57 protein-coding genes (1 of these 57 running past the window's edge) are annotated in these 55,118 nt (G+C 68.8%); 25 read left to right on the top strand and 32 right to left on the bottom strand.

What is annotated here, in order from left to right; all coding sequences use genetic code 11:
- The first annotated feature begins 273 nt into the window (after positions 1–273).
- Positions 274–753: a hypothetical protein gene (locus tag C5C17_RS14665; protein WP_104254119.1), complete on the top strand. Its 480-nt coding sequence runs from the start codon at positions 274–276 to the stop codon at positions 751–753.
- Positions 754–917: 164 nt separating this feature from the next.
- Here the strand turns inward: C5C17_RS14665 and C5C17_RS14670 are convergent, their stop codons facing one another.
- Positions 918–2,561 carry a PucR family transcriptional regulator ligand-binding domain-containing protein gene (locus C5C17_RS14670; protein ID WP_104254120.1) on the bottom strand — a complete coding sequence of 548 codons (1,644 nt, stop codon included), beginning with the start codon at positions 2,559–2,561 and terminating at the stop codon, positions 918–920.
- A 108-nt stretch (positions 2,562–2,669) separates the two neighbouring features.
- On the opposite strand from C5C17_RS14670, the gene C5C17_RS14675 reads away from it, so the two are divergent.
- Complete coding sequence (locus C5C17_RS14675) at positions 2,670–3,989, top strand: aspartate aminotransferase family protein (RefSeq protein WP_104254121.1); 1,320 nt, start codon at positions 2,670–2,672, stop codon at positions 3,987–3,989.
- A gap of 128 nt (positions 3,990–4,117) precedes the next feature.
- On the opposite strand, the gene C5C17_RS14680 is transcribed toward C5C17_RS14675, so the two are convergent.
- The 4 genes from C5C17_RS14680 to C5C17_RS14695 form a co-directional block, all read right to left on the bottom strand.
- Positions 4,118–4,684 (bottom strand): hypothetical protein, encoded by a 567-nt coding sequence (locus C5C17_RS14680; protein ID WP_146079193.1) that lies wholly within the window; start codon positions 4,682–4,684, stop codon positions 4,118–4,120.
- A gap of 170 nt (positions 4,685–4,854) precedes the next feature.
- Positions 4,855–5,532 (bottom strand): CE1759 family FMN reductase, encoded by a 678-nt coding sequence (locus C5C17_RS14685; protein ID WP_104254123.1) that lies wholly within the window; start codon positions 5,530–5,532, stop codon positions 4,855–4,857.
- 99 nt (positions 5,533–5,631) lie between these two features.
- Positions 5,632–6,798 carry an LLM class flavin-dependent oxidoreductase gene (locus tag C5C17_RS14690; RefSeq protein WP_104254124.1) on the bottom strand — a complete coding sequence of 389 codons (1,167 nt, stop codon included), beginning with the start codon at positions 6,796–6,798 and terminating at the stop codon, positions 5,632–5,634.
- 103 nt (positions 6,799–6,901) lie between these two features.
- Positions 6,902–7,873, bottom strand: a complete 972-nt coding sequence (locus tag C5C17_RS14695; RefSeq protein ID WP_104254125.1) for a DMT family transporter — start codon at positions 7,871–7,873, stop codon at positions 6,902–6,904.
- Between the two features lie 70 nt (positions 7,874–7,943).
- On the opposite strand from C5C17_RS14695, the gene C5C17_RS14700 reads away from it, so the two are divergent.
- Positions 7,944–8,831, top strand: a complete 888-nt coding sequence (locus C5C17_RS14700; protein ID WP_104254126.1) for a LysR family transcriptional regulator — start codon at positions 7,944–7,946, stop codon at positions 8,829–8,831.
- Here the strand turns inward: C5C17_RS14700 and C5C17_RS14705 are convergent.
- The 7 genes from C5C17_RS14705 to C5C17_RS14735 form a co-directional block, all read right to left on the bottom strand.
- A complete protein-coding gene (locus tag C5C17_RS14705) occupies positions 8,828–9,421 on the bottom strand; it encodes a gluconokinase (protein ID WP_258066235.1) in 594 nt (197 codons plus the stop codon). The two genes, C5C17_RS14700 and C5C17_RS14705, sit on opposite strands and share 4 nt — an antisense overlap.
- Positions 9,418–10,494, bottom strand: coding sequence for an L-idonate 5-dehydrogenase (locus C5C17_RS14710; RefSeq protein ID WP_258066236.1), 1,077 nt, complete (start codon positions 10,492–10,494; stop codon positions 9,418–9,420). The genes C5C17_RS14705 and C5C17_RS14710 overlap by 4 nt, the downstream gene beginning before the upstream one ends.
- A 34-nt stretch (positions 10,495–10,528) precedes the next feature.
- Positions 10,529–11,266 (bottom strand): fumarylacetoacetate hydrolase family protein, encoded by a 738-nt coding sequence (locus C5C17_RS14715; protein WP_104254128.1) that lies wholly within the window; start codon positions 11,264–11,266, stop codon positions 10,529–10,531.
- On the bottom strand, positions 11,266–12,063 hold the full coding sequence (locus C5C17_RS14720) for an SDR family oxidoreductase (protein ID WP_104254129.1): 798 nt from the start codon (positions 12,061–12,063) through the stop codon (positions 11,266–11,268). The genes C5C17_RS14715 and C5C17_RS14720 overlap by 1 nt, the downstream gene beginning before the upstream one ends.
- Complete coding sequence (locus tag C5C17_RS14725) at positions 12,060–13,490, bottom strand: MFS transporter (protein ID WP_151423670.1); 1,431 nt, start codon at positions 13,488–13,490, stop codon at positions 12,060–12,062. Before C5C17_RS14725 ends, C5C17_RS14720 begins: the two co-directional genes overlap by 4 nt.
- A gap of 140 nt (positions 13,491–13,630) precedes the next feature.
- Positions 13,631–14,443 carry an IclR family transcriptional regulator gene (locus C5C17_RS14730; protein WP_258066237.1) on the bottom strand — a complete coding sequence of 271 codons (813 nt, stop codon included), beginning with the start codon at positions 14,441–14,443 and terminating at the stop codon, positions 13,631–13,633.
- 64 nt (positions 14,444–14,507) lie between these two features.
- Positions 14,508–15,566: a D-2-hydroxyacid dehydrogenase gene (locus C5C17_RS14735; protein ID WP_104254131.1), complete on the bottom strand. Its 1,059-nt coding sequence runs from the start codon at positions 15,564–15,566 to the stop codon at positions 14,508–14,510.
- A gap of 97 nt (positions 15,567–15,663) precedes the next feature.
- On the opposite strand from C5C17_RS14735, the gene C5C17_RS14740 reads away from it, so the two are divergent.
- Positions 15,664–16,551: an NAD(P)-dependent oxidoreductase gene (locus C5C17_RS14740; protein WP_104254598.1), complete on the top strand. Its 888-nt coding sequence runs from the start codon at positions 15,664–15,666 to the stop codon at positions 16,549–16,551.
- A gap of 21 nt (positions 16,552–16,572) precedes the next feature.
- Here the strand turns inward: C5C17_RS14740 and C5C17_RS14745 are convergent, their stop codons facing one another.
- Complete coding sequence (locus C5C17_RS14745; protein ID WP_258066238.1) at positions 16,573–16,965, bottom strand: GreA/GreB family elongation factor; 393 nt, start codon at positions 16,963–16,965, stop codon at positions 16,573–16,575.
- 434 nt (positions 16,966–17,399) lie between these two features.
- On the opposite strand from C5C17_RS14745, the gene C5C17_RS14750 reads away from it, so the two are divergent.
- Positions 17,400–17,978, top strand: a complete 579-nt coding sequence (locus C5C17_RS14750; RefSeq protein WP_146079194.1) for a hypothetical protein — start codon at positions 17,400–17,402, stop codon at positions 17,976–17,978.
- Here C5C17_RS14750 and C5C17_RS14755 read toward each other — a convergent pair.
- Positions 17,962–18,969, bottom strand: a complete 1,008-nt coding sequence (locus tag C5C17_RS14755) for a YafY family protein (RefSeq protein ID WP_104254134.1) — start codon at positions 18,967–18,969, stop codon at positions 17,962–17,964. The genes C5C17_RS14750 and C5C17_RS14755 overlap by 17 nt on opposite strands.
- Positions 18,970–19,111: 142 nt before the next feature.
- Between C5C17_RS14755 and C5C17_RS14760 the strand changes: the two genes are divergently transcribed.
- On the top strand, positions 19,112–20,602 hold the full coding sequence (locus tag C5C17_RS14760; protein ID WP_104254135.1) for an MFS transporter: 1,491 nt from the start codon (positions 19,112–19,114) through the stop codon (positions 20,600–20,602).
- A complete protein-coding gene (locus C5C17_RS14765; protein WP_104254136.1) occupies positions 20,599–21,264 on the top strand; it encodes a VOC family protein in 666 nt (221 codons plus the stop codon). The genes C5C17_RS14760 and C5C17_RS14765 overlap by 4 nt, the downstream gene beginning before the upstream one ends.
- Positions 21,265–21,439: 175 nt before the next feature.
- Here C5C17_RS14765 and C5C17_RS14770 read toward each other — a convergent pair whose 3' ends face one another.
- The 3 genes from C5C17_RS14770 to C5C17_RS14780 are packed head-to-tail and all read right to left on the bottom strand — an operon-like array spanning position 21,440 to position 22,457.
- Positions 21,440–21,700, bottom strand: coding sequence for a Txe/YoeB family addiction module toxin (locus C5C17_RS14770; protein ID WP_104254137.1), 261 nt, complete (start codon positions 21,698–21,700; stop codon positions 21,440–21,442).
- Positions 21,697–21,948, bottom strand: a complete 252-nt coding sequence (locus tag C5C17_RS14775) for a type II toxin-antitoxin system Phd/YefM family antitoxin (RefSeq protein ID WP_104254138.1) — start codon at positions 21,946–21,948, stop codon at positions 21,697–21,699. Before C5C17_RS14775 ends, C5C17_RS14770 begins: the two co-directional genes overlap by 4 nt.
- Positions 21,949–21,995: 47 nt before the next feature.
- A complete protein-coding gene (locus C5C17_RS14780; RefSeq protein WP_104254139.1) occupies positions 21,996–22,457 on the bottom strand; it encodes a VOC family protein in 462 nt (153 codons plus the stop codon).
- Positions 22,458–22,562: 105 nt separating this feature from the next.
- On the opposite strand from C5C17_RS14780, the gene C5C17_RS14785 reads away from it, so the two are divergent.
- The 3 genes from C5C17_RS14785 to C5C17_RS14795 all read left to right on the top strand — a co-directional run bounded on the left by C5C17_RS14785 (position 22,563) and on the right by C5C17_RS14795 (position 24,676).
- Positions 22,563–23,630, top strand: a complete 1,068-nt coding sequence (locus C5C17_RS14785) for a YafY family protein (protein ID WP_104254140.1) — start codon at positions 22,563–22,565, stop codon at positions 23,628–23,630.
- A gap of 150 nt (positions 23,631–23,780) precedes the next feature.
- A complete protein-coding gene (locus C5C17_RS14790) occupies positions 23,781–24,407 on the top strand; it encodes an NAD(P)H-dependent oxidoreductase (protein ID WP_104254599.1) in 627 nt (208 codons plus the stop codon).
- The gene (locus C5C17_RS14795; protein WP_104254141.1) at positions 24,404–24,676 is read left to right on the top strand and encodes a DUF1905 domain-containing protein; all 273 of its coding nucleotides are present in this window, start codon (positions 24,404–24,406) and stop codon (positions 24,674–24,676) included. The genes C5C17_RS14790 and C5C17_RS14795 overlap by 4 nt, the downstream gene beginning before the upstream one ends.
- A 26-nt stretch (positions 24,677–24,702) precedes the next feature.
- Here the strand turns inward: C5C17_RS14795 and C5C17_RS14800 are convergent, their stop codons facing one another.
- Positions 24,703–24,993 (bottom strand): hypothetical protein, encoded by a 291-nt coding sequence (locus C5C17_RS14800; RefSeq protein ID WP_104254142.1) that lies wholly within the window; start codon positions 24,991–24,993, stop codon positions 24,703–24,705.
- Positions 24,994–25,242: 249 nt separating this feature from the next.
- On the opposite strand from C5C17_RS14800, the gene C5C17_RS14805 reads away from it, so the two are divergent.
- The 5 genes from C5C17_RS14805 (at position 25,243) to C5C17_RS14825 (ending at position 29,907) form a co-directional block, all read left to right on the top strand.
- Positions 25,243–26,673: a DUF2130 domain-containing protein gene (locus C5C17_RS14805; RefSeq protein WP_104254143.1), complete on the top strand. Its 1,431-nt coding sequence runs from the start codon at positions 25,243–25,245 to the stop codon at positions 26,671–26,673.
- Between the two features lie 67 nt (positions 26,674–26,740).
- Positions 26,741–27,928 carry an ATP/GTP-binding protein gene (locus tag C5C17_RS14810; RefSeq protein WP_104254144.1) on the top strand — a complete coding sequence of 396 codons (1,188 nt, stop codon included), beginning with the start codon at positions 26,741–26,743 and terminating at the stop codon, positions 27,926–27,928.
- Positions 27,925–28,272 (top strand): hypothetical protein, encoded by a 348-nt coding sequence (locus tag C5C17_RS14815; protein WP_104254145.1) that lies wholly within the window; start codon positions 27,925–27,927, stop codon positions 28,270–28,272. The genes C5C17_RS14810 and C5C17_RS14815 overlap by 4 nt, the downstream gene beginning before the upstream one ends.
- Before the next feature lie 51 nt (positions 28,273–28,323).
- Positions 28,324–29,388, top strand: a complete 1,065-nt coding sequence (locus tag C5C17_RS14820; protein ID WP_104254146.1) for a hypothetical protein — start codon at positions 28,324–28,326, stop codon at positions 29,386–29,388.
- 135 nt (positions 29,389–29,523) lie between these two features.
- On the top strand, positions 29,524–29,907 hold the full coding sequence (locus tag C5C17_RS14825; protein ID WP_146079195.1) for a hypothetical protein: 384 nt from the start codon (positions 29,524–29,526) through the stop codon (positions 29,905–29,907).
- Between the two features lie 97 nt (positions 29,908–30,004).
- Here C5C17_RS14825 and C5C17_RS14830 read toward each other — a convergent pair whose 3' ends face one another.
- The 3 genes from C5C17_RS14830 to C5C17_RS14840 all read right to left on the bottom strand — a co-directional run bounded on the left by C5C17_RS14830 (position 30,005) and on the right by C5C17_RS14840 (position 33,280).
- On the bottom strand, positions 30,005–30,976 hold the full coding sequence (locus C5C17_RS14830; protein ID WP_104254148.1) for a hypothetical protein: 972 nt from the start codon (positions 30,974–30,976) through the stop codon (positions 30,005–30,007).
- 457 nt (positions 30,977–31,433) lie between these two features.
- Positions 31,434–31,850, bottom strand: a complete 417-nt coding sequence (locus C5C17_RS14835; RefSeq protein WP_258066239.1) for a cupin domain-containing protein — start codon at positions 31,848–31,850, stop codon at positions 31,434–31,436.
- Positions 31,847–33,280: an FAD-binding oxidoreductase gene (locus C5C17_RS14840; protein ID WP_104254149.1), complete on the bottom strand. Its 1,434-nt coding sequence runs from the start codon at positions 33,278–33,280 to the stop codon at positions 31,847–31,849. Before C5C17_RS14840 ends, C5C17_RS14835 begins: the two co-directional genes overlap by 4 nt.
- A 217-nt stretch (positions 33,281–33,497) precedes the next feature.
- Between C5C17_RS14840 and C5C17_RS14845 the strand changes: the two genes are divergently transcribed.
- Positions 33,498–34,154, top strand: a complete 657-nt coding sequence (locus C5C17_RS14845) for a DUF937 domain-containing protein (protein ID WP_104254150.1) — start codon at positions 33,498–33,500, stop codon at positions 34,152–34,154.
- Positions 34,155–34,319: 165 nt separating this feature from the next.
- Positions 34,320–35,309, top strand: a complete 990-nt coding sequence (locus C5C17_RS14850; protein WP_104254151.1) for a hypothetical protein — start codon at positions 34,320–34,322, stop codon at positions 35,307–35,309.
- Between the two features lie 83 nt (positions 35,310–35,392).
- On the opposite strand, the gene C5C17_RS14855 is transcribed toward C5C17_RS14850, so the two are convergent.
- The gene (locus tag C5C17_RS14855) at positions 35,393–35,725 is read right to left on the bottom strand and encodes a nuclear transport factor 2 family protein (RefSeq protein WP_104254152.1); all 333 of its coding nucleotides are present in this window, start codon (positions 35,723–35,725) and stop codon (positions 35,393–35,395) included.
- A gap of 203 nt (positions 35,726–35,928) precedes the next feature.
- Here C5C17_RS14855 and ectB point away from each other — a divergent pair, with 203 nt between their 5' ends.
- Entirely contained in the window at positions 35,929–37,254 is a 1,326-nt protein-coding gene (gene ectB, locus C5C17_RS14860) for a diaminobutyrate--2-oxoglutarate transaminase (RefSeq protein ID WP_104254153.1), read from the top strand.
- Positions 37,255–37,395: 141 nt separating this feature from the next.
- On the opposite strand, the gene C5C17_RS14865 is transcribed toward ectB, so the two are convergent.
- Both C5C17_RS14865 and C5C17_RS14870 read right to left on the bottom strand, forming a co-directional pair.
- Entirely contained in the window at positions 37,396–38,124 is a 729-nt protein-coding gene (locus C5C17_RS14865; RefSeq protein ID WP_104254154.1) for a hypothetical protein, read from the bottom strand.
- 12 nt (positions 38,125–38,136) lie between these two features.
- A complete protein-coding gene (locus tag C5C17_RS14870; protein ID WP_104254155.1) occupies positions 38,137–38,877 on the bottom strand; it encodes an SDR family oxidoreductase in 741 nt (246 codons plus the stop codon).
- 235 nt (positions 38,878–39,112) lie between these two features.
- Here C5C17_RS14870 and C5C17_RS14875 point away from each other — a divergent pair, with 235 nt between their 5' ends.
- Entirely contained in the window at positions 39,113–39,841 is a 729-nt protein-coding gene (locus C5C17_RS14875; protein ID WP_104254156.1) for an HNH endonuclease family protein, read from the top strand.
- A gap of 87 nt (positions 39,842–39,928) precedes the next feature.
- On the opposite strand, the gene C5C17_RS14880 is transcribed toward C5C17_RS14875, so the two are convergent.
- Positions 39,929–41,533 (bottom strand): serine hydrolase, encoded by a 1,605-nt coding sequence (locus tag C5C17_RS14880; RefSeq protein WP_146079196.1) that lies wholly within the window; start codon positions 41,531–41,533, stop codon positions 39,929–39,931.
- Between the two features lie 198 nt (positions 41,534–41,731).
- Here C5C17_RS14880 and pdxY point away from each other — a divergent pair, with 198 nt between their 5' ends.
- Complete coding sequence (gene pdxY, locus C5C17_RS14885; protein ID WP_104254158.1) at positions 41,732–42,583, top strand: pyridoxal kinase PdxY; 852 nt, start codon at positions 41,732–41,734, stop codon at positions 42,581–42,583.
- A 148-nt stretch (positions 42,584–42,731) separates the two neighbouring features.
- Here the strand turns inward: pdxY and C5C17_RS14890 are convergent, their stop codons facing one another.
- From C5C17_RS14890 to C5C17_RS14900, 3 genes are read right to left on the bottom strand one after another with little or no spacing between them, the layout of a single operon-like run.
- On the bottom strand, positions 42,732–43,940 hold the full coding sequence (locus tag C5C17_RS14890; protein ID WP_104254159.1) for an amidohydrolase family protein: 1,209 nt from the start codon (positions 43,938–43,940) through the stop codon (positions 42,732–42,734).
- Positions 43,937–44,455, bottom strand: coding sequence for a hypothetical protein (locus C5C17_RS14895; RefSeq protein ID WP_104254160.1), 519 nt, complete (start codon positions 44,453–44,455; stop codon positions 43,937–43,939). Before C5C17_RS14895 ends, C5C17_RS14890 begins: the two co-directional genes overlap by 4 nt.
- Complete coding sequence (locus tag C5C17_RS14900) at positions 44,452–45,852, bottom strand: MFS transporter (RefSeq protein ID WP_104254161.1); 1,401 nt, start codon at positions 45,850–45,852, stop codon at positions 44,452–44,454. Before C5C17_RS14900 ends, C5C17_RS14895 begins: the two co-directional genes overlap by 4 nt.
- Positions 45,853–46,024: 172 nt before the next feature.
- On the opposite strand from C5C17_RS14900, the gene C5C17_RS14905 reads away from it, so the two are divergent.
- Positions 46,025–46,921, top strand: coding sequence for a MurR/RpiR family transcriptional regulator (locus C5C17_RS14905; protein WP_104254162.1), 897 nt, complete (start codon positions 46,025–46,027; stop codon positions 46,919–46,921).
- A 27-nt stretch (positions 46,922–46,948) separates the two neighbouring features.
- Here C5C17_RS14905 and C5C17_RS14910 read toward each other — a convergent pair whose 3' ends face one another.
- The gene (locus C5C17_RS14910) at positions 46,949–47,320 is read right to left on the bottom strand and encodes a nuclear transport factor 2 family protein (protein WP_104254163.1); all 372 of its coding nucleotides are present in this window, start codon (positions 47,318–47,320) and stop codon (positions 46,949–46,951) included.
- A gap of 222 nt (positions 47,321–47,542) precedes the next feature.
- On the opposite strand from C5C17_RS14910, the gene C5C17_RS14915 reads away from it, so the two are divergent.
- From C5C17_RS14915 to C5C17_RS14930, 4 genes are all read left to right on the top strand, one after another.
- Entirely contained in the window at positions 47,543–49,024 is a 1,482-nt protein-coding gene (locus C5C17_RS14915; protein ID WP_104254164.1) for a sensor histidine kinase, read from the top strand.
- On the top strand, positions 49,024–49,758 hold the full coding sequence (locus C5C17_RS14920; protein WP_374953924.1) for a response regulator: 735 nt from the start codon (positions 49,024–49,026) through the stop codon (positions 49,756–49,758). The genes C5C17_RS14915 and C5C17_RS14920 overlap by 1 nt, the downstream gene beginning before the upstream one ends.
- 242 nt (positions 49,759–50,000) lie before the next feature.
- Positions 50,001–51,128: an N-acetylglucosamine-6-phosphate deacetylase gene (gene nagA, locus C5C17_RS14925; protein WP_104254165.1), complete on the top strand. Its 1,128-nt coding sequence runs from the start codon at positions 50,001–50,003 to the stop codon at positions 51,126–51,128.
- 40 nt (positions 51,129–51,168) lie between these two features.
- Entirely contained in the window at positions 51,169–51,654 is a 486-nt protein-coding gene (locus C5C17_RS14930) for a hypothetical protein (protein WP_104254166.1), read from the top strand.
- A gap of 229 nt (positions 51,655–51,883) precedes the next feature.
- On the opposite strand, the gene nagB is transcribed toward C5C17_RS14930, so the two are convergent.
- The 3 genes from nagB to C5C17_RS14945 all read right to left on the bottom strand — a co-directional run.
- Complete coding sequence (nagB, locus tag C5C17_RS14935) at positions 51,884–52,666, bottom strand: glucosamine-6-phosphate deaminase (RefSeq protein WP_104254167.1); 783 nt, start codon at positions 52,664–52,666, stop codon at positions 51,884–51,886.
- 185 nt (positions 52,667–52,851) lie between these two features.
- A complete protein-coding gene (gene nagE / locus C5C17_RS14940; RefSeq protein ID WP_104254168.1) occupies positions 52,852–54,777 on the bottom strand; it encodes an N-acetylglucosamine-specific PTS transporter subunit IIBC in 1,926 nt (641 codons plus the stop codon).
- Between the two features lie 94 nt (positions 54,778–54,871).
- Positions 54,872–55,118: the 3' end of a GntR family transcriptional regulator gene (locus tag C5C17_RS14945; RefSeq protein ID WP_181028621.1), read on the bottom strand. The gene runs 470 nt beyond the window's last position; the window shows 247 of its 717 coding nt (coding positions 471–717); the start codon falls outside the window, past its right edge; its stop codon occupies positions 54,872–54,874.

Consider the following 55,118-nt stretch of genomic DNA (forward strand, 5'->3'; position numbering starts at 1 on the left):
AGGGCTTCCACTTCTACACCCGCGAGAAAGCCGTCACCAGCCGCTGGCTCGACCCCGCCAAGCACGGCGGCATCAACCTCGGCTTCCCCGAGAACGACTGAACAGCCCACCACGACTGGGCCCCTCGCACGACGGGCCGGGACAGACCTCGGGACTGAGCATCCGCTGCCAGCAATCCGGATGCGCACGCCCGAGGTCTCGACGCGGACTCGCGCAACCCCTCCCCGGCCTGAGCCAAGGCGACTTCCGAGGCGAACAGGCGAGGATGTGCCCGTGCGCATCCTCCTGAAGCTCGAGCTCGACTGCCCAACCGAACTGCTCGCCGACGCTCTCCAGCGGCCGGAGGCCTTCCGAGCAGTGGCGGGCCCCCTCGCGGAAGTGCGCTCGCTCGAACCTGGCGGCTTTCCCGAGCGTTGGTCACCCGACAGCCCGCACCGCGTCGAGATCCGCCTGCTCGGCGTGGTTCCGCTCGGCACGCAGGTCATCGACGGCCAGTACCGCGACCTGGGAGACGGGATGCACGAGCTCCGCGACCGCGGGTACCCGGAGTCGGGACTCATGGCCGTCATGACCACGTTCGAGCACCGGATGGTCGTCTCACCGCTGCCCGGCGGCCGCACCCTCTACCGCGATCAGCTGAAGATGGGCGCGAGCCTCCTCACACCGTTCGTGTGGTTCGGGATGTGGGCCTTCTGGCAGAAGCGCGCCCTCAGCATGCGGCAGCTCGCGGCGAAGCTCCGCGACGAGCGCTGACGGCGCCCCACAGGGCGCCGTCCGAACCGAGTCACGGCCGAGCCGCACCCGGCTCCGGCCAACTTCGGTGACTCGACGAGCGCCGGGCGCAGAATTCGCGTCCGGGACCGGCAACAGTCACCGAAGTTGGCCACGCGCCCACGCGACGCCGGACAGCTCGCACCTCAGGCCTCGTCGAGGAGCCGCATCGCCGACCACACCTCGGCGCGCCCGGCGAAGGACTGCAGGTCGATGCCGAGCAGCTGCTCTGCCGTCGTCACGCGGCTGCGCAGCGTGTGCCGGTGGATGCCAAGCGACTTCGCGACCGGGTCCCACGCGCAGTTCCCCTCGGTCCACGCGGCGAGCGTGTCCAGGAGGAGACGCCCCTGCTCTCCGTGTTCGAGCAGGGGCTGCAGCACGCGGCGTGCCGTGACTCGGCCGTCGGCGGCCTCGAGCGCACCGAGCATGCCGGTTGTCGCGAGGTCCTCGAACCGCACCGAGGGTCTGCCCGGGGTGCTGCGTTCCGCCGCCTTCCGCGCCTCCGCGAGCAGCCGGGGCAGCTCGGCCCAGTCGCCCGGCGCAGATGCTCCGGCCGAGAAGCCAGCGTCAGCGAGGGCCTCGACGAGGGGCGCCCCGCCGCCAGCGGGGACGATAGCGATGAGCTCCTGCTCCCTCGCCGCGAAGAACAGCGGTTCGCTGCCAGACCCGGCCAGTCGCTCGAGTCGGTCCAGCAGCGCCTGGCCGGGTTCCCCACCCCTCGCCTGCACGACGCGGACGGGAGCCGCAGGCAGCTCACCCCAGACCGTCTCCGCGGTGCGTCTCGCCACCTCCATCTCGCCGGCGAGCAGCAGCTCGAGCAGGCCGACACGGAGATGCCCGCGCGCCGCATCCAGTTCCCTGTTCTGCTCGAGCGCAATCGATGCGTGGCCTATGGCGCTCGCCACGAGATCGTTGCCGGCGAGGTCGAGCGGCGCTCGACCGCCGACGGCGAGCACCCCGCGCAGCTGGCCGTGCTGGCCGACCGTCTGCAGGGTCACGTCGCCGCCATCGCCGTGCAGACGCGCGCCCGAGCGACCGCCGCGAGCGAGGAGGCTCTGCACCATCCGCTCGACCTCAGGCGCCTCGCTCTCGGGCACGCGGATGCGCGTCGGCGCATCCACACGCAGCCCCGTCGAGTCGTAGAGCGCGACCCAGCTCTCGAGCTGCCGCTCGAGCTCGACCAGAATCGCGCCGAGCCCGCCCGGCCTGAGCGCCGCCCGCGCGAGCTTTCGCTGCGCCTGCAGGGACCACTCGAGGCGAGCCCGCTGCTCCAGGGCTCGCTGGTCGGCGAGGTAGCGGATGATGCCGATGAACGGGGTCCGCTCGGTCACCTCAACCAGCGTCAGGCCGTGACGCCTGCACGCGGAGACGAGGTCGGCGGGCACCTCCGCGTGGATGACCTCCGTCGCGAAGCCGAGCGCAGCGACGTCCGCTGCCCGCAGCCTCGCCACGTAGGCATCGAAGACGCCCTCGCTCGCAAGCGACTGGAACCGCACGGTGGCAGTCGCCGACACGGGTGAACGCGAGACCGGTGAACGCGACCCCGCGGCGGGTGCATCCACCGCGGCGCCAGGCTCCGGGGCCTCGGCCATCTCGGGGGCTTCCGGCACGGCGAACTGCATGCCGTCGGTCAGGAGGAGCTGTCCAGCCTCGAGCCACGGGGTGGGGTCGACCAGGTCGGAGCTGTGCGCCCAGATGACCGCGCGCTGCAGGGCACTGTCGTCTGCGGCGTGCAGCACCCGCAGCTTGAACTCCGTCTCCTCGACGAGTTCACGCAGCGAGACACTCATGACAGCCCCCGCCCTGCCGGGCGAGTCTGACGGTTTTGTCGAGTCATGCCACCCATTCTCACCGATTTGTTCACCTGCTCGACGCATCCTCGGCCGCAGAGTTGACGCATGACCGACCCAGCCGTGAGCCGTCCCGCCAGCAACACCGACGTTCGTGACCGCGACCTCGCGTCCGTGTTCCACTCATGGTCGGCGCAGGGCAAGATCTCGCCGCTCCCCATCGCCCGGGGCGAGGGTGCCACGCTCTGGGATCACGACGGCAACGAATACCTCGACTTCTCGAGTCAGCTCGTGAACGTCACCATCGGCTATCAGCACCCGAAGGTCATCGCCGCCATCCAAGAGCAGGCCGCGCAGCTCATCACGATCGCCCCCGCGCACGCCAACGAGACCAGGGCAAGGGCCGCGGAGCTCATCCTGTCGCACGCCCCGGAAGGCTTCTCGAAGGTGTTCTTCACCAACGGTGGAGCGGATGCCATCGAGAACGCGATCCGCTTGGCCCGCCTCTCCACGGGACGCGACAAGGTCGTCTCCCTCTACCGCAGCTACCATGGCAACACGGGTGCGGCGATCGTCGCGACCGGCGACTGGCGGCGGATCCCGAACGAGTTCGCACGCGGCCACGTGCACGCCTTCGGGCCATACCTGTACCGGTCGGAGTTCTGGGCCGAGACACCGGAGCAGGAGAGCGAGCGCGCCCTCCACCACCTCGAACGCGTCATCCAGGCCGAAGGGCCCGCATCCGTCGCGGCGCTCCTCATCGAGAGCATCCCAGGCACTGCTGGCGTCCTCCTGCCGCCGCCCGGCTACCTGGCGGGTGTCCGCGAGATCGCCGACCGCTACGGCGTGATGCTCATCCTCGACGAGGTCATGGCCGGCTTCGGCCGGACCGGCGAATGGTTCGCATTCGACGCGTTCGATGTGCGCCCGGACCTCATCACCTTCGCGAAGGGCGTCAACTCCGGATACGTCCCCGTCGGCGGCGTCGTCATCTCCGAGGAGATCGCTGCGCGCTTCGACGATGACGTCTTCCCCGGCGGCCTCACCTACTCCGGGCATCCGCTCGCGGCCGCGTCGATCGTCGCGACGCTCGAGACCATGGCAGAGGAGGGCATCGTCGAGAATGCGGCCCGCCTCGGCCGGGACGTCATCGGCCCAGCGCTGCGCGAACTCGCCGCTCGCCACGACGTCGTCGGGGAAGTGCGCGGCAAGGGCGTCTTCTGGGCGATCGAGCTCGTGAGCGACCCAGTCACTCGCGCGCCGCTGGCCGCCGCCGACATGGCCACGATCAAGTCGCAGCTCGTCGCCCGCGGACTCCTGCCGTTCATCGCAGACAACCGCATCCACGTGGTCCCGCCCGCCGTCATCGCCGACGCGGACGCGCGCCGCGGCGTCGCGATCATCGACGAGGTGCTCGGCGGCTTCTAGTCAGCAACCGCGTGCGGTTCCGGATGGCTTCCGCGCACGCGGATGCGTTGCAAGCCATCTGCGTGCACGGAAGCCATCCGGAAACTCGCGTCGCACGAGGTTCGCGCGCGTCGGCCGCGGGATCCGCGCTACTTGTCCTTGGGCGCCGGGATGAGCGCGAGGAGCGTCGTGATGCCGCCGATGGCAAGCCCGGTCTTGGTGTGCGCGGCAGTCACTCCTCGTTCGGCGCGGCGCTCGCCGAACTGGTAGATCCCACGCTCGGCAGCCGCGATTCCGGCGACCGTCGCGAGCCCACCCGCGACGCCGAGGCCGCTGAGGGCCGCCCGCCTGGCGGGCGTGAGCGAGAGCCAGAACGCGGAGAAGCTGTTCTCCGTCGAGCCGGTGCTGCCCTCGTCACGGGACCCCTCGGCTGGATGCGGCGCGTCGTTCTCTTCGCGCGGGCCGCCGATGAGCTCGCCGGGTGCCTGCGCCGCCGGCTGCACCAGCAGATCCGAGTCTTCGAGGGCTCCCTGCTTCGCGTCCCGATACTCGAGAACCGCCAGCCCGGTGATGCCGAGCGTGATCGCGGTCTTCAGGACACCGCGAGCCGCCTTCGAGGGGATGAAGTCGGGGGTGGCGTAGTAGGCGGCGGTCAGCAGCCCCTGTCCGGTCGAGAGGATCGCGCGCTTGCCGAAGGCCTTGCTCTGGGAAGTCATGAGGAGCAGTCTCGCGAGTGCACCTGACCAGACCCTCCGCGCCGGCCGGTCGGCGCTGCGTCCGCTGCGCATCCACTGACCGCGCGGGCGTCGATTCGGGATGGCGAAGTCACCTGGTTGCGGGAACTTTCCCGAAACGAGGTGACTTCGCCATCCCGAGTCGCGTGGGGCTAGCTTGCGCCGCCGCCGGCGGCCATGCGCATGAGGTCGGAGCCCAGCTCGATGCCGAGCTCGGTTCCGCCCGCGCTGCCGAGCTCGTGCTGGTAGCCGCCCCAGTTGTCGCCGCGGATCGTCTGCTCGACGCCGGCTTCCATGAGGGTGAGCAGTTCGACGGATGCGCGCTCGATGCGGGACCCGAGTCCCGTGTCCTGCCAGTCCTCGGTGGAGGCGAACAGCGACGTCGGCACGGTCATGGTGCGCAGGTAGGCGAACATGGACCGCATCTGCTCGTCGACGACCAGCGCGTGGCGTGCGGTGCCCGCCGTGGCGGCGAGGACGACCGGCTTCGCGATGAGGAGGTCGTTGTCGAGCGTCTGGAAGAACGAGGTGAAGAGCCCGCTGGGCCCGGCCTTGTAGACGGGGGCGGCGGCGATGATGCCGTCGGCGTCGCGGAGCGCGCTGATGGCGCGCTCGAACTGGGGGCCGAAGCTCTGCGAGCCGAGGGCGGCTGGGAGCTCGGGGAGGAGCATCCGCAGATCGATGTGCGTCGATGCGACGTCGCGTCCGCGGGTGGATGCGAGCTTCGCGACGCCGCGCTCGATGCGGTCGGCGAGGAGCTTCGTCGACGACGGGTCGCTGATACCCGCGTTGACGACGACGAGCCGGTAGGCGCCTTGCGCGTTGGTCATGAGAGTCCTTCCGAACGAGTTCGAGTCAAATGGGTGCTGGGGTGGGCGGATGCGCGGGGCTGATGAGGCCGGCCCCGCGCATCCGCTCGACGGCAGCGGCTAAGCGACGAGTGCGGTGTCCTGGTAGGGCGAGGAGCCCGTGACGTTGTCGCCGCGGTTCTCGTTGGGGCGCGGCTGACGCGGGGCGGCGTCTCCGTACTTGGCGAGAACGCGCGACTCGTGGGTGGGGGCGTCCGGCACCTCGGCGGGGCGGAGCGCTTCGAGTTCGCGACGCAGCACGGGCACGACTTCGGCGCCGAGCAGCTCGAGCTGGTCGAGCACCATGCCGAGGGGCAGGCCGGCGTGGTCCATGAGGAACAGCTGGCGCTGGTAGTCGCCGAAGTGCTCGCGGAAGGTCAGGGTCTTGTCGATGACCTCCTGCGGGCTGCCGACGGAGAGCGGGGTCTGCTGCATGAAGTCCTCCATGCGCGGGCCGTGGCCGTAGACGGGGGCTTCGTTGAAGTAGGGGCGGAACTGGTCCTTCGCGTCCTGCGAGTTCTTGGCGATGAACGCCTGCCCGCCGAGTCCGACGATCGCCTGCGACGCCTTGCCGTGGCCGTAGTGCTCGTAGCGCTGGCGGTAGAAGTCGATGAGGCGCATGTAGTGCTCCTTCGGCCAGAAGATGTTGTTCGCGAAGAACCCGTCGCCGTAGAACGCGGCCTGCTCGGCGATCTCCGGTGTGCGGATGGAGCCGTGCCAGACGAAGGGCGCCACGTCGTCGAGGGGGCGGGGCGTCGAGGTGAACCCCTGCAGGGGTGTGCGGAACTTGCCTTCCCAGTCGACGACGTCTTCGCGCCAGAGGCGGTGGAGCAGGTTGTAGTTCTCGAGGGCCAGGGGCAGGCCGGAGCGGATGTCCTTGCCGAACCACGGGTAGACGGGGGCGGTGTTGCCGCGGCCGAGCATGAGGTCCATGCGCCCCTTGGAGAGGTGCTGCAGCATCGCGTATTCCTCGGCGATGCGCACGGGGTCGTTGGTCGTGATGAGCGTCGTGGAGGTGGAGACGCGGAGCGTCTTCGTGAGGGCGGCGATGTGCGAGAGGAGCACGGCGGGTGATGAGGAGAAGAAGGGCGGGTTGTGGTGCTCGCCGATGGCGAAGACGTCGAGGCCGACTTCTTCGGTCTTCTGGGCGATCTTGACGATCGCGTCGATGCGCTCGGCCTCGCTCGGCGTCTCGCCGGTGACGGGGTTGCGTGTGATGTCGCTGACGGAGAAGATTCCGAACTGCATGATCAGCCCTTTCGTTGTGGATGCATGGTGCTGGTCGGTCCGGAAGGGGAAGGATCCTGAGTCCCAACTCCATGCATACGCATACAACGTAGCGCGGGCGGAACTATTCCCGCGTCTTCGAAACCGCCGGCAGCGCACCGGCAGCAGGCACCCCGACCACACTTCTCGCGCGCATCCCGGGCACGCGACCCTGGCTGGCGAGCACACCGATCACCACGATGAGCCCGCCGAGCGGCTGGTTCCAGTGCACCGATTCGCCGAGCACCACGACGCCGAGGACAACCCCGACAACCGGGGAGAGATAGGTCACGGTCGATGCGCGCGCCGGCCCCCAGTCACGCAGGATGCGGTTGTACCAGATGTAGGCGACGCCGGTCCCGAGCACTCCGAGCCCGGCAACGGCCAGGAGGACCGGCACGTCGAGCGACACCTCGCCCCGTGCGGTGAACGGCGCGAGCAACCACACGATGATCGCGGCCAGGCCGATCTGCACGGTCGAGAGCGTGATCGTGTCGTAGCCCGAGTCGCTCAGGAAGCGGCGCAGGTAGAGGCCCGCGAAACCGTATGAGGCGGTCGCCCCGAGGCAGGCGAGCTGGGCGGGCAGCAGCTCGGGAACCTGATCGACGCCGACGAGCCGCCAGGGAGCAGCAAGCACGACGACGCCGCCCAAGCCGACGACGAGGCCGACGATCTGCGTGCGCGTGAGCCGCTGGCCGGCGAGCACGAGCGGCATGAGCAGCAGCGTCATGATGGGCGTCGTCGCGTTGTAGATACTCGAGAGACTGCTCGGCAGGTACTGCCCGGCCCACGCGAAGAGCGAGTAGGGGATGACCGCGAGCGCGAGCGACACGACCAGCATGTGCATCCAGATCGCCCGCCCCCTCGGCCAGCGCCGGCGAGTAGCGACCATGATCGCGACGAGCGCCGCGGCGCCCAGCGTCAGGCGCCCCAGCACGAGCTGGGCGGGGCTGAGCCCCTCGAGCCCCACCTTCATGAAGAGGAAGCTCGCACCCCACACGAGCGACAGGGCGACGAAGACGGCGACGGTGCCGCGGGTGTTGTCGGAAGGACTCATGGGGCTTATTGTTGGCCGGACCCCAGCATGAGGCAAATGCATTCGCTTCATCCCCACATGAGGAGTTCTCATGAGTGTCACCATCGCCCAGCTTCGGGCTCTTGTCACGGTCGTCGACCGTGCGTCCTTCACCGAGGCTGCTGTCGAACTCGGGGTCGGGCAGTCTGCGGTCTCACACTCGGTCACCGGCCTCGAGCGGGCCGTGGGCGGGCGCGTCCTCCGCCGTGACGGCGGGATCGCCCTCACGGTGCTCGGCAGCAGCGTCATCGAGCACGCACGCGCGGCGCTTGCCTCCGTCGCGGCCCTGGAGAGCGCCGTGCGCAGAGACGACACGCTGACCGGCACCGTCCGCCTCGGTGCCGTGGCGACCGTCTGCCAGGGGCTGGTGCCCGACCTGCTGGCCCTGTGGTCGGCGCGACTCCCCAACATCGCCGTGTCCATCTACGAGGGAGACGACGACGAGATGCCCGAGTGGCTCGAGGCGGGCCTTGTCGACGCCGCCGTGCTCGTCGAGCCGTCCGCCGCCCCGCCCGGCGCGCTGCTCGTCGCGACGGATGAGTTCGCGGCACTCGTGCCCGCCGACCATCCGCTGGCGCAGCAGGAGTCCATCCCGCTCGACGAACTCGACGACGACGGGCTCATCGTCTCGACGGGAGGATGCGAGACGCACGTGAAGAGGATGCACGACGAGCTCGGGCTGCCCTTTGTCTTCTCGCACCGCGTGCGGGAGATGAGCACGATGTTCCGCATGGTGCAGCAGGGCATGGGAGTGGCCGTCATCCCGTCGCTCGGTCGAGGCATGCTCCCGGACGATCTCGTGATGCGCCCACTGACGGCCCGCCGACCGCGGCAGCTGGTGCTGTCCGGGCCGAGCACACGCCCCTGGCATCCGCTGGTGGACGCCCTCGTCGACGCGACGGGCGCCGACTTCGCGAGCACGGTGAAGGTCGAGCTCTAGCTGCCGATCGTCCCCGACGCGGTGGGTTTCGCACCCGCGAGGTAGTCGACGACCGCCTCCACGATCTCGGCCGGCGTGTCCGCGACATCGACGACGACGCCCGCCTCCCAGGCGGCGAGCGGCTCGAGCACCTCGAACTGGCTGTCGAGGAGGGTCGTCGGCATGTACTCGTGCTGGCGGGTCGCGAGGCGGGAGGCCACGAGGTCTCGCCGGCCGGCGAGGTGGACGAACTGCAGCTCGGGCACGCTCGAGCGCAGCAGCTCCCGGTACCAGCGCTTGAGTGCCGAGCACGCGACGATCGTGGTGCGCCCCTCCGCCTCGTTGGCGGCGATGGTCGCACCGACGACCTTGAGCCATGGCACTCGGTCCTCGTCCTCGAGCGGGGTCCCGGCCGCCATCTTCGCCTTGTTGGCGATCGGGTGCAGGTCGTCGCTGTCGATGAAGGTCACGCCGAGCCGTTCCGCCAGGGCCGAGCCGATCGTCGTCTTGCCCGTGCCCTGCACGCCCATGACGATCATGGGCGGGTGGATGAGGGCGGGATGCCCGGCTGCGGTCGCGCGTGCCCGCCGTTCGGCCTGGTCTGAGCTCACGAGGCGCCCCTTTCCTCTGGTGATCCATCGTCCTCGGGGTCGAAGGAGAGCAGCACCTTCGAAGATCGGGATGCGTCGCCGGCGACGGCGAACGCGTCGAGCGCCTGCTCGACGGGGAACTCGTGGGTGAGCACGGCATCCACGACGAGCGATCGGTCGGCGAGCGCTTCGATGACGGCGTCGATCTCGTCGGCGAAGCGGAACGAGCCGACCAGGGTCAGCTCTCGGGTGATCGCGAGGGAGAGGAGCGCCGGCACCTCGCCGCTGCGCTGCAGGCCGAGCAGGACGACGTGACCTCCCCGCCCGGCGCCGCGGATGGCGCTCGCGAGTCCTGGCACGGTGCCGGACGATTCGATGACGACGTCGGCGTGCACTCCGGCGATCGCGTCGGGATCGCGCGCGTCGATGACGCGGCTGGCTCCGAGCTCGGTCGCGACGGCGAGCGGCAGCTCGTGGAGGTCGCTTGCGATGATCTCGCCCGCGCCGTGGTGCTTCAGCACGGCGACCACGAGCGCCCCGATGGGGCCTGCACCGATGACCAGCACCCGTCTGCCGCGGACGTCGCCGGCCTGCCCGACGCCGTGCCACGCGACCGCGGCCGGCTCGGCGAGCGACGCCAGCTTGAGGTCGAGGCCCTCTGGCAGGACGCGCAGCATCCGCGACGGGAGGGCGACGCGGCGGGCGAAGGCCCCCTGCGTGTGCGGGATGCGCGCGGCCGAGCCGAGGTAGGTGCCGGCGGGCGAGAGGTTCGGTCGATCGGCCGGGAAGGGCGTCTCTCCGTCGCCGCCGGGCGTGGCCGGGTGGACCGCCACGCGCTGTCCGACGGAGGGACCACTGCCGTCCGACGCGGCATGGAGGACGGTGCCGACGATCTCGTGGCCGAGGACAAGCGGAGCGCGGAGGATGGACTCGCCGGCAGCCCCGTGCATCCAGTAGTGCAGGTCGGATCCGCAGACGCCGCCGTAGGCGATCGCGACTACCGCCTCGTCAGCGGCCGGCGTGGGCTCGGGCAGCGCGTCGAGCCGCAGGTCGCCCTTGCCGTGGGCGACGACTGCGAGGTTCTCCTGGGTCACGAGCACCCTCCCTTGGTGTCGGGGCGCGCCTGGTTCACACGCACGGGGTGACGAGGGGGACGCCGGCGACGGTGATCTCGACGAGGTCGCCCGGTTGGGCGGGGAACGCCGACTTCGGGGCGCCCGTCATGATGATGTCGCCGGGCCCGAGTGGCACCCAGCTCGTGACGTAGGCGACGCACTCGGCAACGCCGGCGGGCAGCTCATGGCTGCCGGTGAGCACCGTGCGCTCGCCGTTGATGCGCACCTCGAGCTCGGCGTTGGCGAGGTCGGCGTCCGTCTCGATCCACGGGCCGAGCGGCGTGTAGCCGACGCCGCCCTTGCCCTCGAAGTTGCGCGGGTCGACGCTGCCGCGCTCGGGGTTGGAGATGTCGTTGACCGCGGTGAGGCCGAGGATGACGGTGTGCGCATCCTCGACGGGCACGTCGAGCGCGTCGCGCCCGATGACGACGCACACCTCCCCCTCGATGACGACCTTGCCGACGTCGCGGCGCAGCTCGACGGGGGTGCCGCTCGGCACGACCGTGCGGGGGCTCTTCAGCCAGGCCTGCACGGGTGAGGGATGCTCCGGCCCGTTCTGCGCGATGCCGACGACGATGCGCGGCTCAGCAGGTGCGAGCAGCGTCGCGTCGGCGATCGGCTCGCCCTGCCGCGTGGGCTCCTCCCCGCGCGCGAACGCCTCGTACGGGTCGCTGCACGGCACCCACGAGTCGCCCTCGGCGAACGCGTGCGTGACCGTTCCGTCACTGGTCTGGATCCTGGAGATTCGCATCAAACAACCGCCGTCATTCCGCCATCGACATAGATCGTCTGGCCGTTCACGAACGCCGAAGCGTCACTGGAGAGGAACACGAGCGTACCGACAAGCTCATCCACGTGACCCCAACGCCCGGCCGGGGTGCGCTGCGCGACCCAGGCCGAGAACTCGGCGTCGTCGACGAGGGCCTTGGTGAGCTCGGTGGCGAAGTAGCCCGGTGCGAGCGCGTTCACCGTGACCCCCGACGGGGCGAGGTCGGCGCAGAGCCCCTTCGTGAGCATCACGATGGCACCCTTCGTCGCGCTGTACGGCGCTATGGAGGGGCGGGCGATCTGCGACTGCACGCTCCCGATGTTCACGATCTTGCCTGAGCCTCGCGCCTGCATGCCTTGAGCCACTCGCCGTGAGAGGAGGAACGCGCTTGTGAGGTTCGTGGCGAGCAGCTCGTGCCAGTCGGCGTCGGCGAACTCCGCGATCGGCGCGCGACGCTGGATGCCCGCGTTGTTGACGAGGATGTCGACCGTCCCGATGCTCGCCTCGAGTTCGCTGATGCCCGCATCCACCGCCGCCGCGTCGGTCACGTCGAAGGTCGAGACGATCGGCTCGGACGCCGTGCCCGCGAGGCCGAGGGTCTCGGCGATGGATGCGGCGGTGCGCTCGGCCTTCGCGCGGTCGCGTCCGTGCACCACCACCCGCGCGCCAGCCGCGGCGAGACCGCCCGCGAGCGCACGGCCGATGCCCTGGCTCGATCCTGTGACGAGGGCCGTCCGCCCCGTGAGGTCGAAGCTCTTGAGCCCAACCGGCAGGCTCATCGCCCGCCCCCGGCCGCAACGGGCGCGGCCTCGTAGACATCCTGCAGATCGATCAAACCGGTGTCCTCTTCGTCGGTGGAGACGCGGATGGCGTCCTCCTTGCGGAGCAGGTCGCGCCCCTTCGTCTCTGGGACGAGGAACGTCGCTGCAGTGGTGATGGCGGCGAGCGTCGCGAGGTAGAGGCCCATGACCACCCAGTTGCCGCCGGTGAGCGTGAGCAGCCAGGTGCCGAGCACACCCGCGAGGCCGCCCGCAAGCACTGCAGAGATCTCTCGTGCCATCGCGACACCGAGGTAGCGGTGCTTGTTGCCGAACAGTTCGGGGAGCATGGCGCACTGCGGTCCGAGCATCGAGTTGACGGCGACGCCGATGCCGACTGCGATGACGGCGATCGTGAGCGGCCCGTTGCCGAGCGAGAGCATCCACCAGGCTGGGAAGGCGAAGAGCAGCATGAACACCGCTCCGAAGCGGTAGACGGCGCGGCGGCCGAACTTGTCGGAGAGGTGGCCGCTGAGCGGCACCGAGAAGATGCCGATGAGCGAGCCGATCGTGACACCCCACGTTGCGACGCCACGGTCGACGGGGTTCGCGATGAAGGTGCCTGCCACGAACGCGAGCGACACGTTCTGGAAGATGTACGAGCCGCCGTTCTCGGCCATGCGGAGGCCGATGCCGGTGATGACGCCTGGCATGCCGCGCGTGAAGATCTCGCGGATGGGTCGGTCGGAGACCTGGTCGCTCTTCTCGAGCTCGACGAACGTCGGCGTCTCGCGGAGGCGCATGCGGATGAAGAGCGCGACGAGGATGAGCAGGAACGACGCGAGGAACGGCACGCGCCAGCCCCACGCGAGGAAGGCCTCGTCCGGCATGAGGGTCAGGAGGCTGAAGACGACAGCGGCGAGGAGCGTGCCGGCCTGGATGCCCACGAAGGGCAGCGCGGAGAAGAAGCCGCGGCGCTTGACTGGAGCGTATTCGGCCATGAGCACGGTGGCGCCGGCCTGCTCGGCGCCGGCGCCGAAGCCCTGCGCCAGGCGAAGCAGCACGAGCAGCGCTGGAGCCCAGAGGCCGATGGTCTCGTAGGTGGGGAGGAGGCCGATGGCGGTGGAGGCGCCGCCCATGAGGAGGATCGTGATGACGAGCACGCCCTTGCGGCCGAGGCGGTCGCCCATGGTGCCGAAGAAGAGCCCTCCGAACGGGCGGGCGACGAAGCCGACGCCGTAGATCGCGAAGGCGCCGATGACGGCGACGGCCGGGTCGCTCTGGTCGAAGAACAGCTTGTTGAAGACGAGCGCCGTCATGAGCCCGTAGAGCGCGAAGTCGAAGTACTCGAGGGCGGAGCCGATGCTGGAGGCCAGCGTGGCTCGGCGCAGGTTGTCGGCGTACTCCGGGTCGTCGGACGGCACGGGGGGCCGGGGTGTCTCAGTCACGGAACATCTCCTTTGATGTGCGGATTGCCGCGGCGTGGGTGACCGAGGCGTCCGGTGGTGCATGCTTCTCACCCCAAGCTAACACTCCACTGGACGACGTTCAACACTTTGAACGCGACGGTTTCGCGAGGCGGGAGGACCTACCTCCCGGCGAGCGGGTTCGTGAGCTCCTTGGCGGCCTCGATGAGCGCCTCGCCGACCCTCGCGACATGCTCTTCGCTCGCGAGCTCCGTTGGCAGCGCGGCCCCGAGCGCGAACGGAGGATCGCTCGGCGACCAGGACGCGAGCGGGACCGCGACCCCCGTCACCCCGCCGACGGAGCCGTTCGCGTCGATCGAGTAGCCGCGCTCACGCGCGACCGCGAGGCAGTCGAGCAGCTCCCGCGTCGTGCCGATGCTCTGCGGAGTCAGCTTCGGGAAGGGTGCGGATGCGCCCACGAGGTCCACGACCTCCTCGTCATCCAGGCGCATGAGCAGTGCCCGGCCAGACGCGGTGAGAGCCGCCGGCAGGCGCGACCCGAGCGGCGTGCCCAGCTGGTAGCGCCGTCGCCCCTCGTGCCGGGCGAGGTAGACCGTGTCAGGCCCGTCGAGCATGACAACCTGCACCAGCTCGCTACGCAGCACCAGCGATGCGTCGCACACCCCGAAGAACTCGCGGATCTGGTTGAACTGCTGCGCGTAGGCTCCGCCGAGCTCGGCCGTGCGCCTGCCGAGCTGGTACCCCTGCGGCACGCGCTGCAGCATCCGCCCCTCCTCGAGCACCGTCACGAGGTTCGCCGTCGAGGACTTCGCGATGCCGAGGGCTCTCGCGATATCGCTGAGCGTCATAGGCGCACCGTCCGCCTCGGCGAGCAGCGTCAGGATGCGCAGCGAGCGCGTGACCGCGGGCGCCAGGTCGCGCTCCGGCGCGTCCTGCTCGCCGGTCTTCGGTGATGCATCCGTTGCGTCTGGCACGGCGCCGCCCCTCGTGGTGAAACGTCCGGTGCTCGTCACGCTGCGACGAGCACCGGCCGTGGAATCAGTAGAACTCGACGATATCGACAACGTTCTTGAGCGGCTCGCCGTCGAGGAGCCTGCGCGCGTTCTCGGCGAAGAGCTTCGCGATGCGCGGCTCCTCGGCGCTCGAGAGTGCGGCAGTGTGCGGGCTGACGAGCACGTTCGGATGCGACCACAGCGGACTCTCGGCCGGCAGCGGCTCGACCTCGAAGACGTCGAGCGCGGCGAAGCCGACGCGGCCGTCATCGAGCGCCTCGAGCAGCGCGGACTCGTCGATGACCGTTCCGCGCCCCACGTTCGAGACGATGACGCCTGGCTTCACGTTCGCGAAGACCTCCGCGCTGAGCAGACCGGTCGTGGCGTCCGTCCCGGGGAGGGTCACGACGATCGCGTCAGCTTCGGACACGGCGGAGGCCAGCTCATCGATGGGCACGAGCCGGTCGACGCCCTCGACGGCCTCGCCACTGCGCGTCGTGCCGAGCACGGTTGCGCCGAGCGCCGAGAACTTCGCCGCGGCCGCCTTCCCGATGCCGCCGAGCCCGACGATGAGCACGGTCATCTCGTCGAGCTGGCGCATCTCCCAGCGGTCGGTCCACCGCTTGGCCGCCTGCTGCTGCTGGAGGCGCGGCAGGTCCTTCGCCCCGGCGAGGACGCCGAAGAGCGCGAACTCCGCGAGGGTTCCTCCGTGGACCCCGGCGCTCGTCGTGAAGACGATGCGCTCGAGTGCATCCTGGTCGAGACCGGCGGCCTTCACCTGCCCGCCGCCGCCGGCGGCAGTCGCGTGCACCCAGCGGAGTCGCGGGTTCGCGGCGACGGTGCGCGCAAGGGAGGCGGGGTCGACATCGGGAAGCCCGAACAGGATGTCCGCCGAGTCGACGAGCTCATCGAATGCCGCCTGCTGCTCGGGGGAGCGCCTGACGCTCGGGTCGCCGGACCAGTCGGCGGGCCCGCGCATCGGGCGGTAGAAGGAGTGGTCGCGCACGACCTCGAGGCGGGGCTCGAGACGCTCGACGAGCTGGCACAGCTCTTCGCTCAGGTCGACGGCGACGACCGCGCGCAATGTCTGGGGGCTGTCAGTCATAGGATCCTCTTCGATTCGGTGGCGACAGGGAGAGCTTACGCTGATTCAACACTGTGAACACTGTCCTACACAATGTTCTCCGGGCTAGGGTGTGCTCATGACCACTGCTGCTCACTCCCCCCGCGTCGGCGTCCTCGGCCTCGGCGCCATGGGCCTGCCGATGGCAGGCCACCTGCTCTCTGCGCACGGCACGCTGCACCTGACCGGCCGACGCCCCGAGCGAGCGGCCGACCTCGTCTCCGCCGGGGCCACCTGGCACCAGACACCGCGCGAGCTGGCCGCCGCCAGCGACGCGATCCTCGTCATGCTGCCCGACCTGCCAGAGCTCGAGGCCGTGCTCGGCGGCGAAGACGGACTCCTCGCCGGTACCGGCGAGCTGCTCATCATGGTCGGATCGACCGTGTCGCCGACCGGGCTCCGCGAGCTGGCCGACCGCCTCGCCGCGGAGACCGACGGCCGCGTGCGTGTCATCGACTCCCCCGTTTCCGGCGGGGAGGACGGCGCGAAGGCCGGCACCCTCTCCATCATGCTCGGCGGCCCGGACGACGACGTCGCCGCCGCCGCGAGCATCCTGCGCGCCTGCGGTCGCCCCGTGCACCTCGGGCCGCTCGGCGCGGGCGAGGTCGCGAAAGCCTGCAACCAGATGATCGTCTCGTCCACGATCCTGGCCCTCGGCGAGGCGAGCGTCCTCGCCGAACGAAGCGGCATCGACCTCGGCGTGCTCTGGGACCTGCTGGGCGGCGGCTACGCCGGCTCGAACCTGCTCGAGAGCAGGCGGGAGAAGCTCGTCTCCGGCGACGACTCCCCCTCAGGCGTCGCGAAGTACATGGTCAAGGACCTCACCTTCGCCGCCGACGTGGCGTCCGCCACCGGCACGAACCCCGTGCTGCTCCCAACCCTCCGGGCCGCCTTCGACGAGCTCGTGGATGCTGGCCTCGGCGAGCGGGACATCGCCGTCACGAGACGGTTCGTCGCCGACCGGTGAGGGTTCTCACGCCCGTCGAGCTCAGGCGAACGGCACCGCCGCGAGGACGCTGACGCGCTGCCGCCCCGCCGGGGGCGTGAAGGTCACGGTACTGCCGACGGTGCTGCCGACGAGCGCCCTGCCCAGAGGTGAGTCCGCTGAGTAGACATCGACCTCGACCGTGGGATCCAGCCCGGCGAGCGCTCGACTGCCGAGCAGGAACGTCGCCTCCCGACCGGTGCTCTCGAAGCGCACGCTCACCTGCATGCCCGGCTCGACTCGGCCGTCGTCGGGCTTCGACTCGACCTCGGCGTGCTCGACGAGTCCACGCAGCTCGCGGGCTCGCGCCGACGACTGGGCGCCTCCGCGCGTCAACTCGGCGAGCTCATCCTGAAGTCGCTGCAATGCCGTCGGCGTCATCCAGATCTTTTCCACGACGTCCTCCATGTGATGCCGCCTAGCGGCGCGGATAAAATCCCAATCCTAGCCCAGAAAGCGTCGGAGGAAACTATTAGTGACGGCCGGAGATATCTTCCCGGAAATGGGCTATGGTCATCCGAATACCGCCAGCTGAAGAAAAGGGAAGCGAGTATTTCGATGGCAGAGAGAAAATCCAGGGAAAGCGCGAAGAAAGCACCGCAGCTCACCCTGAAGGAACGCCGGGCGCAGAAGCGCGAGAAGACCCAGGCCACCGACCCGTTCAAGCGGAAGAGCTAGCCTGCTGGGCGGGCGCAGTCTCGGGACGACTGCGTCCGCGCCACTCCGCGGTCGGCCACGCCGCAGTGCGATCCGAGCTGACGGGCGGAGCTCGCCAAAGTCGTCGAGCAATACATTGAGAAGCGTCACAACTGGGGACAAGGAGCCACGCAATGACCTCGCCCGAGGCGACCGCGAATTCCGCGGCGACCCCTCGCGAACCTCGCCGCCAGGTAATACGCACCTTTCTCCTCGGCGACGCCCTGCCGTACCTTTCCGCATTCTCGGCGACGTATTGCCCAGCCGGATACTCGGCACCGAGTTCCGTACTTTTCGATAAGCATCCGGCCGCCGCGGTGATCGGCGTCGACGCATCCGCCGCGCAGACGCGACGTCAGCTCGCGTGGAAGCTGGACTCGACGATCGAGACGGCGATCGAGCTGTCGTCGCGACTCCCGAAGCTTCACCACGTGATCGTCGTCCTGGACAACCATGCGCTTCCCTCCCGACTCGTCCTCCGATGCGCTGACCAGGCCGCTCACCGCATCCACGAGCAGGTAGCTCGCGAGCACGGCGACTACGTCGTCGTCACCTTCCTCGCCGTCACGGACGCAATCGACCCCACGATGCTCGCCGAGCGCCTCCACGACCGGATCGTGCAGGCACCCGCCGCTGACGTCGCGACGGCGCTGAGCTGGGACGAGGTCGAGCACGGTTCGATCGCGCAGGCCGCGATCAACGACTACCTGTGATCCCGTCTTCCTGCGGGGCCCGATCTGCGCTGCCGCCTGGGCCGACGGCCCACGAGAGCCGTCGGTGCCAATCGCTGAGCCGGTCGACGAGCTCAGGCGGGCCCGCCACCTCGCAGGGAGCGTCGAGCCGCGCCAGCAGGTAGACGACGTAGTCGAGCTCGTCGGTGCGCATGCGCACTTCGCTCCAACCACCGTCGAGCTCACTGACGTCTCCCCACTGCCCCACCTCAGCCCGGACCCGATCCACCGGCGCTTCCACCCGGACCACCGCCTCGTAGCGGGATGGCAGGCTGCGGATGCTCGCCTGCACGAACGCGTCCACGTCGCCGCCAGGAATGGGGCGCGACCCGAAGCACCTCGGCCGCGAGTCGACACCCCGCATCCGGTCGAGCCGGAATGTGCGCCAGCCACCGGCGCCGCCGTCGAAGGCGACCAGGTACCAGCGCCTGGCGATCGGGACGAGCGCGTGCGGCTCGACGAGGCGAGTCGACGACGCGCCGTCGCGCTTCTCGTAGTCGAACGCCAGCATCGTACGGTCCCTGCACGCCGTCGCCACGCTCGCGAGCACGGCGACCTCGACCTGCGGGGCACCTGCTTGAGCCTGGAGCGGGGCGATGCTCGATCCGATTCCCGCGGCGAGCTTGCGCACGTGCATCGGCAGCACCGGGACGATCTTCGCGAGCGCCCCCACGGCCGCATCCTGAACCCCCAGCACCCCGCTCGCGGTGACCGCCCTCAGGCCGAGCACGATCGCGAGCGCCTCTTCATCGCTGACCATGAGCGGCGGCAGGGAGCCTCCCGCGCTGAGCCGGTACCCGCCGCCGACACCGCGCGTGGTCTCCACCGGGTAGCCGAGGTCGCGGAGCTGCTCGACATCGCGGCGCAGGGTGCGCGTGCTCACTCCGAGTCTTGTCGCGAGGTCGCCCCCGGCCCAGAAGCGGTGATTCTGAAGGAGGGTGAGGAGCTGCAGCATCCGGGAGCCGGTGGACATGAATCCATCGTACGTACATTGCGGCCGGTAGCTGACCGCAATGCCTGCAAACCTCAGTCTTGCAACCAACACCCGAACCGCTTCCGAATGTCGGCGGCCAGGTGAATGATGAGATCACCGATTCACGAGACCAGGAACACTCATGACTGAACAGTCGACCCCGCCCGCTCTCCCGCACCAGGACGTGCCGACGCTCGCGACGCTCCGCAGCTTCTATCAGGTGCTCGTCAACACGCTCATCGCCAACGTCACGACGAGCTACCTGTGGTTCGCGCTCACCTTCTGGGCCTACCTCGAGACCGGCTCCGTGCTTGCCACCTCCATCATCGGCGGCAGCTACATGCTGCTCGTCGCGGTCTTCGGCATGATCTTCGGCGCCATCGTCGATCACCTGAAGAAGAAGGCCGTCATGCTCATCTCGAGTGCGGTCACCCTCATCACGTACCTCCTCGCGGGAGTCCTCTACCTGAGCTTCCCGGAGGAGACCCTCGTCGACTGGAACGGCATCTGGTTCTGGCTCTTCGCGGGCGTCATCCTCGTCGGCGGCGTGGTCGAGAACCTGCGCAACATCGCGCTCTCGACGACCGTCACGCTGCTCGTGCCAGCCGACCGCCGAGACAAGGCCAACGGACTCGTCGGCACGGTGCAGGGCATCGCCTTCATGGTCACGAGCGTGTTCTCTGGGCTCTCGGTCGGACTCCTGGGCATGGGACCGACCGTCTTCATCGCCATCGTCGCAACTGCCGTGGCGTTCGCGCACCTCCTCTTCGTGTCGATCCCCGAGCGCGGCATCGCGCACGACCCCGCGGCCGGAGCCGCGAAGGTCAACTTCCGCGGTGCCATCCCGGCCGTCATGCTCGTGCCAGGCCTGCTCGCCCTCATCCTGTTCACGACGCTCAACAACCTCGTCGGTGGCGTCTTCATGGCGCTCATGGACCCGTACGGCCTGACCCTCTTCTCCGTCGAGATGTGGGGCGTCTGGCTCGGCGTCACGAGCATCGGCTTCATCGTGGGCGGCGGCCTGGTCGCGAAGTTCGGCCTCGGCAAGAATCCGGTCCGCACCCTGCTGCTCGTGAACATCGGCGTGGCCCTCCTGGGCGCGGCCTTCACGATCCGCGAGTACGGCTGGCTGTTCATCGTCGGCATGTTCCTGTTCATGGCGATCATGCCCATCGCCGAGGCTGCCGAGCAGACCGTCATCCAGCGGGTGGTTCCGTTCGAGAAGCAGGGGCGCGTGTTCGGCTTCGCGGCGACCGTCGAATCGGCATCGACGCCGATCAGCGCGTTCATGATCGGTCCGATCGCCGAGTTCTGGCTCATCCCGTACATGGAGACGCGTGAGGGTCAGGAGTCGCTCGGGTGGCTGCTCGGCGACGGCGATGCCCGTGGCATCGCCCTGGTCTTCCTGATCGCGAGCATCCTGCTGCTCGGCCTCGTCTTCGTCGCATTCGCGTCGCCGCAGTACCGGCTGCTCTCGAAGTCGTACGCGGAGACCCCGCCGCCCAACTCGGAGGCGGCAGGAGCGGATGCAGCGCCCCAGGCCACGGAAGCGGAACCCGCACCGGTTTCTCCCAAGACGCCCGAGGTATCCGGAGGCGCATCTCGGGTCGATCGGGGAGACTCGCGGTCATGAGCGATCGAGTCTCCCCTCAGGAATTTCGCCAGGCTGCCGGTACGGCCGACTGGCGGGTCGTCGGCGACGGCGCGCGCGCGAACTTCGCGACCGGGAACTTCGCCAAGGGCGCCGCATTCGTCGCGGCGATCGCGAAGGCTGCCGACGACGCAGACCACCATCCCGACGTCGACCTCCGCTACGGGTCCGTGATGGTGCGCCTCATCAGTCACGACGTCGGCGACCTCAGCGAACGCGACATCGCTTTGGCGACCCGTGTCTCAGAGATCGCGCGCGGGCTGGGCATCGAAGCCACTCCGGGCACGGTGCAGAGCATCCAGATCGCGATCGATGTGGTGGACCTCGACGCCGTGCTCCCCTTCTGGGAGGCCGTCCTCGCCTACGAACGGCGAGGTGGTGAAGACCTGGCCGACCCCATCGCCGTCGGCCCCAACGTCTGGCTCCAGCAGATCGACGCGCCCCGCACCGAGCGGAACACGATGCACGTCGACGTCTACGTTCCGCGCGACCACGTCGATGCGCGCCTGGAAGCGGCTCTCGCCGCCGGAGGGCGGGTCATCAACGACACCTCCGCCCCCGAGTACTGGACGCTCGCCGATCCCGAAGGCAACGAGGTCGACCTCGCCCCCTGGCGAGACGACAGCGCCTGGAAACCCGAATAGGGCACGCGTCGCAGTGGGTGCGGCCACCACGTGCACCTCGGCTGGCTGCAGAGCTACTCCGCGATCGACCGGGCCGCGCATCCGCTGGCCGACCACCTCGTCGGCGCGGCGTTCGCCAAATCGGTCACGACCCTGGCTGGGTGAAATCACTCACGACGAGACGAGCCGTCGGCCGTCAGTAATGATGCCGTGCTTGCAGGATGACGATCCGCTCGTCCTCGACCAGGTACACAAGCCGATTGGTGTCGTCGATCCTGCGTGACCACGCACCGCTGAGCACGTGGCGGAGGGGCTCTGGCTTGCCGATTCCGGAGAACGGATCACGAAGGACATCACCGACGAGTTGATTGATGCGCCTGAGGGTCTTCCGATCCTGAGCCTGCCAGGAGACGCAGTCTTCCCAGCCGTGCGCGTCGAAAGCCAGCTGACGACTCATTCTTCGATGAGGTCGCGTACCGTGACATCACCGTTTCGAGCGCGCTCCATCGACTCCAGCAGCCGCTTCGCGTTCGCAGGACTGCGCAGCAAGTAGGCAGTCTCCGCCAAGGCGTCGTAGTCGTCCTTCGACATCAGGACTGCATTTCCATGCTTTGAGACGACTTCAACGGGTGCGTGATCCTCGTTCACCTGTTGAATCAACCCGAACAGACCCTTGCGTGCTTCGGTGACGCTGATAGCTGCCATAACGCACCTCCCGATGGTACCGAATAGCGTACCACTCCAGCCTCGAGTCAGGGAGTGACAACCACGTCGAGCACCCAGGTGACCCCGAACCGGTCGCGCAGCATCCCGAAACCGGGTGACCAGGCGGATGCGGTCAGCGGTTCGATGACCTCAGCCCCGGCCGACAGCGCTTCCCAGTAGCCCGTGACCTCGTCGAGGCTCTCGCCGCTCGCCGCGAGGAAGAACGGCGCGCTTGTGACAGTGCTGCCCTGCTCGCGCCGCGTCTCCCCCGCAGTGCCGGCGAGCCCCTCCCCTGGCTGGCCCGGGGTGTCGTAGGCGAGGACGCGGAAGCCGTTCGGCGCGTACACTCGCCCGAACACGACGTTGGATGCGCCGGGCAGCTCGGCGGGCATCCCGAACTGCGCGTAGGTGGCGATGGAGACCTCGCCGCCGAAGACCTCGGCGTAGAACTCGAGTGCGGCCCGGGCCGTGCCGGTGAAGTTGAGGTGGGTTGTCGTGGTGATGCTCATGGGGTTCCCGCTTCCTTGGTGTGCTGACCGCGGCACTTGCCGCTGCGGTGAGCCTCCCAGCAGGAGAGGACGCGTTCGGTCCGCTACTGCTGGGAGACTGCGCACATGACCTCGGCTACCTCTTCGCGCATCCTGACGCTGCTCTCGCTGTTGCAGACTCGGCGCGGCTGGTCTGGGCAGGAGCTCGCCGACCGCCTCGACGTGACTCCCCGCACGGTGCGCCGCGACATCGACCGGCTGCGGGAGCTCGACTACCGGATCGAGGCGTGGAAGGGGCCGGCCGGTGGGTATCGCCTTGCCGCAGGCTCTGAGCTGCCACCGCTGCGGTTCGATGACGAGCAGGCCGTCGCGATCGCCGTGGCACTGCGGGGCGCGCCAGCTCTGGGCGTCGACATCGACGAGGCCGCAGCGCGGGCCCTCCAGACGGTGCGGCAGGTCATGCCGTCGCGGTTGCGGCACAGGGTCGACGGCATCCGGTTCACTGGGTCAGCGGCTGCGATGGTCGAGATGCGCGTGGACCCCAAGGTCCTCGAGATCGTGAGCACGGCGACCCGCGATCGCCTCGTTCTCCGGTTCGACTACACCGCGGCGCCGACCGAATCAGCCGCCCCGATCGCTGTCCCCACGCCGGTCGACCCTCGCCGGGTCGAGCCGCACGCCGTCATCGCCCGCGACGGGCGTTGGTACCTGGTGGCCTGGAATCTCGACAGCGCCGAGTGGCGCGTCTACCGCCTCGACCGCATCACGCCCAAGGAGCCACTCGGGGCGCAGTTCGAAGAACGCAGCATCCCGACCGGTGACGCGCGCACGTTCCTCGAAGCCCGCTTCAAGGGCGCGAGTGACGCCAACAAGTGGCCGTGCACGGGCGACCTGCTGCTGCGCGTGCCCGCACCCGAAGCGGCAAGCTGGTTGACGGATGCAACGGTCGCAGAAGTGGACGAGACATCCTGCCTGGTCCGACTCGGCTCGTGGTCGTGGACCGGCCTGCTGGCGTCGATCGCGAGGTTCGACGCCGACTTCGAGGTCGTCGGGCCACCGGAGCTGGTGGTGGCATCGGCCGCCCTCTCCGCCCGCTTCGCCGCGGCGGCCGCGCCGGACACAGGCACCCCGACAACCCCGCACCCGACCGCGGCACCGGCACCGGCACCGGCACCGATCGCGTCGACGCCGTGATCAGCCCCTCGTGCAAACTTCGGTGACTACTGGGGTGGTTCGAGCGGCCACACAGCTTGCCGGGCGCTGTTGTCACCGAAGTTCGCCGTGAGCGCCCGCAACGGCGCGACCCCCAGCCTCGCTCGCAGGCGCGCCGTACAGAATCTCCTGGTGCCTACTCTCATCGTCACCGCGCATCCCGACCTGGACTCCTTGACTCACACGGCGGCACAGCAGCTGCGCGAACGACTCGAAACGGAGGGCGTCGAGGTCGACGTGGCCCACCTCGCGCAGGAGGACTTCGACCCGCGCTTCTCGGCGAACGACCGGGCCGACTACAAGGGCGGTTCGATCACTGGGCCCGACGTGCTCGCGGAGCAGGCTCGCCTCGACCGCGCCACCGATGTGGTGCTCGTGTTCCCCGTCTTCTGGTGGTCGATGCCCGCGCTGCTGAAGGGGTGGATCGACCGCGTCTTCATCACCGGCTGGGCGTTCGAGCTCGGCGAGAACGACCGGGTCGTGCCGAAGCTGGGTCACCTGACCGCGCACCTGCTGCCCGTGTCCGGCTTCTCGGAGGCGTCGTTCGCGCGGCACGGATATGAGGAGTCGTTCAGCACGCAGATCGAGCACGGGGTCTTCGACTACTGCGGCATGCCCCGCGGGGCGAAGGCGTTCATCCGCGAGTCGGAAGACTCGGATGCGGCGAAAGCTGGCCTCGAGGCCGCCGTGGCGCAGGTCGCGGCCGCCGTCACGACCCCTCGCGGTGACCGCGGCGACGCCGCTACGCTCACCTCATGACCGACAAGCTCGTCTTCACCGGTGAAATCGTCAACCCCGAATGGATGCCTTCGTGGTCCGTCATCGAGGTGCCCGGTTCCAAGGACTTCTTCGGGACGGGCAAGTCGGTGAAAGCCGACACGACCGTCGACGGCGTCGTCGTGGCGTCGGCGCTCATGCCGACGGGCCAGGGCGACCACTTCATCTCGGTCAGCGCGTCGCTGCGGAAGAAGCTCAAGAAGGACGTCGGCGACAAGGTCGACGTGGTGATCGGGCGCTTGGACGACTGACGCCTGAGGTCCCGCGCGGACGCAGGTCAGCGTCGGCGCGCATCCAGCAGGAGATCGAGCTGCTGCTGCGCAGCTGAGCGCACCCCGACGAGCACACACGCGACCATGAGCATGGCGAGTCCGACCAGGAACAGGACCGTGCCCACCATGGTGGGTGTCTCCGCGAGGTCGAAAGTGGCGCGGGTCGTTCCGGCGACCGTCAGGCCGCCGAAGAGCATCAGCAGCGGAGCGACGATGAAGAACGCCACGGCGAGCCAGTGGAGGCGCACGCGAGGGTGGTCGGGAGCGGCGCTGTTCGAGGATGCTGAGTTCGTCACGCAGCCACCCTACCGACGCGCCCGCCTCGCTCGACCTCGGCTGAGACGGCGCACGCGGGATCGCTCCGTTGAGCCAACACCCGATGCACATTTCCAGTCACGAGCTCGTCCAGCGCGAGCGTTCACGAATACGCTTGCACCGGGCAGTCGTTGTCGCTCGCTGCCAGCCACGCTCCGCTCGACAGATTCGGTCACCGACCGGTCAGCAGCGCAGCACGGGCCCGATTCACGTCGAATGAGGAAATCCGCATGCACGAGATCACCTGCCCCCACTGCCACAAGGCGTTCACGATCGATGAGGCCGGCTACGCGGACATCCTGAAGCAGGTGCGGGACGGCGAGTTCGAGAAGGACCTCCACGAGCGGCTCGAACTGGCCGAGTCGGCCAAGCGGGCCGAGATCGAGCTGGCACAGGCGAAGGTCGCGCAGGAGTTCGAGGCGGCCGCGGCGAAGCGGAACATCGAGCTGCAGGAGCTGAAGGCGAAGCTCGAGGCCGGCGAGGTCACCCGGAAGCTCGCCGTCAGCGAGGCACTGCAGTCGGTGGTGAAGGAGCGCGACACGCTCGCGAACGAGCTCGAGCAGGCCCGCCACGACAAGATCGCGGCGGAGGAGCTGGCGGCGGCCAAGCGCGTGAGCGACCTGCAGAAGGCTGCAGCAGAGAGGGAAGCCGAGGTTCAGGCCCTCAAGTCGAAGCTCGACAGCCTCGAGATCACGCAGAAGCTCGCCGTCAACGAAGCCGTCGGGAAGGTCGAGAAGGAGCGCGACGAGCTGAAGGGCACACTCGAGCGCGCCGCCCTGGAACGGCAGCTCGTCGAGACGTCGCTGAAGGACAAGTACGAGACGCAGCTCCGTGACCGCGACGACGCCATCGAGCGCCTCAAGGACATGAAGGCCCGCCTCTCGACGAAGATGCTCGGCGAGACCCTCGAACAGCACTGCGAGACCGTCTTCAACCAGATCCGCGCCACCGCGTTCCCCACCGCCTACTTCGAGAAGGACAACGACGCGCGCAGCGGCAGCAAGGGCGACTACATCTTCCGCGACTCCGACGCGGGCGGCACCGAGATCACCTCGATCATGTTCGAGATGAAGAACGAGGCGGACACGACGGCCACCAAGAAGAAGAACGAGGACTTCCTCAAGGAGCTCGACAAGGACCGGCAGGAGAAGGGCTGCGAGTACGCCGTCCTCGTCACGCTCCTCGAGCCCGACAGCGAGCTCTACAACTCCGGCATCGTCGACGTCTCGCACCGCTTCCCGAAGATGTACGTCATCCGGCCGCAGTTCTTCATCCCCATGATCACGCTGCTCCGCAACGGGTCCATGAACGCGCTCAAGTACAAGACGGAGCTGGCGTCCGTGAAAGCGCAGAACGTCGACATCACTGACTTCGAGGAGCGCCTCGACGAGTTCCAGAACGCGTTCGGCCGCAACTACGAGCTCGCGTCTCGCCGGTTCGGGGAGGCCATCGATGAGATCGACAAGGCCATCGTGCGACTCCAGAAGGTGAAGGATGCGCTGCTCGGGTCCGAACGCAACCTGCGCCTGGCGAACGACAAGGCGCAGGACGTGACCATCAAGAAGCTCACCCGCGGCAACCCCACCATGGCGCGCAAGTTCGCCGAGTTGGCGAGCGGCGACGCCGAGCGCTCTCAGGACGACGACTCCGCGAGCGCATAGGCTCCGGCGCAGCGCATCCGCCAGCACCGGCGGATGGTCGAACACCCCACCGGCAGGAGACGTGCCCATGGCAGCGGCGAAGAGCAGAACCCGTGAGCAGCACATCGCGGTCTTCGGGGGCAGCGGAAGCGGGAAGACCGTGCTCGTCTCCTCGTTCTACGGCCCCACTCAGGAGCCGCAGTTCGCGAAGGACAACCTGTACGAGGTCGTCGCGGACGACACCGGGCAGAGCGACAAGCTCTACCAGAGCTACCTCGGCATGAAGAACGCCGCGAAGGTGCCCGCATCCACCCGCTTCACGCACACCGCCTACTCGTTCCTGGTGAGGCCAAAGGCCTGGTCGGAGGAGCGCGCGAAGAACTCGAAGCCGTTCGACGCGCTCCGCCTCGTGTGGCACGACTACCCCGGTGAGTGGTTCGAGGAGTCCGCGGAGGGCGAGGAGGAGAGCCGCAGGCGCGTCGAGACGTTCACAGCGCTCCTGAGCTCCGACGTCGCGCTCCTGCTCGTCGACGGCCAGCTGCTCCGCGACAACGCGGGCTCAGAGGAGCTGTACCTGAAGTCGCTGCTGACGAACATCCGCTCCGAGCTTCTCCGCCTGAAGCCGGAGCTCTTGAAGAACGGCAAGCCCCTCGCGCAGTTCCCGCGCATCTGGGTGCTCGCCCTCTCGAAGTCGGACCTTCTTCCCGAGGTGGATGCGCACGGTTTCAAAGCGCTGCTCGTCGAGAAGGTCAGCGACGAGCTCGATCAGCTGCGTCAGGAGCTTCGCGGTTTCGTCCAGGCGCCGGAGGCGATGTCATTCGCCGAGGACTTCATCCTGCTGTCCTCCGCGAAGTTCGAGCCGGGCAAGATCGAGGTGACGGAGCGTGTCGGCGTCGACGCCGTCCTTCCGCTCGCCGCGATCCTGCCCTTCGAACGGCACGTCAGCTGGGCGAAGAAGCTGCACGATGGCGGGAAGGTCGCGGAGAAGATCTTCAGCAAGGCGGGCGGGATGGCCGGCCTCGCAGCGATGGGGGCCCTGTTCGTCGTCAAGAAGATCAAACTGCCTGGCCCCCTTGGACTCGTTGCCGGGTTCGCGGCGTCACTCGTCTCGAAGGACTCCATCGAGCGGGGAGCCGCACTCGCCGGCGAGAAGCTCAAGACGGTCAACGCGGAGGCGCTCGCCAAGCGCGACTACCTGACCGCGATGCTCACCCGCTTCAAACTGGACCTCGAGGAGGCAGAACGCAAGGGGATCCTCGTCAGGAGCAAGAAGTGAAGCTCATCTGGGCGACCCGTGGGCGCACCTGGGGGCACCGGTTCCTCCTCGACGGCGGTTTCGCAGACCCGCTCCCCGAATACGACAGGGCCTTCGCGCAGCTCGGCGACGACTCGGAGCTCTGGCACCTCGGCGATGACAGGGCGGCGCTGCGCTTCCCTGACCCGGAAGGACGCACAGATCGCGTCGGCAGGCCCATCACTCACGAGTTCGTGGTGTTCACGCCCGAGCTGCACGAGATCTCGTCCGTTGCCACCGGACTCTCCCTGATCTGGGCCCAGCCGATCGTCTCGACCCGGTTCGCCGACATCTGGGACCTGCCGAAGCCTCCGGCGCGTTCCTGAAACGCGAGCCGACCGCCCCTCCCCAGTTGCCGAACGGACGAAAGGACCCCCATGACCCACCACGTTCTGGAACCAGAAGCCACAGGAACCGTCGGCCACGGAGCCGAATGGACGCAGGACGCATCCGGATCGCAGACCCAGGCTAACCTGCTCAGGTGCGAGCTCGCGGGCTGGCTCGGCGACGAGCTCGTCGGCGTCCATCCGGACTTCATCGTCACCGGTCCACTCGCCGATGCACTGCGCGCTTCCGACCTCTCGGGGTTCGAGTTGCGCAAGACGGTCGTCACGACGTCGCCGGAGTTCGTCTCCTACGCTGGCGGTCTCCCTCAGCGCTGGGAGCGGCTCGAGCCGACCGGCCGCGCCGACGGGAACGACGACTTCGCCCAGCGGAACGGGATGCTGCTGGTCAGCGAACGCGCCCTCGCGCTCCTCAACGAGCACCGCATCGTCGAAGCGCAGCTCGACCCAGCCGAAGAGACCCTCGAGGCATCGCGGTTCGCGCATCACCGCGACGAGGCACGAGCAGCCGCCCGACTTCGCGAGCGAGCCGACCAGGAAGCCGAGGCCGATGAGGATGCCCGGGAAGTCGCTCGCCTCACCGCACTCGTCGACGCGCTTGATGCAACCGCATCCACGCCACCGAAGATGCGCGTCAACGGCGACGCGAAGCGCACGGTGGCGGGGGACCTCACCCTGGCCGCGGCCGCGCTCGGCAAGAAGATCGAGGATCCGGCGGCCCTCGCCCTCCTCCGACTCATCGACGGGTCCATGGAGATCAACCGCTCTGGCGCCTACCAGTGCGCCTACCGGAACGCCGATCGCTCCCTCATCGTGGGAATGAAGGGAGGGGCCGTGAAGTGCGTCGAATTCACCTTCCAGCCGCACCGCAACGCCCCGGAAGCCAACTACCCGCGCACGGCGCACCTCATCGACGGGCTAGCTACGTTCACTCGCGAAAGAGTCCTCGAGCACCTCGGGGAGCCCAAGGAGTTCCTGCCTCCGGACGACGAGGAGCGGAGCCGCGACGAGTATCGCATCGGACGACAGCGCGTGATGCTGTACTGGAGAGGGCAGGACCACTCGCCGCGGACCGCGATGGTCAGCCGCAAGGGCTGAGGCCTTCACCTGCGTCCGCTCGACTTATCCCCAGGCAGACAGGTGGTCCGATTTCCCGCCGCACGGAGGGACAGACTGGGGTCTCACATGAGTCGCCGGCCGGGGATGCCGCGCGGAGAGCACGGGGAGATCGACATGTCAGTGGTGCACGTAGTTGCCAGGCGGTGGCAGAGCGGATGGGCGTTCCACCTTGGGCCTGAGGACGTGACGCAAGGAGCGACGCTCGGTGACGTTGCGCGGCGGGTCTTCGACTACCTCGAGACGCGTCAGCCCGGGCTTGACCACAGTGCGACCAGCCTCAGCGTCACCTTCGACCTCGGCACGGTCACCGAAGCGGTCGACACGGCGAAGAAAGCGATCGAGAAAGCGGAGCATGCGCATCTCGTCGCCGATACGCGCCTCAGGACTGCCGTCGCCACGATGCACCGTGAACGGTATGCAAGCGGCGACATCGCGTTGCTCCTCGAGATCGATTCCGCCCGCGTGGAGGAACTGCTCCGAAGCACAGACTCTCGCTGAGCACCGTCCGCTGCGCGGGACTCCGCACATCGCGGACGTGCAAAGAACCGGACGTGACGATCGGAGCCTGGTGTCTGACATTGCCGAGCCGCATGAATTATGGGCCTCCGCCGTCCGTGGCCCTTCTCAACGCCGCACGCACCTGCTCGACAAAACGCGTTGGCGTGGGCCAGAGTTGCGATGCGGTCGCCCGGATCGCGAACCAGTCGATCTCCTGCAGACGGTTCACGCGCCCGATGTCTTTGCGCCATTGGCGTTTGTCGGTGCGGTGATGGTCCCCCTCGTACTCGATGGCGATCTTCTGCGCCCGATACGCGAGGTCGACACGCCCCACGAGCTCCGACCCGTTCCAGACCTCGACGCCGACCTCCGGTTCCGGAAGCCCGGCAGTGACGATCACCAATCTGGTCCAGGTCTCCATCGGTGATTCGACACCGGCGCGGATTCGTGTGACGGCAATCCGCAGGGCGGCTCCCCCACGTCGACTCCCCCAAGCATCCGCGATCTCAACAAGCTCCTCGAGCGTCGCAAGGGGCGGCGCAGTGCGCCCGCCCTCAGTCGGATGCTCGGGCCGGACCAGCCCTTCGTAGTTCGTCGAGGTCGCGACGAGCGCGTCACCCATCACGACAAGCTCGGAGACTTCGAGCTCCTTCGCGGCAGTCGCCCACGTAAGGCTCGGCGAGGCGACCGGCACGCCATGCAATTTGCGCGCCTCCCACAGTCGCTCGTGGATGCTCCTCGACTGGATACCGCGCCCCACGGGGCGGTTCCGTCCTGTTGGAACCAGGACGTGCACCGTGGAGTCGCCGTCGAAGCGCCGCGGGACCGGCAGCCCCCAGACCCGGGCTGCACGCAGCCCACCGAGCACGGCGCGCCAGCCGAGGCGTGGGACGAACGCTCGCGCGATCTCGAGCGGACTGGTTGCGGCTCCGCGCATCCGGACGCCTCGATGTGGGCTCGTGAACTCCGCCGAGTTCAGCTGACCCGTCGTGAACCCGGCTCGCAGCCCGTCACCCACGCTGAACGGCCTCTCCCCAGCGCCGTGCAGCAGGTCCTCAGGTCCAGACATGCGGCCAGAGTACGGACCAGGGATGCCTCCTCCGCGTTATCCACAGCCGGGATGCCGCCGGTGTCATCTCGTCAGTCGTCACCCGTCGCCGCGGGGCCGCTGAGCCCGACGCCCCACGCCCCACGCCCCCATGCCTCGCTACCGCGGTGCGGCGGTGCCCCGAAGTCGCACTGCCCCGAAGCCGCACTGCCGCGGTCGTCCGATCCGGAATACGAAGGCCCGTGCGGGGTTTTCGCGACGCTGATGGGTTTCTCGGGCATGCGTGCGGGGTTTCGGTGGACAGTGATGGGTAACAACCCATCACGCGCACGAAAAGTCCGAACGGCCTCGTGGATGCGATGTTCGCAGGCGGGAGAGCCAGACCGCCGCGAGAGCCAGACCGCCGGGAGAGCCAGGTCACCGGCTGAGGTGGACGCAGGCCTCGCAAGGCGCAGGCCTGGACCTGGACGGGCGGCGTCTAGCTCCCGCCCTCCACGACGTACAGCTTCCGCAGGGGTGCTCCGGTGACGGTCCACCGGGTGCGCATCCCCTCGCCGAGGCGCACGATGGAACCAGGTTCGAGGTCGATCGATGGCAGTTCGGGCTCGAGGAACTCGACCGTCGCAGTGCCACTGATGACGAGGAACACCTCGTCGGCTTCGACGTCGAGCATCGACCCGGCCGACATCTCCCACAACCCGAACTCCGTACCTGCGAAGGCGCCGAGCTCGTGCGCGGCGGTCGTGGGCTCGCCGCTCACCTTCTGCCATCCCTCGACGGGTTCGTGCGGGAGGGATGCGGCCCGCGCGTGCACGACCGATCCTGGCTGCATCCCGGTCACACCACCGGCACCGGTCACGGCCTCATCCGCTCCGGCCGCAACGCCAGCGCTCACGAGTCGAACCCCAGGCCGACCGCGTCCATGGTCTTCAGCCACAGTCCGCGCTTGCCCTCGTTGCGGTCGGCGCGCGCCATCTCAGCGAGCGACACTTTGGCACCGATCGACGCGAAGGGTTCCGGCGGGAACGGCAGCGGCTTCTTCTTCACGAAGTCCATGCGCGTGCGCTCCGTCTCCTCGCCGCTGAGCAGGTCGAGGAGCACGTTCGCCGCGTACCTGGTCGCGCCGACGCCGAGCCCTGTGAAGCCGGCCGCGTGCGCGACCCTGCCGTCGAACTCCGTGTCGAAGAAGGAGAAGAAGCGTGTGCAGGTGTCGATGACGCCGCCCCACTTGTGCGAGAAGCCGAGGCCCTCGAGCTGCGGGTAGGTGGCGATGAAGTGCGCCGCGAGCTTCTCGAACGTCTCGGGCCGCTGGTCGTACTCCTTCTTGATGCGCCCGCCGTAGTTGTAGACGGCGTCGTACCCGCCGTAGAGGATGCGGGTGCGGCCGTCGGCGTCCGTGACGAGCCGCGAGTAGTGGAAGCGGTTGTTGAGGTCGGTGATGCCCTGCCTCCGCTTCCAGCCGATCGATTCGAGCTGCTCGTCGCTCAACGGGTTCGTCATGAGCACGTAGTCGTAGACGGGCACCGTGTAGAAGCGGTCGCGTTTGATGAGCGCCGGGAAGGCGTTCGTGCCGAGCGCCACCCGCTGCGCGTAGATGTTGCCCTGGTCCGTCCTCACCGTGATGCCGCCGCTGTCAGCGTCGAGCGACCGGACCGGCGTGTTCTCGAAGATCGCGACACCCATGCCGAGCACGACGCGGCGCAGCTCCCACACGAGCTTCGCGGGGTTCACGAGGGAGGTGCCCTCGCGTTCGTAGGCGCCTGCCAGGTACAGCGGCGAGGCCACTTCCTGCTGGAGCGTCCTCCTGTCGAGGAACTCGAGGCCCGAGTCACCAGCGGCGGCTTGCTTGAGCTCGCCGACCTGGTGGGGTTCGGTCGCGACGTTGAGCACGCCCGTCTCCTCGTAGTCGCAGTCCATCGAGTAGCGCTTGACGGTCTCTCCGATCTCGCGCAGGTTCTCGAGTCCGAGCGCTTCGAGCTTCGGGTACTCGTGCGGTAGCCGGTCCTTGCCGTTCGACTCCCCGTGGGTGAGGCTCGCCTCGCAGAACCCGCCATTGCGGCCGGACGCGGCCCATCCGAGTCGCTTCCCCTCCAGCAGCATGACTTTCCGCTTCGGGTCGCGTTCCTTCGCGAGCAGGGCTGTCCACAGCCCCGTGTATCCGCCACCGACGATCACGAGGTCGGCAGTGTGGTTGCTTCGAAGGGGTGGCAACGCGGCGGGACGTGCCGGGTCGTCGAGCCAGTAGGTCGTCGCCTTCGCTCCGGCGAGGGACGCTGCGATGCGCTCCCCGCTGATCTCGGCTTCCGCTCGATCGAACGTGGTCATTGATGTCCTCCGGGTGGGGGTCTACGGCCGTCTGCTGCTTCGTGTCTACCCTGCTTACCTACCGTTTGGGTGGACGCCGTGTCTGTTCAACGCTGCCCACGTCGACGATCTGTCCTCCAAGATCAGCACGACTTGCGGCGGATGCACCACCCTCAGCGCTACCCTCGTGGTCACGCGGCCCCATGATCGGTGTCGCGTCATCGAACAAGGGGAGATCATGACCGACATCTCAGAACTGCTCAAGCTCATTCCGGTCGACGACATCGCCAGCCAGCTGGGTGTCGACAAGCAGACCGCCGAGCAGGGGATCCAGGCAGCGTTGCCGACCCTCATCGGTGGTCTCCGGGCGAACGCGGCCGACCCCGCTGGTGCCGCGTCGCTCGAGCACGCGCTCGAGAAGAAGGACACATCCCTCGTCGAGGGTCGCGTCTCCCTCGCCGACATCGACACGAACGACGGCGAGAAGATCGTCAAGAACGTCTTCGGCAACAACACCGACCAGGTCGCGGCGGCCCTCGGCTCAGCGCCGGGCGGTCAGACCTCGGGGCTCGTGCAGAAGCTGCTCCCGATTCTTGCCCCGATCGTGCTCGCGTGGCTCGCGAAGAAGTTCCTCGGCGGCCAACAGGGCGCATCCACGACCGCTGGCTCGGGTTCGGGCGGCGGGCTCGAGGACCTGCTCGGCGGGATCCTGGGCGGTGGGTCCGGGTCCTCCGCGGGGGCGACCAACACCAGTGGCGGAGCGGGAGGCGGCCTCGGTGACATCCTCGGGCAGGTGCTCGGCGGCGCGAGCGGTTCCAGCAAGCCAGCAGGTGGAGGACTCGGCGGAGGCCTGGGAGACATTCTCGGCGGGCTGCTCGGCGGCGGCAAGCGCTGACTCGTCGGTAGCGGATGCGCGGGAGGGAGCGCGGGTCGAGCGGCACCGGCCTGCCACTCCCCCGCATCCCGAAACGCACCAGACGGCCGAGCACCCAGCGGATCTGACCGCCCCTACCGCCTCGTGAAATGAGCCCATATCTTCGACCCCACCTCCGAGACCTCCTTGGCCGCCCTCGCTCTCGTGGTGTTCGCGCTCGTCACCGTCGGCGCGATCGCGCTCCTCCTCACGAGGCTGCCGGTCTGGCCCAGCTCGCGACTGCTGCTCACGCCGCTCGCAGCGCAGCACCGCCTGACCCGCCTCGACGACGACAGCCGTGGCTGGGAGACGGCGTTCGCGGGCGAACTCCTGTGGCTCGCCCACCGCGGCGCTCTCCGCATCCACGAGACAGAGGACGCGGGCGCCGCGCAACGGATCACCGATGCCGGCTACCGCGCCCCGCGCTCGACCGGATGGGAGATCGAATGGCTCGGTGCGGACCCGCTGCTCCCCGCATGGTCCAGCGCCGTCATCGACGCCTACTTCCCTGGCGGCAGGCGCGCCCGCGGCAACCGCGCGCGAGTAGACCGCACTGGCGGAGACGACTCCACCCGCCGCGCCGCCATGAAATCCGCGGTCGTCGCCGAGCTCGACCGCACCGGGGCCGACCGCACTGACCGCGACGGCTGGGTGTCCCGCCTGCTCGCCAGCCCGTACAGTCGGGCGTTCGCGGGACTGCTCATCGTGCCGATCGGGTTGCTCCTGCTCACCCCGTGGCTCCCCGGATGGGCGGTACCGATCTTCCTCATCGCACTCGCCGCGGTCGTCGCACTCACGTTCATCCGCCCACCGTTGCAGCGACGCTGGACGAAGCTCTGGGAGCGGTACCGGACCGAGAGCCAGCACCTGCACGAGCTCCCCCTCGACGAGCGCGGCACCGGAGCCACGCGGATCGTCTACCTCGACGCGTTCGCCGAGAACCTCGGCTTCGCAGACATCGTCGGATACGGGTCCTCAGAGGACATGGCACGCGGCTACGCGCAGCAGGCCGACGCGATGGTGCGCGAGGGATTGCTCGACGACATCCGTCCCGAGTGGCTGCTACCGGCCCGCGAACGGCCGACCCAGAAACAGCTCACCGACCTCATCGACGGGTTCCTCTTCACCGTGCGCTGAAGCCGACGCCGGGCGTGCGCGGATGCTCGCGGTGCGCGGACCCTCCTGCCCGCGCCGTGGGGCGGGCCCGCGCATCCACACCCCTAGCGGTGCGACGGGATGTGGAACGTCTTCACCTTGTCGCCCTCGACCGTGACGAACGCGCGCGACGTGCCATTGAAGCGGTTGCTGCGCCAGTCGAAGAACAGCTCAGTCGTGTCTCCCTCGGTGGTGGCATCCTTGATCACCATCTGAGCGCTCTGCCCGATGGCGTCGCTCTGCGACCAGCTGCTGACACCCTCACGACCCTCGAGCACGCGACCCCAGTCGTCGACCGAGCCATCCTCCGCGAACGCGTCGACGAACGCCTGCTCGTCTCCGCTGTTGATCGCGTCGACAAGAGCCTGCACCGGCGCAGGCACTGTGAAATCAGTCATGGAACCCCCATCTCTCCGCGGGCGAAGGCCGCCCGAACGGCCACAATGTAGCAAGCCCGCCTCCGGATTCCCGGGCTTGGCCGTAAGCTCGGAATCTCAGGATGCGCGGCAACCCGCCCTGCGCTTCCACCCTCCGCCTCTTTCCAAGGCAAGCCCGGCTCGTCAAAAACAGGCCACGTCAACAAGCAGAAGGTGAATTGAGCATGAGCGACTCCTCGCCCCTTGAAGTATTCGACCGTCGCGAGTCAGAAGTCCGCGGATACATCCGCTCGTTCCCCGTGGTCTTCGACCGCGCGTCCGGCTCCACCCTGGTGACCGCGGACGGCGACGAGTACCTGGACTTCTTCGCCGGCGCCGGCGTGCTCAACTACGGGCACAACAACCCGCTCTTCACGAAGGCCCTTGTCGAGTACATCGAGCACGGCGGCATCCTGCACGGGCTCGACATGGCGACGTCCGCGAAGCGCGCCTTCATCGAAGCGTTCGAGCAGTACGTGCTCGAGCCCCGCGGCTACGACTACAAGATCCAGTTCACCGGCCCGACCGGCGCGAACGCCGTCGAAGCCGCCCTCAAGGTCGCCCGCCAGGCGACCGGCCGCACCAATGTGGTCGCGTTCACGAACGGCTTCCACGGCCTCAGCCTCGGCGCCGTCGCCGTCACCGGCAACAAGAAGTACCGCGACGCCGCCGGCACAACCCTCGGCGATGTCACGCGCCTCCCCTTCGAGGGCTACCTGGGCGACAAGCTCGACACGCTCGACCTGTTCGAGAAGATGCTCGACGACACCGGCAGCGGACTCGACCTGCCCGCCGCTGTCATCGTCGAAGCCATCCAGGGCGAGGGCGGCATCAACGTCGCAAGCCCGGAGTGGCTGCGACGCCTCCGCACGATCACGGAGGAGCGCGGCATCCTCCTCATCCTCGACGAGATCCAGGCCGGCATCGGACGCAGCGGCTCCTTCTTCGCGTTCGAGGAGTCCGGCATCGTGCCCGACCTCGTCACCGTGTCGAAGTCGATCTCCGCGTCCGGCCTGCCCATGTCGCTGGTGCTGCTCCGCCCGGCCGTGGATGTGTGGAAGCCGGGCGCCCACACGGGCACCTTCCGCGGCAACAACCTCGCGTTCGTCACCGCACGCGTCGCCCTCGAGGAGTACTGGGCCGACGACGCCTTCATGACGCAGGTCGCCGAGCGCTCCGCTGAGCTCCGCGCGGGCCTCGAGGCGATCGCCGCCGACTACCCGCAGCTCGACTTCACGGTCCGCGGCCGCGGCCTCATGTACGGCATCGTCAGCCTCCGTGACCGCGACCTCCCCTCGCGCGTCTCCGCTGAGGCGTTCCAGCGCGGGCTCGTCATCGAGACCGCAGGCGCCTTCGAGGAAGTCCTGAAGTTCCTCCCCGCGCTCACGCTCACGAGCGAGGAGCTGCAGACGGGCCTCCGCATCGTGCGCGAAAGCCTCGACGCCGTCATCGCGGGTGACGACTCCGAGGCAGAGCACGCCGTCGAAGACCACGTCGCCTCGCACGCGTAGTTTCCTGGCCGGACGGCTGGGCTGCCAGGCGCATCCACCCCACCTCGGTGTGGAACATCCACACGAGGAATGCCTGTCCCTGAGCAGTGGGGCAGGCATTTCTCGTGTGGATGCGGGGGGGGCGAGCCAGCCCGACGCGCGTCAGTGCTTGCGGGTGCCGCCTCCGGAGAACGTCGAGCCGTAGGAGTGCGGCGCCGGCGCGTGTCCGAGATCGGGGTGTCGCGGCGTCGGCTCGGCTCCCCCAACCGGTGTCGGATCGGTGCGCTCCGCCGGTGACGGAGCCCGTTGCGCCTGCTCAGACGGTGCTGATTCGACGTGTCGTGGTGTCGGACGCGGAGCCGGGTACGACGGGGCCCGTCTGGACTGCGACGCAGGAGCAGGAGCAGGAGCAGAAGCAGGCGTTTGCGAGTCAGGCGAGTAAGCCGCAGGCGCGGACGAGGCGGGCGCAGGCCCGTACGGCGCAGGAGCAGGAGGTGCGTGTGGCGCAGGCATGTGGGATGCGGAAGCCTGCGATCCCGAGGCCTGCTGCACTGGCGCGGGGAGCCACGACGCTGGCCGCTCAGTCCGTCGAGGTGCGGCGGCCCATGGCGAGGGAGCGCTGGGCGAGCTGGGAGCCGCATCCGGGATCGCCTGCTGCACCGACAGCCCGAGAAGCGAGATGCCGCCGCTGGTGTCGGTGTCTTCGTGCAGGCCAGCGACTCCCGCTTCTCCCGCCCTGCGACGTTCGGCTTTGCGCAGCTCCGACGCGGCCTTGGCTTTCTTCGTTCGGCGACGCTGCACGAGGATCGCCACGAGCAGGCCGAGGCCGAGCACGAGCACGACGAGCAGTGCGAAGGCGACGATGGTGAAGATCTGATTGGTGCCGGCCATGACTGCGTCAGCTCAGCGCATCGGTCGGATCTTGAGCTCGTCGACCGCCCCACCAGCAGGGGTGTCGACGGCGAGACGCACGGCTTGCGCGACCGCCTGCGGCGTGAGGTAGCGCTCGCGCTCGTAGCTGCCCTGCTCGAACTGCCGCAGCTCGCGCTGCATGTCCGTGTCGACGCGGCCCGGGTGGATGCTGGACACGCGCACGCCATGTTCGCGTTCTTCCTCGCGGAGCGCGTCTGTCAGCGCGCGCAGGGCGAACTTCGTGCCGCTGTACACGCTGGTGCCCGCGCCGCTCGCGTAGCCGGAACCCGAGTTGATCATGACGACCGTGCCCTCGCTCGTTCGAAGCAGCGGCAGCAGGAGGCGGGTGAGGTCGGCCACGGCGAACACGTTGAGCTCGAAGGCGCGACGGAATCGCTCACGGGAGCTCTCTGCGATGGCGTCGTGCCCGCCGAGCACGGCCGCCGAATGCACGAGCACGTCGAGGCGGCGGATGCTGCGGGTCGCTTCTGCGAGCTGGCGCTCGTCGGTGAGGTCTGCGACGAACGGCGTCGCTCCCGGGATGCGCGCGGCGGCCTCGGCGACTGCGCGCGGTTCGCGCCCGCCGACCAGGACGTGGTGGGTGCGGCTCAGCTCGTGGGCGATGGCTTCGCCGATGCCGCGAGTCGCTCCCGTGACGAGCGCGACCGGCCGTCGGCGTTCGCCGTCGCGCTCATCGTCGACGGGTGAGGCGGCGTGGCCTGCTTCGGTCATGGATGTTCCCCCGGGATTCTGCGGTGCGTGACCGCGGACAGCCGCGGCTTCCACATTCTGCCACCGTCAGACCGCGCACAGCCTCCGAACCCGTCCCTCTGTGGACGGTATCCGACTCGCGTCCGACGGCTGGCCGTATGGCAGTCTGGTGCGGCCGACCCGCTCGAGAAAGTTCCCAGTGCTTCCCTTTCCTGCATCCGCTCACGCCGCCGCCACCAGACGATCAAGACGCCGCATGCTCGCAGCGGTCGCGCTCGCAGGTGTCGCGACCCTGCTGGTGGGGTGCACCCCCCTGGGCACGCAGTCCGCGCCGGCCGAGAGCGCCTCGTCACCCGAGGCCAGCCAGCTGGTGGCACTGACCGACGAGGTGGAGGCGGCTACCACTGACGGCGAGGCGTCGACCTCGTTCGCCGACGATGCGCTCGACGTGCTCGGCAAGCTCGACATCGCGCCGCGAGATGAGTGGGAGGAGTTCGACCGTGAGGGGTCGTTCGGCGAGGGCTGGCAGGACCCGGACGGCAACGGGTGCGATGCACGCAACGACGCCCTGGCCGCATCCATGACCGACGTCGACCTGAACCGCGACGGCTGCCGCGTCGACACCGGCGTCTTCATCGACCCGTACTCGGGCGACGAGATCGACTTCGAGCGCGGCCCCGACACGAGTCCGCTCGTGCAGATCGACCATGTGGTGGCGCTCGCGAACGCGTGGCGGACGGGCGCGAAAGAGCTGTCGTTCGTGGAGCGGGTCGAGCTGTCGAACGACCCCATGAACCTGCAGGCGACGGCCGGCTGGGTGAATGACGACAAGAAGAGCCAGGATGCGGCGAACTGGCTGCCCCCGCAGGAGTCGTACCACTGCACCTACGTGGCGCGGCAGATCGTGGTGAAGGCCACCTACAACCTGTGGGTCACGCAGGCTGAGCACGACGCGATGCGCGACGTGCTCGAGGGCTGCGCGTAACCGGGCGCTTCGAGGCGCGGGTGGCGGCCGTCGCGGCGCCAGACGGTCGCCGTCCCGCGCAGCAGATGGCGACCGCCCAGCCCGACATCACACGACCAGCAGCGTCGCCACGAGGATCACGAGCACAATGGCGAGGCCGACCCAGCTGAGCCACGCCCACCTCTTCGGCTGGAATCGCAGCGCCGGGGAGCGCAGCACGCCGACCGCGACCGCCGCGAGCGCGGGAGCGAGGGCCAGCCCGAAGGCCCAGCCGCCGACGCTCGCCCAGGGGCCGGCGAACCAGAGGCTCACGAGCCCCGACGCTGCGAGCAGCAGCCAGTTCACGATCGGCAGGGCGGCCTTCGAGCGGAACGCGAAGAGCAGCGCGAGACCGGACGCGATGAGGGCGAACCCGAACGTCACCCACAGGAGCAGCGCCCCCTGGGCGCCGAGGTCGGGCACCTCCGCCTCGGTCAGGAGCGAGACGGCGATGGGGTCGACGATCTGCTGCGTGTTGCCGAGCACCACGACCGCCTTGCCGGCGTCGCGGTCGAGCATGACGACGGACGCGAATCCACCGGTTCCACCGCTGTGCCAGGTGAGACTCGGGTTCGACGTCGCCGTCGGGTTGGTGACCTGCGTCGTCTGCCAGATCCAGCCGATGTCGCTGCCTTCGGCGAACTGCGCCGTCGGTTCGAGTGATGCGACGCCTGGGGCTGTGCCATCGAGGTTCGCGGACGCCCAGGCGGCGAGGTCGGCGACGGTGGTGGTCGTCGAGCTGCCGGTGGGCGCGTACCCCTCGCCCCACCAGGCGTCGGTTGGGATGCCGTTCGTCAGGAATCCGGGCGTCGTGTCCGCGGGAACTTCGGCCTCGGTCGTCGCGATGCTCGTCGACTCCATGCCGACGGGCCCGAGCACCCGCTCCTCGAGGAGCGCCGGGTAGCTGTCGGCGCCCGCCGCGTTCGTGAGCGCCGTGCCGAGCAGCGCGACGCCGAGGTTCGAGTAGAGGGGACCCTGCGCGGGGTCGACGGGCGCGGCCGCCGCATCCTGGACCATGACCTCGGTGGTCTGCGGCCCGTAGGGGTTGCCGCCGGAGAGCGACGCCGCGAGCGACTCGACGGCGAAGCTCGGCCCGAGGCGCGGGAGGCCCGAACTGTGTTGCGCGAGGCTCGCGAGCGTCACCTCACCGGCCGGGGTTCCCTCGAGCTCTGGGATGTGCGCCGAGAGCGGGTCTTGCGCGGTCACTTCGCCGCGGTCGATGGCGTCCGCGAACAGCGAGGCCGTGAAGGTCTTCGTGACGGAGCCGAGCTCGTACAGCGTCCCGTCCGTGGGCGCCGCGCCGTCTCGGCCCTCGCCTGTCTTGCCGACACCGGCCCAGGTCGTGCCCTCAGACGTGACCTCGGCGACGACCACCGAGCGGAAGCCGCCATGCCCACCCACCGCATCCACGACCCGCGCCGCGAGGGCCTCATCACCCGAGGTCTGCGTGCCGAGCGCCTGTCGCTGCGGGCCCACGAGCATCCCGAGCACGATCGCGACGAGCCCCGCGACGAGTGCGGCGATGACGAGGATGCGCTTGGCCGGGCCGCGCGGAGTCTCGTCACCAAACGGGGCGGGTGCGCCGGTCACCGCGCTCGCTGCGGGGGAAGGCGAAGGCGGCGACTGCGGATGCTGCGCTCCCGCCGGGTTCTGCGGCTGGCGTTCGTGTGTCATGCGCTTCCCCTTGCTCTCGATCTGCGCTCGCTGCGGTGGCTCGCTGTTCCCTTCAACGCTACGAGCGACCACCGACACCGGCCTCCACCGTGGGCGGGAGATGTCTCCCCCGCCCGCCGGAGATGGCACAGGGAGCGCGCATCCGTCGCACGGCGTCGTCCGGCGGCAAGGCCGGGCTCGGCGTGGGAAGATCGAGGGATGAAGATCCTGTCGATCCAGTCGTCGGTCGCCTTCGGGCACGTGGGCAACTCGGCTGCGGTGTTCCCGCTGCAGCGCCTCGGACACGAGGTGTGGCCGGTCTCGACCGTCGTGTTCTCGAACCACACGGGCTATGGCGCTTGGCGCGGCCCGCTCCTCCCAGCGTCGGACGTGCGCGACGTGATCCTCGGCGTGGAGGAGCGCGGTGCGCTCGCGCAGGTGGATGCGGTGCTCTCCGGCTACCTGGGCGGCGAGGAGATCGTCGATGTCGTCGTCGACGCGGTGAAGCGCACCAAGGAGCTCAGCTCCGCCGCGACGTACACGTGCGACCCCGTCATGGGCAACGCGAAGTCTGGCTGCTTCGTCGCCCCCGCCATCCCGGAGCTCATCCGCGAACGGGTCGTGCCGGTCGCCGACATCCTCACGCCGAACCAGTTCGAGCTCGGCTTCCTCACGCGCACGACGCCCGCGACGATCGACGAGACCCTCGATTCGGTTGACCTGGCCCGCGACCTCGGCCCGCGCACGGTGCTCGTCACGAGCGTCGAGCGCCCAGACCGCCCGGAAGGCACCATCGAGATGATGGCGGTCGATGACACGGGCGCCTGGATCGTGCAGACCCCGTACCTGCCGTTCAAGGCGAACGGATCGGGCGACGTCACCTCTGCGCTCTTCACGGCGCACTACCGCACGTCCGGTTCGGCGTCCGAGGCGCTCGCAGCGACGGTCTCCAGCGTCTTCGACCTGCTGCAGATCACGCTCGACTCGGGTGAGCGTGAGCTGCAGATCGTCGCGGCTCAGGACGCGTTCGCGAACCCCCGCATGCAGTTCCAGGTGCGCCAGATCCGGTAGCTACTGCGCCGTCGCTTCGCCGTCGCGGCGAAGGTTGTGGCGAAATGCTGTCCGATCACGCCCAGACAGCACTTTGCCACAACCCTGTCGAGGGCTGGCCGGAGCAGGGGCGTTGAGCGCCAGACCGCGACCGCACCGCACCGCACCGCTAGACGAGCACCCCGCCCTGCATGACCCAGTCGAGGCGCGACTCGGCGAGCACGCTCACGTCGTCGAGCGGGTCGGCGGATGCGGCGATGAGGTCGGCGTGCGCGCCCGGCGCGATCACGCCGAGTTCCCCCTCCCGCTGCAGCAGGCGAGCCGCGGTGGTCGTGGCGCTGCGGACGATGTCGAGCACCGGCATGAACTCGGCGCGCACCTCGAACTCGCGGGCCTGGTGGCGCTGCATGCCGCCCAGCAGGTCGCTGCCGTAGCAGAGGTTCACGCCACCCTTGTGGGCTTTCTCGAGCGCGACCTTGCCACCCTCGAGCACGTCGGAGACCTTCTCCCAGTTGTCCTGCGGCAGCCCGTGCTCGCGTCCCTCCTCCATGAGCGCCCAGTAGGTGACGAGGTTCATGGTGAGGAACGCGTCGTGCTCGAGGAACAGGTCGATCGACTCGTCGTCGAGCAGGTTGCCGTGCTCGATGCCGCGCACGCCTGCCCGCAGGGCGCGGTTGATGGCCCGGGCCGTGTACGCGTGCGCCGTGACGTAGCGGTTCGCGGCGGTCGCCTCCTCGACGACGGCCTCGATCTCCTCGACGGAGAACTGCGTGGAGTCGACGCGGTCGGTGGGTGAGGCGACGCCTCCGCCCGCCATGATCTTGATGTGGTGGGCGCCGCGGCGGATCTCGTCGCGGGCCGCGTGACGGACGGCGGAGATGCCGTCGACGACCCGGCCGATGTGCGAGCAGGTGTACTCTCCGTCGTGGCTGTCGCGTCCACGCGAGCGGGGATCGCCGTGCCCGCCGGTCTGGGAGAGCGCCTTGCCGCCGAAGAAGAGGCGCGGGCCGCGCACGAGTCCGTCGACCTGCGCGTCGTGCAGGCCGAAGTCGGCGCCGGCGACGTCGCGGACCGTCGTGAAGCCCCGGCTGAGCATGTCGCCCATGAGCTTCGCGGCCTGCAGCGCCACGTAGTTCGGCGACTCCTCGCCGATGGATGCCAGGTCGGCCGTGTGCGCGGTGACGTGCACGTGGCAGTCGATGAGGCCGGGCAGGAGGTAGCGACCGGATGCATCCAGTTCCTCGACCCCGCCGGCGGCGGCGACCTCGCCGCCGACCTGCTCGAAGCGACCGCCCCGGATCGACACGTCGCCCGTTCGGTACTCGCCCGCGTCGACGTCGAGCCAGGTGGCGTTGCGGATGATGAGGTCTGCGGTCATGCGGATGCTCCCTGCTGCTTGGCGCTCTCCACGCCGGTGTCGATGATCTGAACGGCGCGCTCCTGCGCCGTCGGGGTGTAGGTGCCCTCTGGTGCGCACATGTTGACGGTCGCGAGCGGCGCCCCGTCTGGTCCGGGGATGGGCACGTTGAGGATCGACCCGCAGCCGAGCGCCTTGATGGTGCTGGCGTCGTCGAAGATCCGGTCGAGGTCGGCCGGGGTCGCGCCGAGGAACGGCTCACCGGAGTCGCGGCAGGCGGCGACCCAGTCGGGTGAGACCTGCGTGGCGACCTGCTTGGTCCCGCCGACGGGGTACTCGTCGGCGTGCGAGCTGTAGACGCGTTCCATCACCTCCCCGCCCTGGGTGAAGCGCAGCACCGTGAACAGCACGACCCCCACTTCCTCCTCGATGGTGTGGTGGATGCTCGCCCAGTCGACCGCATCCAGCGCCGTCTCACCGCCCTGCTCGCTCTGGCCCTGCTGTCCGCCTCGCACTCGTTCGCCGTTGGGGGTCATGCGTTGCTGCCTTCCTTGTCGATGGTCGTGGTGATGGCGCCCTTGCCGCTGTTGGTGATGTCCTCGAGCGAGCGTCCTGCTGTGCGCACCGCGAAGAGCAGCGTGCAGGCGACGCCGATGACCAGCACCGTCGTGGTCATGCCGAAGACGCCCACGAAGCCCCACTGGGCGGCGAAGGTGCCGATGATGATGGGCGCGGTGATCGATCCGATGCGGCCGAACGAGGAGCTCATGCCGACGCCCGTGGCGCGCAGCCAGGTCGGGAAGACCTCTGGCGTGTAGGCGTAGACGCCGGCGTAGGTGCCGTTGAGGAAGAAGGAGAGCACGATGCCGGCGATGGTGACCATGATGGGGTCGTTGGCCTGGCTCATCCACAGCGCGGCCCCGGCTGAGCCGATCAGGTAGAGCGCGATCGTGAACTTCCGGTCGAGCTTCTCGTTGAGGTAGGCGGCGCTGAAGTAGCCGGGGATCTGCGCGAGGTAGATGTAGAGCGAGTACGTGAAGCTGGTGGTGACGTCGATGCCGCGGTCGACGAGCAGCGTCGGGATCCAGGTGAAGAAGCCGTAGTAGGAGAACGTGATGACGAACCAGATGAGCCAGGTGGTGGCCGTGATGCGCCACATCGTGCGGCCCCAGAGGAACTTCACGGCCTTGATGAAGCCGAACTTGACGGGCGCTTCCTCTTCCGGCGCGTTCGGGTCGACTGCGGGCAGGTCGTTGCCGGTGGATGCCCGCACCCGGTCTTCGAAGCTCGCCACGACGGCCTCGGCTTCCGCGTGCCTGCCGACGCTCGCGAGGTAGCGCGGCGACTCGGGGAGCGAGCGCCGCCACCACAGCAGCATGACGATGGGGAGGAAGGTGAGGACCTGCGCCCAGCGCCAGCCGTCGTCGGAGGCTGGGACGACGAAGCGGCCGATGAGGGCTGCGGCGACGAAGCCGAACGAGAAGAACCCGGCGAGGGTGCCGACGAACCAGCCGCGGCGGTGCTTCGGGACGAACTCGGAGAGGAAGGGCGCGATGATGGCGCTCTCGGCCCCGGCGCCCATGCCGGCGATGATGCGCATGAAGAGGAAGACCTCGAAGTTCCATGAAAGCGCCGCGACGAGGGAGGCGACCGCGTAGAGCACGAGCGACCACATCATGACCTTCTTGCGGCCGATCTTGTCGCCGAGGTAGCCCGCGAGGAGCGCGCCGAAGAGGAAGCCGAACGGTGCGGCCGAGCCGACGAGGCCCAGCTGCGCGGCCTCCAGGCCGAACACGTCGCGGACGCTCGGCATGAGGAAGGCGACGATCGCGCCGTCCATGCCGTCGAAGGTGTAGCCGAGCCCGCCGATGAGCAGGAGCGCGTAGTGGGGTCTGCTGATCGGCAGGCGATCGAGCCGTGCGGTGAGTGACAACGGAGTCTCCTGGGGGATCGGGAACGTCGGTGTTCGAGAAAGCTTGATCCAGCAACCCCCATCATGCAATACAGATTGCAGAAATGTAACCCGCGCGAAATCTCTTGCAGAATTGCACCCGTCTGGTCCCCGTCACGAGCATCCAGGGGCCGATCCGTGCTGAAATGAGGGCATGTCCGCCGCCGAGCCGCCCACCGCAGACGAGACGCGACTCTCCCCAGACGCCTGGCTGCGTGGGATGCTCGCGGCCCGGAATCTGGGCCCCACCAGCCAGAAGCTCGCGAACTACCTCGTGACGAACATCAACGCGGTCAGCTACGCGCAGGCGTCGGAGATCTCCGCGTCCGCCCAGGTGAGCGCATCCACGACCACGCGCCTCGCGCAGCAGCTCGGCTTCAAGGGGTGGCCGGACCTGCAGCAGGCGCTGCGCACCCGCTATCTGGCGCAGCTCTCCATGGTGGATATCGCCGAGATCCACGGCCTCACCGACACCCCGTTCCAGAACGCGCTCCGCAACGACTCCGAGCTGCTGGCCGCGACGATGCGCGACGTCGACGACGTGGCCATCGCCCGCGTCGCGGCGGCGGTGCAGTCAGCGAAGCGGGTGCACGTGACCGCGATGGGCAGCTTCGCCGCGGTCGGGCAGGCGCTCGTCCACAACCTGCAGATCGCCGGCTACCACGTGCACGCGCTCCTCGACCGCGACAGCGCGCTCTCCAACAGCGTCGCGCAGATGGGCGACGGCGATCTGCTCATCGTCTGCAGCTACTGGCGGCATTACCGCACCATCGTCGCGGCCGCCAACGCCGCGCACCGGCAGGGCGCGACGGTCGTGGCCCTCACCGACTACCTGCCGCCTCAGCTCGAGGGCGCAGTGGACGACCTCATCATGATCCCGGCGGAGGGCACGTCGTTCTTCCCGTCGCTCACCGTGCCCATGGCCGTGCAGCAGGGGCTCGTCGCGACGCTCGCCCAGCTCGACCCGGAGGCCACGAAGGTGCGCATCGACGCGGCCGAGCGGCTGTGGAACGAGCTCGACATCCTCATCGACCCGCGCGCGACGGAGTAGCCCCGGCCTCGCTCATGCGTTCCGGCTTCAGAACATGGGGTGGTCGTGGACGCTCGTGACCGGCACCGCCTGCAGCACGTCCCAGTGCTCGACGATTCGCCCGCCCTCGAAGCGGTAGATGTCGGCGACCGCCGCATCGGGCGCCCCCGGTCGGGATGCGCGCACGTGCACCATCGCGAGGTCCCCGTCGACGAGGATGCGCTCGACGCTGAACGTCGCATCCGGCGACCCGTCGAACTTCGGAGTGAGGGCATCGACGGCGGCGGCCGGCCCGTCGGCGATGGTCGGGTTGTGCTGCCGGTAGTCGTCGGCGACCAGATACTCGAACGCCTCGGCGACGCGCTTGCGCACGTAGAACAGCTCGACGAAGTGCTGGAACGCAGCGCGGTTGTCCGTCATCGGGAGGTCACGACCTTCGGGTTGGAGGGAGCGCCGGTGCCGACGCTGGCCTCACCAGCCTGGCCTCCAACGTCCTGAAACGCACATCACGGGTGCGAATGCGGGGCATCAGCCGGCGAGCCGGGACGTGGCTCGGCCGCCGCTCACCCCTTCGGATGAAAGGGAGAGCCGGATGCGCGCTCGCGACCATCCGCGTCCGAAATCGCCCCTAGCTTGGTGACCATGCTCAGACTGCGAGATCGCCTCCCCGCCGCTCCCGCACTGCGGTGGCTCCTCGAACCCGCGGTCGGTGCACTCTTCATCACCATGTGGTGCTTCGCCGAGGTCGGACGGTGGGGCAGCTACCTGCCCCTCTACGCCGCTCCGCTGATGTACGCCATCGCCATCGGCCTCTCGCGGCGGTACCCGAGGGTGGCGCTTGTCATCGGGCTGGCAGTGCCGCTCCTGCAGCTGGTCTGGGCGATCCCGATGGCGGACTCCACCGGGTGGCCCATCCACTTCGGCATGCCCATCGTGGTGTTCTTCGTCGCACTGAACACCATGGGCCTGACCCGCTGGATCGCGCTGGGAGCCGGCGTCGTGCACGGCATCGGGATCGCGTTCCTGTTCGTGTACGCGGGCCAATGGCTCCTCTGGTCTGGGCCGCTCGGCGGTGGCACGATGGGGTATCTCTCCGGCGTCAACAACTACACCCCGAGCGGCGAGCTCGTCTACCAAGAGGGGTGGGACGGGCCGACGGAGGGGAACAACGTCGTCCAGGTCGTGTACAACGACCAGGGCAGCATGCAGTTCATGAGCGTCGGCGGCCCCATGTCCGAGCTCATGCTCCAGACGGCTGCGCAGCTGGCCTTCATCTTCGCGCTCGTGGCCGCAGCGGCCTGGGTTCTCGGCGTCGCCATCCAGTACGCGATCAAGCGGCGGCGCGACCAGGCGATTCGCGCCGCCCTCGCTGGCGAGCTCTCGGCGTCCTCCGCGGAGGTGCTCGTCCTCCAGGAGCGCTCCCGCATCGCCCGCGAGGTCCACGACGTGCTCGCCCACTCGCTGACCGTGACGATCTCGATGGCGGACGGCTCTCGGCTGCTGCGAGAGTCACGCGGCGAACCTGCAGACGACCTGCAGAAGATCGCCGACAACGCCCGCAGCACGCTGCTCGAGCTGCAGGGCCTGCTCGAGGGCATAGGAGGCCAGGGGTCCGCTCCGCAGCCGAAGCTCGACGAGCTGGACGCCCTCGTGGAGCAGGCATCAGAGACCGGGTTGAACGTCGAGCTGCGCAACCTCGGAGAACGCAAGCGCCTCTCTCAGGTGCAGGAGCTGAGCGTGTTCCGCATCGTCCAGGAGAGCCTCACGAACGCGATGAAGCACGCCGGTTCCGAAGCGTCGGCGACCGTCTCGCTCGACTGGCGCGGGGCCGGGCTGTCGCTCAACATCGTCAGCATGGGAGTGGGTGACGACGACTTCAAGGCCGAACCCGCGGAACGCTCTGGCCTCGGCGTGGCCGGGATGCGCGAGCGCGCTCGCCTCGCGGGCGGTTGGCTGACCGCCGGGGCAGAGCCTTCCGAGAACCAGACCAGCGGCCACCAGACGTTCGTGGTGACGGCGTTCATCCCGACGCAGGACATCATGCCGAAGGTAACCGGCACCGAAAACGCTCAGAGCGCGAGCCCAGTCACGGTCGAGACCGCATCCGATGAGGACAAGCAGTGATCGACGACACCGACACCCAGCCCATTGCAGTCGCGACGGCGCAGCCGAACCTGGCCCCGCGCATCCGCGTCGCCCTCGTCGACGACCAGGAGCTGTTCGTCTACGGCATGCGGATGCTCGTCGAGTCGCAGCCGGACCTCGAGCTGATCGGCACTGCGGCGGACGGCGAGGAAGCCGTCGAACTGGTCGTCGCCGAGCGCCCTGACGTGGTGCTCATGGACATCCGGATGCCCGGCCTCAACGGCATCGCCGCGACGAGACGCATCCTGGAGGCCGCCCCGTACGCCGACGAGACCGGGCCGCGCCCGCGCATCGTCATGCTGACGACGTTCCGGCAGGATGAGGCGGTGCTGCAGGCCATGCACAACGGCGCGAGCGCCTACGTGACGAAGGATGCGACGCCCGAGATGCTGCTCGACACGATCCGCGCCGTGCACGCGGGCGACGCCCCGGCTATGCCGGTCGGGCGCATCGCGCGCGGTGCCGCCCCGGCTGTGGCGCCCGCCGAGATCGCCCCTCGCCCTGACCTCGCGATCGCCGCCCTCTCTCCCCGCGAGCGCGAGATCTTCCTCCTCGCGGCGAAGGGGTTGCGCAACAGCGAGATCGCGGCGGCCGCGTTCGTGAGCGAGGCGACCGTGAAGACGCACGTGCGCAACGTGCTCGCGAAGCTGGAGCTGTCGAGTCGCGCGCAGATCGTCGTGTTCGCCTACGAGCACCGCCTCGTCACGGGCTGAGCCGTTTCCTGACGCACACCCGCGGCGGCCCTCCCCGCGCGCAGAGATGTGGCGAAGCGCTGGCGGCTATCTCGCTGGCAGCACTTCGCCACAGCTCTGCAAGCTTGGGCTCGGCCGGGCGTCGCGCGAGGCCGAACTGGCGGCGCTGCTTCCCCTCACCTCGACTTGACACCGCTGTCCTCACGGACAAAAGTACAACTGGTACAGACCAGTGAGTCATCTCGAGAAGCGGAGCCCGCAGAATGATCGTCAGCGCCGCGAACGTCATCACTCCGGAACACCATCTCTCGCCCGGATGGGTGGAGATCGACGGGGACTCCCTGCTCCGGGTTGCCGCGGGGCGACCCCCGGCCGACCGGCGCGACGTCGTCGACCTCGGCGACGCGACGATCGCGCCCGGCTTCGTGGACGCGCACGTGCACGGCGGCGGCGGCGCTTCGTTCGACGGCGGCCGTCGGGATTCCGCCGAGACGGCGGCCCGCACGCACCTCGAGCACGGCACGACCTCGATCGTCGCGAGCCTCGTCACGGACGCCGTCCCGGCGATGCGCGAGTCGATCTCCGGCCTGGCGACGCTCGTCGAGGAGGGGACACTCGCGGGCATCCACCTCGAAGGGCCGTGGCTCAGCCCCCTGCACCCGGGCGCCCACGCGCAGCAGCACCTCATCGAGCCGAGCGGCGAGGATGTCGCCGCCCTCCTGGAGGCAGGGCGCGGCAAGGTGCGCATGGTCACGCTCGCGCCTGAGCTGCCAGGTGGCCTCGACGCCATCCGGGCGCTCACCGAGGCCGGGGTCGTCGCCGCGATCGGACACACGGACGCGACGTACGACGTCGCCCGTGACGCGCTCGACAGCGGCGCTACCGTCGGCACTCACCTGTTCAACGCGATGCGGACGCTGCACCACCGCGAGCCCGGACCGGTCGCGGCGCTCCTCGAGCATCCCGACGCGGTGATCGAGCTCATCGCGGATGGCACGCATCTGCATCCCGCGGCCCTCCGCCTCGCCGCGGTCGCGAAGCCGCACCAGTTCATGCTGGTGACGGACGCCATGTCGGCGGCCTGCATGCACGACGGCGACTACGTGCTCGGCTCGCTCGATGTCGAGGTTCGGGGCGGTGTCGCCCGCCTCACGGAAGGTGGCGCCATCGCCGGTTCGACGCTCACGATGGCCCAGGCCGTGCAGTACGCCGTCGGCGTTGCCGGCCTGCCACTGGTGGACGTCGTGCGCGCAGCGACCGCGACACCCGCCGCGACCATCGGACTCAAGCGAGTGGGTGCGCTCGCCGCCGGGAACTACGCCGACCTCGTCGTCCTGGATGCGTCGCTCGGCGTGCAGCGCGTCATGCGGCGCGGCGAGTGGGTGCGCTGAGCACTCGTCGCGGGGTGCCCCATCCAGTAGGTTCATCACCATGGACCGGACGTCGACGCCTCTGCGAGCGACCGCGGTCGGCCTCATCCTGGCGGCGAGCCTCACCGGCTGTTCTTCCGACCCCGTCGATCTGGCTCCGACGTTTGCCTCCTCGGGCGTCAGCACCGACCAGACAGGATCGCAGCCCGAGGCTCGTTGGGCGGTTGATCGCACCGGGGTCGTCGTGACCTACGAGACCACCCTGCTCGCCCCGTGTTCGTTCGAAACGTCAGCGACCATCAAGCAAGTCGACGAGCACAACTTCACCCTCGAGTTCGCGAGCACCTTCGAACTGAACTACCACACGGTGGGTGACGAGGATGGCTTCGGCCCGGCCACGTCCGCACCCGGCTGCAACGGAGACTGGCCGACCACGTCCATCCACGAGTTCGTGGAATTCCCAGACGAAGCGACCCCAGAGGGGCCCATCTTCCTCGACCTGAGCTTCCCGGACACGGAACGAGCCTTCGAGTTCACACTCGCCTAGCTCGGTTCAGAACGGCCGCAGCGAGCAACGCGCCAGCAGGCGCGACCGTGTCTCCGTGATGACTTTCCGCGACCGTGATGGGTTTTTACCCACCACCGGTCGCCGAAACCCAGCACGAGCATCCCAGAAACCCATCAGGGCCGCGAGAACCCCACACGGTCAGCCTCGAACAGGGCGTCGGGAGGATCACCGTTCGGCCGAGGATGCTGCCCCCTGCTTCTGCCCCTGCCTACGCCTGCGGCTGCACCCCGGCGCGGTGTTCGACCGTGTACCGGTAGTAGTCGGCCATGGTGAGCTCGGACGCTGCGGCTTCGTCGATGACGATCGTCGCCCGGCGGTGCAGCTGCAGCACGGAGCCGGGCCACATCGAGGAGACGGGCCCTTCGACCATGGCTGCGACGGCGCGCGCCTTGGAGGCGCCTTGGGCGACGAGCACGACGCTTCGCGCGTCGAGGATGGTGCCGAGCCCCTGCGTGAGGCAGTGCACTGGCACATCCTCTGCCTTGTCGAAGAAGCGCGCGTTGTCGTCGCGGGTCTTCGGGGCGAGCGTCTTGACGCGGGTGCGCGAGGAGAGGGAGGAGGTGGGCTCGTTGAAGCCGATGTGTCCGTTGGCGCCGATGCCGAGGAGCTGCACGTCGACGCCTCCCGCGGCGAGGATCTTGGCCTCGTAGTCGGCGCAGGCCGCGTCGAGGTCGGATGCGAGGCCGTCCGGCACGTGCACGCGTGAGGGGTTCAGTCCGAGCGGTTCGACGACCTCGCGCCCGACCACTGCGTGGTAGGACTCCGGATGCGATCGGGGGATGCCGACGTACTCGTCGAGCGCGAAGGCGGTCACCCTGCTGAAGTCGAGTCCCGCGTCCCGTCGCGCGGCGAGCGCGCGGTACGTCTCCAGGGGGCTCGAGCCGGTGGCGACTCCCAGCACTGCTTCCGGGTTGCCCGCGACGACATCCGCGATGCGTCCGCCGGCGAAGGCGCCGACTTCCGCCGGCCCGGCCATGATGACAACTTCCATGCGCTGCTCCTAGAGATCGACGACGATCGGTGTGCCTCAGCCAAGTCTTGTGGAGGTCCGGCCTGATCGGCGAGGCGTGTTGCGCATCACCTTACCGGCAAAGCCCTGAGTGGTCTAGTCCACATGCACGAAGGGGTGAGCCGCCGAACCCGGCAGCTCACCCCTCGACTCGGTGTGGATCAGCGTCAGCGCAGCTTCAGCTCCACATCCGTGCCTCCGAGCACGATGACCGGCGTCACGACCGGGTGCCCAGCGGCGCGGATGGCCTCGAGGTCGAACCGCAGCAGCGGGGTGCCCTCGGTGACCACATCCCCGACCGAGACGAGCGTCTCGAACCCCTGGCCCTTCATCTCCACGGTGTCCACGCCGACGTGAACGAGCACCTCGGTGCCATCCTCGAGCCTCATCGCGACCGCGTGGCTTGTCGGGAAGACGTGGGCGACGGTGCCGTCAGCTGGAGCCCACACGGTGTCACCCGTCGGCTCGACTGCGACACCTGGCCCCATGATGCCCTCGGAGAAGGTCGCATCCGGAACCTCGGAGAGCGGCACGACGCGACCCGCGACCGGCTGACGCAGCGTGAGCACGGTCTTCGTGGCGACGCCGCCCTGCGGGCCTTCACCTGCGCCTGCATCAGCAGCAACGACCGGCGCGGCGACTGCCGCAGCTGGAGCTTCGACGCGGCCGGCGATGAGGTCCTCCATCGCGTCCTTCACGAACTGCACCTCGAGGCCGTAGATGACCTGCACGGACTTCCCGCCCGGCTTCATGATGCCCGCGGCGCCCGCCCGGCGGATGGCAGCGTCGTCGACCTTCGACACGTCGGCGATCTCCATCCGGAGCCGCGTGGCGCAGTTGTCGAGCTCGAGCACGTTGTCCTTGCCGCCGAGCCCCTTGAGGATCGCGGAGGCCTGGCTCAGGAACTTCGACGACCCCGTCGACGTCTCATCCACTTCGACTTCCTCGTCTTCACGACCCGGCGTCTTCAGGTCGAAGCGCTTGATGATGAAGTAGAACGACACGAAGTAGATGACGAACCAGACGGCGCCCGCCAGGAAGATCGCCCACGGGTTCTGCGCCAGCGGGTTGACCCAACCGAGCATGAGGTCGATGAACCCGCCGGAGAACCCGAAGCCCATACGCACCGGCAGCAGCGCCATGATGAACATTGAGATGCCCGTGAAGATCGCGTGGACGACGTACAGCGCCGGCGCGAGGAACATGAACGCGAACTCGAGCGGCTCCGTCACGCCCACGAAGAAGGAGGCGAAGGCGCCGGACAGCAGGATGCCCGCGGTGACCTTGCGACGGTTGGTCTTGGCCGTGAGGTACATGGCGAGTGCGGCACCTGGGAGGCCGAACATCATGATCGGGAAGTAGCCGGTCATGTACTGGCCTGTGACGCCTGCCGTGCCCGTGCCGTTGAGGAAGTTGCCGAGGTCGTTGATGCCGGCGACGTCGAACCAGAACACCGCGTTGAGCGCGTGGTGCAGGCCGAGCGGGATGAGCAGGCGGTTGAAGAAGCCGTAGAGGCCAGCGCCGACCGGGCCGAGCCCGACCATCCACTCACCGAACGAGACGAGGCCGCCGAACAGGACCGGCCACACGAAGTAGAGGACGAGCGCGACGACGAGGGATGCGCCGGTCGTGACGATCGCGACGGAGCGCTTGCCGGAGAAGAACGACAGGGCGGCCGGCAGCTGGACGTCCTTGAACTTGTCGTAGCAGTAGGCGCCGATGAGGCCGCAGATGATGCCGACGAACGCGTTCTCGATGCGACCGAAGCCGATGTTCACGTCCTCGACGGCGATGCCCTGCAGGGTTGCGACCGTCTCGGGGCTCAGGAGCCGTGTGACGACGAGCCACGACACGAGTCCCGCGAGCGCGGCGGTACCGTCTGGCTTCGATGCCATGCCGATTGCCACGCCGAGCGCGAAGAGCAGGGGCAGGTTGTCGAGGAGCGCGCCTCCCGCTGCGGTGAAGAAGGCCTGGACGAAGTTCTCGCCGGCCGTGTTGAGGATCCAGTACCCGATACCGGACAGGATGGCCGCTACCGGCAGGACAGCCACCGGCAGCATGAGTGACTTGCCGAGTTTCTGGAGATATTTCATGACGAGACTCCGTGGTCAAAGGAAAAGTTAGGGGGACTCTACTTGGAAAATCCGCCCTGGTATAGACCAGAGTTCGTCGGTGGTGCGGTTTACTTCACGAGAAGGGCAGCGTGAGGCGCTCCTGCAGGGGGAAGGTGAGCTCGAAACGATCCGCGGGGAACGTCGCCCGCGAGTACGACATGGGCAGGCCGCGGGCGATCGCGGCTCGCGTGAGGCGCAGAACCGGGTAGCTCGCGGCGATGCCGAGCACCTCGATCTCTTCGGGGCTCGGCAGCGTGGCCGTGACCACCTCGACGCCCTCCGTCGGCAGCAGATCGAGGGTCTCGAGCATCTCGTAGAGA

Origin of the sequence: Pseudoclavibacter sp. RFBA6 (assembly GCF_002931575.1) — a bacterium.
Lineage (GTDB): Bacteria > Actinomycetota > Actinomycetes > Actinomycetales > Microbacteriaceae > Pseudoclavibacter > Pseudoclavibacter terrae.

Coding starts and splice junctions, on each gene's coding strand:
- C5C17_RS14670 (WP_104254120.1), bottom strand. CDS start 2,561: ATGAGTGTCTCGCTGCGTGAACTCGTCGAGGAGACGGAGTTCAAGCTG.
- C5C17_RS14675 (WP_104254121.1), top strand. CDS start 2,670: ATGACCGACCCAGCCGTGAGCCGTCCCGCCAGCAACACCGACGTTCGT.
- C5C17_RS14680 (WP_146079193.1), bottom strand. CDS start 4,684: ATGACTTCCCAGAGCAAGGCCTTCGGCAAGCGCGCGATCCTCTCGACC.
- C5C17_RS14685 (WP_104254123.1), bottom strand. CDS start 5,532: ATGACCAACGCGCAAGGCGCCTACCGGCTCGTCGTCGTCAACGCGGGT.
- C5C17_RS14690 (WP_104254124.1), bottom strand. CDS start 6,798: ATGCAGTTCGGAATCTTCTCCGTCAGCGACATCACACGCAACCCCGTC.
- C5C17_RS14695 (WP_104254125.1), bottom strand. CDS start 7,873: ATGAGTCCTTCCGACAACACCCGCGGCACCGTCGCCGTCTTCGTCGCC.
- C5C17_RS14700 (WP_104254126.1), top strand. CDS start 7,944: ATGAGTGTCACCATCGCCCAGCTTCGGGCTCTTGTCACGGTCGTCGAC.
- C5C17_RS14715 (WP_104254128.1), bottom strand. CDS start 11,266: ATGCGAATCTCCAGGATCCAGACCAGTGACGGAACGGTCACGCACGCG.
- C5C17_RS14720 (WP_104254129.1), bottom strand. CDS start 12,063: ATGAGCCTGCCGGTTGGGCTCAAGAGCTTCGACCTCACGGGGCGGACG.
- C5C17_RS14735 (WP_104254131.1), bottom strand. CDS start 15,566: ATGACTGACAGCCCCCAGACATTGCGCGCGGTCGTCGCCGTCGACCTG.
- C5C17_RS14740 (WP_104254598.1), top strand. CDS start 15,664: ATGACCACTGCTGCTCACTCCCCCCGCGTCGGCGTCCTCGGCCTCGGC.
- C5C17_RS14750 (WP_146079194.1), top strand. CDS start 17,400: ATGACCTCGCCCGAGGCGACCGCGAATTCCGCGGCGACCCCTCGCGAA.
- C5C17_RS14755 (WP_104254134.1), bottom strand. CDS start 18,969: ATGTCCACCGGCTCCCGGATGCTGCAGCTCCTCACCCTCCTTCAGAAT.
- C5C17_RS14760 (WP_104254135.1), top strand. CDS start 19,112: ATGACTGAACAGTCGACCCCGCCCGCTCTCCCGCACCAGGACGTGCCG.
- C5C17_RS14765 (WP_104254136.1), top strand. CDS start 20,599: ATGAGCGATCGAGTCTCCCCTCAGGAATTTCGCCAGGCTGCCGGTACG.
- C5C17_RS14770 (WP_104254137.1), bottom strand. CDS start 21,700: ATGAGTCGTCAGCTGGCTTTCGACGCGCACGGCTGGGAAGACTGCGTC.
- C5C17_RS14775 (WP_104254138.1), bottom strand. CDS start 21,948: ATGGCAGCTATCAGCGTCACCGAAGCACGCAAGGGTCTGTTCGGGTTG.
- C5C17_RS14780 (WP_104254139.1), bottom strand. CDS start 22,457: ATGAGCATCACCACGACAACCCACCTCAACTTCACCGGCACGGCCCGG.
- C5C17_RS14785 (WP_104254140.1), top strand. CDS start 22,563: ATGACCTCGGCTACCTCTTCGCGCATCCTGACGCTGCTCTCGCTGTTG.
- C5C17_RS14795 (WP_104254141.1), top strand. CDS start 24,404: ATGACCGACAAGCTCGTCTTCACCGGTGAAATCGTCAACCCCGAATGG.
- C5C17_RS14805 (WP_104254143.1), top strand. CDS start 25,243: ATGCACGAGATCACCTGCCCCCACTGCCACAAGGCGTTCACGATCGAT.
- C5C17_RS14810 (WP_104254144.1), top strand. CDS start 26,741: ATGGCAGCGGCGAAGAGCAGAACCCGTGAGCAGCACATCGCGGTCTTC.
- C5C17_RS14820 (WP_104254146.1), top strand. CDS start 28,324: ATGACCCACCACGTTCTGGAACCAGAAGCCACAGGAACCGTCGGCCAC.
- C5C17_RS14825 (WP_146079195.1), top strand. CDS start 29,524: ATGTCAGTGGTGCACGTAGTTGCCAGGCGGTGGCAGAGCGGATGGGCG.
- C5C17_RS14830 (WP_104254148.1), bottom strand. CDS start 30,976: ATGTCTGGACCTGAGGACCTGCTGCACGGCGCTGGGGAGAGGCCGTTC.
- C5C17_RS14840 (WP_104254149.1), bottom strand. CDS start 33,280: ATGACCACGTTCGATCGAGCGGAAGCCGAGATCAGCGGGGAGCGCATC.
- C5C17_RS14845 (WP_104254150.1), top strand. CDS start 33,498: ATGACCGACATCTCAGAACTGCTCAAGCTCATTCCGGTCGACGACATC.
- C5C17_RS14855 (WP_104254152.1), bottom strand. CDS start 35,725: ATGACTGATTTCACAGTGCCTGCGCCGGTGCAGGCTCTTGTCGACGCG.
- ectB (WP_104254153.1), top strand. CDS start 35,929: ATGAGCGACTCCTCGCCCCTTGAAGTATTCGACCGTCGCGAGTCAGAA.
- C5C17_RS14865 (WP_104254154.1), bottom strand. CDS start 38,124: ATGGCCGGCACCAATCAGATCTTCACCATCGTCGCCTTCGCACTGCTC.
- C5C17_RS14870 (WP_104254155.1), bottom strand. CDS start 38,877: ATGACCGAAGCAGGCCACGCCGCCTCACCCGTCGACGATGAGCGCGAC.
- C5C17_RS14875 (WP_104254156.1), top strand. CDS start 39,113: ATGCTCGCAGCGGTCGCGCTCGCAGGTGTCGCGACCCTGCTGGTGGGG.
- C5C17_RS14880 (WP_146079196.1), bottom strand. CDS start 41,533: ATGACACACGAACGCCAGCCGCAGAACCCGGCGGGAGCGCAGCATCCG.
- pdxY (WP_104254158.1), top strand. CDS start 41,732: ATGAAGATCCTGTCGATCCAGTCGTCGGTCGCCTTCGGGCACGTGGGC.
- C5C17_RS14890 (WP_104254159.1), bottom strand. CDS start 43,940: ATGACCGCAGACCTCATCATCCGCAACGCCACCTGGCTCGACGTCGAC.
- C5C17_RS14895 (WP_104254160.1), bottom strand. CDS start 44,455: ATGACCCCCAACGGCGAACGAGTGCGAGGCGGACAGCAGGGCCAGAGC.
- C5C17_RS14905 (WP_104254162.1), top strand. CDS start 46,025: ATGTCCGCCGCCGAGCCGCCCACCGCAGACGAGACGCGACTCTCCCCA.
- C5C17_RS14910 (WP_104254163.1), bottom strand. CDS start 47,320: ATGACGGACAACCGCGCTGCGTTCCAGCACTTCGTCGAGCTGTTCTAC.
- C5C17_RS14915 (WP_104254164.1), top strand. CDS start 47,543: ATGCTCAGACTGCGAGATCGCCTCCCCGCCGCTCCCGCACTGCGGTGG.
- nagA (WP_104254165.1), top strand. CDS start 50,001: ATGATCGTCAGCGCCGCGAACGTCATCACTCCGGAACACCATCTCTCG.
- C5C17_RS14930 (WP_104254166.1), top strand. CDS start 51,169: ATGGACCGGACGTCGACGCCTCTGCGAGCGACCGCGGTCGGCCTCATC.
- nagB (WP_104254167.1), bottom strand. CDS start 52,666: ATGGAAGTTGTCATCATGGCCGGGCCGGCGGAAGTCGGCGCCTTCGCC.
- nagE (WP_104254168.1), bottom strand. CDS start 54,777: ATGAAATATCTCCAGAAACTCGGCAAGTCACTCATGCTGCCGGTGGCT.